The sequence below is a fragment of the Vibrio sp. NFR genome (genome assembly GCF_027587095.1).
In the GTDB taxonomy this organism is placed as follows: Bacteria; Pseudomonadota; Gammaproteobacteria; order Enterobacterales; family Vibrionaceae; genus Vibrio; species Vibrio harveyi.
Genome location: NZ_JAPPTN010000005.1, coordinates 230276 through 287946, shown reverse-complemented (window position 1 = coordinate 287946; position 57671 = coordinate 230276). Strand labels below are relative to the sequence as shown.

At 43.9% G+C, this 57671-nt stretch carries 53 protein-coding genes (2 of these 53 running past the window's edge); 36 read left to right on the top strand and 17 right to left on the bottom strand.

Going from position 1 to position 57671, the window contains the following annotated elements; genetic code table 11:
* The 3 genes in view from OH463_RS12070 to OH463_RS12060 are tightly spaced (at most 1 nt apart) and all read right to left on the bottom strand, a layout consistent with a single transcriptional unit that may run on beyond the window.
* Positions 1–171: the 5' portion of an HlyD family secretion protein gene (locus OH463_RS12070; RefSeq protein ID WP_009697177.1), read on the bottom strand. 867 nt of this gene lie to the left of the window's left edge; the window shows 171 of its 1038 coding nt (coding positions 1–171); its start codon is at positions 169–171; the stop codon falls past the left edge of the window.
* A 1-nt stretch (position 172) separates the two neighbouring features.
* Positions 173–1489 (bottom strand): glycosyltransferase family 2 protein, encoded by a 1317-nt coding sequence (locus OH463_RS12065; protein ID WP_017819371.1) that lies wholly within the window; start codon positions 1487–1489, stop codon positions 173–175.
* Positions 1476–2831 (bottom strand): diguanylate cyclase domain-containing protein, encoded by a 1356-nt coding sequence (locus OH463_RS12060; protein WP_252045614.1) that lies wholly within the window; start codon positions 2829–2831, stop codon positions 1476–1478. The genes OH463_RS12065 and OH463_RS12060 overlap by 14 nt, the downstream gene beginning before the upstream one ends.
* Before the next feature lie 901 nt (positions 2832–3732).
* Here OH463_RS12060 and OH463_RS12055 point away from each other — a divergent pair.
* Positions 3733–5313: a DEAD/DEAH box helicase gene (locus OH463_RS12055; protein ID WP_269991306.1), complete on the top strand. Its 1581-nt coding sequence runs from the start codon at positions 3733–3735 to the stop codon at positions 5311–5313.
* Positions 5314–5377: 64 nt separating this feature from the next.
* On the opposite strand, the gene OH463_RS12050 is transcribed toward OH463_RS12055, so the two are convergent.
* Positions 5378–6247, bottom strand: coding sequence for a Vmh family MBL fold metallo-hydrolase (locus OH463_RS12050; protein WP_009697181.1), 870 nt, complete (start codon positions 6245–6247; stop codon positions 5378–5380).
* A gap of 160 nt (positions 6248–6407) precedes the next feature.
* On the opposite strand from OH463_RS12050, the gene OH463_RS12045 reads away from it, so the two are divergent.
* From OH463_RS12045 to OH463_RS12030, 4 genes are all read left to right on the top strand, one after another.
* Positions 6408–7301: a LysR family transcriptional regulator gene (locus OH463_RS12045; RefSeq protein WP_009697182.1), complete on the top strand. Its 894-nt coding sequence runs from the start codon at positions 6408–6410 to the stop codon at positions 7299–7301.
* Positions 7302–7386: 85 nt separating this feature from the next.
* Complete coding sequence (locus tag OH463_RS12040) at positions 7387–7764, top strand: MmcQ/YjbR family DNA-binding protein (RefSeq protein ID WP_005451324.1); 378 nt, start codon at positions 7387–7389, stop codon at positions 7762–7764.
* A gap of 8 nt (positions 7765–7772) precedes the next feature.
* The gene (locus OH463_RS12035) at positions 7773–8312 is read left to right on the top strand and encodes a nucleotidyltransferase family protein (protein ID WP_269991305.1); all 540 of its coding nucleotides are present in this window, start codon (positions 7773–7775) and stop codon (positions 8310–8312) included.
* Positions 8313–8625: 313 nt separating this feature from the next.
* Positions 8626–8931 (top strand): NIPSNAP family protein, encoded by a 306-nt coding sequence (locus OH463_RS12030; protein WP_017188647.1) that lies wholly within the window; start codon positions 8626–8628, stop codon positions 8929–8931.
* A 109-nt stretch (positions 8932–9040) separates the two neighbouring features.
* Here the strand turns inward: OH463_RS12030 and OH463_RS12025 are convergent, their stop codons facing one another.
* On the bottom strand, positions 9041–9958 hold the full coding sequence (locus OH463_RS12025; RefSeq protein WP_005451321.1) for a LysR family transcriptional regulator: 918 nt from the start codon (positions 9956–9958) through the stop codon (positions 9041–9043).
* Positions 9959–10079: 121 nt separating this feature from the next.
* Here OH463_RS12025 and OH463_RS12020 point away from each other — a divergent pair, with 121 nt between their 5' ends.
* The 5 genes from OH463_RS12020 to OH463_RS12000 all read left to right on the top strand — a co-directional run bounded on the left by OH463_RS12020 (position 10080) and on the right by OH463_RS12000 (position 14196).
* Positions 10080–10748 (top strand): SDR family oxidoreductase, encoded by a 669-nt coding sequence (locus OH463_RS12020; protein WP_050940676.1) that lies wholly within the window; start codon positions 10080–10082, stop codon positions 10746–10748.
* A gap of 100 nt (positions 10749–10848) precedes the next feature.
* Positions 10849–12036, top strand: coding sequence for an MFS transporter (locus OH463_RS12015; RefSeq protein WP_005451319.1), 1188 nt, complete (start codon positions 10849–10851; stop codon positions 12034–12036).
* A 79-nt stretch (positions 12037–12115) separates the two neighbouring features.
* Complete coding sequence (locus tag OH463_RS12010; RefSeq protein ID WP_269991304.1) at positions 12116–12745, top strand: GrxB family glutaredoxin; 630 nt, start codon at positions 12116–12118, stop codon at positions 12743–12745.
* A 10-nt stretch (positions 12746–12755) separates the two neighbouring features.
* Complete coding sequence (locus OH463_RS12005) at positions 12756–13847, top strand: alkene reductase (RefSeq protein WP_005451315.1); 1092 nt, start codon at positions 12756–12758, stop codon at positions 13845–13847.
* Between the two features lie 163 nt (positions 13848–14010).
* A complete protein-coding gene (locus OH463_RS12000) occupies positions 14011–14196 on the top strand; it encodes a hypothetical protein (RefSeq protein ID WP_009697189.1) in 186 nt (61 codons plus the stop codon).
* 58 nt (positions 14197–14254) lie between these two features.
* Here the strand turns inward: OH463_RS12000 and OH463_RS11995 are convergent, their stop codons facing one another.
* Positions 14255–15697 carry a glutathione synthase gene (locus OH463_RS11995; RefSeq protein ID WP_009697190.1) on the bottom strand — a complete coding sequence of 481 codons (1443 nt, stop codon included), beginning with the start codon at positions 15695–15697 and terminating at the stop codon, positions 14255–14257.
* A 305-nt stretch (positions 15698–16002) separates the two neighbouring features.
* On the opposite strand from OH463_RS11995, the gene OH463_RS11990 reads away from it, so the two are divergent.
* Positions 16003–16524: a DUF2058 domain-containing protein gene (locus OH463_RS11990; RefSeq protein ID WP_038898781.1), complete on the top strand. Its 522-nt coding sequence runs from the start codon at positions 16003–16005 to the stop codon at positions 16522–16524.
* A gap of 103 nt (positions 16525–16627) precedes the next feature.
* On the opposite strand, the gene OH463_RS11985 is transcribed toward OH463_RS11990, so the two are convergent.
* Positions 16628–17077, bottom strand: coding sequence for a YHS domain-containing (seleno)protein (locus OH463_RS11985; protein ID WP_005451310.1), 450 nt, complete (start codon positions 17075–17077; stop codon positions 16628–16630).
* A gap of 82 nt (positions 17078–17159) precedes the next feature.
* Complete coding sequence (locus tag OH463_RS11980; RefSeq protein ID WP_005451308.1) at positions 17160–17552, bottom strand: ribosome recycling factor family protein; 393 nt, start codon at positions 17550–17552, stop codon at positions 17160–17162.
* Between the two features lie 184 nt (positions 17553–17736).
* On the opposite strand from OH463_RS11980, the gene OH463_RS11975 reads away from it, so the two are divergent.
* Positions 17737–18171, top strand: coding sequence for a DUF6795 domain-containing protein (locus tag OH463_RS11975; protein WP_009697191.1), 435 nt, complete (start codon positions 17737–17739; stop codon positions 18169–18171).
* A 3-nt stretch (positions 18172–18174) separates the two neighbouring features.
* Here the strand turns inward: OH463_RS11975 and OH463_RS11970 are convergent, their stop codons facing one another.
* A complete protein-coding gene (locus OH463_RS11970; protein WP_005451305.1) occupies positions 18175–19041 on the bottom strand; it encodes a LysR family transcriptional regulator in 867 nt (288 codons plus the stop codon).
* A 107-nt stretch (positions 19042–19148) separates the two neighbouring features.
* On the opposite strand from OH463_RS11970, the gene OH463_RS11965 reads away from it, so the two are divergent.
* From OH463_RS11965 to ansB, 3 genes are all read left to right on the top strand, one after another.
* Positions 19149–20405: an adenylosuccinate synthase gene (locus OH463_RS11965; protein ID WP_009699225.1), complete on the top strand. Its 1257-nt coding sequence runs from the start codon at positions 19149–19151 to the stop codon at positions 20403–20405.
* Positions 20406–21075: 670 nt separating this feature from the next.
* A complete protein-coding gene (locus tag OH463_RS11960) occupies positions 21076–22563 on the top strand; it encodes an EAL domain-containing protein (RefSeq protein ID WP_050925684.1) in 1488 nt (495 codons plus the stop codon).
* A 338-nt stretch (positions 22564–22901) separates the two neighbouring features.
* The gene (gene ansB / locus OH463_RS11955) at positions 22902–23966 is read left to right on the top strand and encodes an L-asparaginase 2 (RefSeq protein WP_269991303.1); all 1065 of its coding nucleotides are present in this window, start codon (positions 22902–22904) and stop codon (positions 23964–23966) included.
* A gap of 76 nt (positions 23967–24042) precedes the next feature.
* Here ansB and ppsR read toward each other — a convergent pair whose 3' ends face one another.
* Positions 24043–24879 carry a posphoenolpyruvate synthetase regulatory kinase/phosphorylase PpsR gene (gene ppsR, locus OH463_RS11950; protein ID WP_005451298.1) on the bottom strand — a complete coding sequence of 279 codons (837 nt, stop codon included), beginning with the start codon at positions 24877–24879 and terminating at the stop codon, positions 24043–24045.
* Between the two features lie 348 nt (positions 24880–25227).
* Between ppsR and ppsA the strand changes: the two genes are divergently transcribed.
* The 5 genes from ppsA (at position 25228) to OH463_RS11925 (ending at position 31293) form a co-directional block, all read left to right on the top strand.
* Positions 25228–27597: a phosphoenolpyruvate synthase gene (gene ppsA / locus OH463_RS11945; RefSeq protein WP_038898784.1), complete on the top strand. Its 2370-nt coding sequence runs from the start codon at positions 25228–25230 to the stop codon at positions 27595–27597.
* 185 nt (positions 27598–27782) lie between these two features.
* Positions 27783–28562, top strand: a complete 780-nt coding sequence (locus tag OH463_RS11940; RefSeq protein ID WP_017188640.1) for a hypothetical protein — start codon at positions 27783–27785, stop codon at positions 28560–28562.
* A 117-nt stretch (positions 28563–28679) separates the two neighbouring features.
* The gene (locus OH463_RS11935; protein WP_269991302.1) at positions 28680–29501 is read left to right on the top strand and encodes a LuxR family transcriptional regulator; all 822 of its coding nucleotides are present in this window, start codon (positions 28680–28682) and stop codon (positions 29499–29501) included.
* Positions 29502–29582: 81 nt separating this feature from the next.
* Positions 29583–30839 (top strand): tyrosine--tRNA ligase, encoded by a 1257-nt coding sequence (gene tyrS / locus OH463_RS11930; protein WP_269991301.1) that lies wholly within the window; start codon positions 29583–29585, stop codon positions 30837–30839.
* Positions 30840–30996: 157 nt separating this feature from the next.
* Positions 30997–31293: a Dabb family protein gene (locus OH463_RS11925; protein WP_422455994.1), complete on the top strand. Its 297-nt coding sequence runs from the start codon at positions 30997–30999 to the stop codon at positions 31291–31293.
* Here the strand turns inward: OH463_RS11925 and OH463_RS11920 are convergent.
* Entirely contained in the window at positions 31290–31649 is a 360-nt protein-coding gene (locus OH463_RS11920) for a DUF6559 family protein (protein WP_017188636.1), read from the bottom strand. The two genes, OH463_RS11925 and OH463_RS11920, sit on opposite strands and share 4 nt — an antisense overlap.
* A 129-nt stretch (positions 31650–31778) precedes the next feature.
* Between OH463_RS11920 and OH463_RS11915 the strand changes: the two genes are divergently transcribed.
* The 11 genes from OH463_RS11915 to OH463_RS11865 all read left to right on the top strand — a co-directional run bounded on the left by OH463_RS11915 (position 31779) and on the right by OH463_RS11865 (position 44036).
* The gene (locus tag OH463_RS11915; RefSeq protein ID WP_009700317.1) at positions 31779–32660 is read left to right on the top strand and encodes a LysR family transcriptional regulator; all 882 of its coding nucleotides are present in this window, start codon (positions 31779–31781) and stop codon (positions 32658–32660) included.
* Positions 32661–32762: 102 nt separating this feature from the next.
* Positions 32763–33845 (top strand): efflux RND transporter periplasmic adaptor subunit, encoded by a 1083-nt coding sequence (locus OH463_RS11910; protein WP_269991300.1) that lies wholly within the window; start codon positions 32763–32765, stop codon positions 33843–33845.
* A 9-nt stretch (positions 33846–33854) separates the two neighbouring features.
* Positions 33855–36911 carry an efflux RND transporter permease subunit gene (locus tag OH463_RS11905; RefSeq protein ID WP_269991299.1) on the top strand — a complete coding sequence of 1019 codons (3057 nt, stop codon included), beginning with the start codon at positions 33855–33857 and terminating at the stop codon, positions 36909–36911.
* 2 nt (positions 36912–36913) lie between these two features.
* Positions 36914–38407 carry an efflux transporter outer membrane subunit gene (locus OH463_RS11900; protein WP_038898787.1) on the top strand — a complete coding sequence of 498 codons (1494 nt, stop codon included), beginning with the start codon at positions 36914–36916 and terminating at the stop codon, positions 38405–38407.
* A 152-nt stretch (positions 38408–38559) separates the two neighbouring features.
* A complete protein-coding gene (locus OH463_RS11895; RefSeq protein WP_005451278.1) occupies positions 38560–38715 on the top strand; it encodes a DUF5993 family protein in 156 nt (51 codons plus the stop codon).
* A gap of 11 nt (positions 38716–38726) precedes the next feature.
* Positions 38727–39266: a disulfide bond formation protein B gene (locus OH463_RS11890; RefSeq protein WP_009697204.1), complete on the top strand. Its 540-nt coding sequence runs from the start codon at positions 38727–38729 to the stop codon at positions 39264–39266.
* A 219-nt stretch (positions 39267–39485) separates the two neighbouring features.
* Positions 39486–40712, top strand: a complete 1227-nt coding sequence (gene gltS, locus OH463_RS11885) for a sodium/glutamate symporter (RefSeq protein ID WP_005451274.1) — start codon at positions 39486–39488, stop codon at positions 40710–40712.
* A gap of 147 nt (positions 40713–40859) precedes the next feature.
* Complete coding sequence (locus OH463_RS11880) at positions 40860–41114, top strand: hypothetical protein (RefSeq protein WP_026000163.1); 255 nt, start codon at positions 40860–40862, stop codon at positions 41112–41114.
* A gap of 372 nt (positions 41115–41486) precedes the next feature.
* A complete protein-coding gene (locus tag OH463_RS11875; protein WP_009697206.1) occupies positions 41487–42503 on the top strand; it encodes a GGDEF domain-containing protein in 1017 nt (338 codons plus the stop codon).
* Between the two features lie 64 nt (positions 42504–42567).
* On the top strand, positions 42568–43383 hold the full coding sequence (locus OH463_RS11870; protein ID WP_005451271.1) for a helix-turn-helix domain-containing protein: 816 nt from the start codon (positions 42568–42570) through the stop codon (positions 43381–43383).
* A complete protein-coding gene (locus tag OH463_RS11865; protein ID WP_009700994.1) occupies positions 43383–44036 on the top strand; it encodes a LuxR C-terminal-related transcriptional regulator in 654 nt (217 codons plus the stop codon). Before OH463_RS11870 ends, OH463_RS11865 begins: the two co-directional genes overlap by 1 nt.
* 67 nt (positions 44037–44103) lie before the next feature.
* Here OH463_RS11865 and OH463_RS11860 read toward each other — a convergent pair whose 3' ends face one another.
* Positions 44104–46521: a beta-mannosidase gene (locus OH463_RS11860; RefSeq protein WP_269991298.1), complete on the bottom strand. Its 2418-nt coding sequence runs from the start codon at positions 46519–46521 to the stop codon at positions 44104–44106.
* 292 nt (positions 46522–46813) lie between these two features.
* Between OH463_RS11860 and OH463_RS11855 the strand changes: the two genes are divergently transcribed.
* Positions 46814–48397 (top strand): BCCT family transporter, encoded by a 1584-nt coding sequence (locus tag OH463_RS11855; protein ID WP_017188630.1) that lies wholly within the window; start codon positions 46814–46816, stop codon positions 48395–48397.
* 102 nt (positions 48398–48499) lie between these two features.
* On the opposite strand, the gene OH463_RS11850 is transcribed toward OH463_RS11855, so the two are convergent.
* Positions 48500–50101, bottom strand: a complete 1602-nt coding sequence (locus tag OH463_RS11850) for a long-chain fatty acid--CoA ligase (RefSeq protein ID WP_017819392.1) — start codon at positions 50099–50101, stop codon at positions 48500–48502.
* A gap of 304 nt (positions 50102–50405) precedes the next feature.
* Between OH463_RS11850 and OH463_RS11845 the strand changes: the two genes are divergently transcribed.
* Positions 50406–51065 carry an HAD family hydrolase gene (locus tag OH463_RS11845; protein WP_114092447.1) on the top strand — a complete coding sequence of 220 codons (660 nt, stop codon included), beginning with the start codon at positions 50406–50408 and terminating at the stop codon, positions 51063–51065.
* A 58-nt stretch (positions 51066–51123) separates the two neighbouring features.
* Here the strand turns inward: OH463_RS11845 and OH463_RS11840 are convergent, their stop codons facing one another.
* From OH463_RS11840 to OH463_RS11825, 4 genes are all read right to left on the bottom strand, one after another.
* Positions 51124–51918 (bottom strand): hypothetical protein, encoded by a 795-nt coding sequence (locus tag OH463_RS11840; RefSeq protein ID WP_269991293.1) that lies wholly within the window; start codon positions 51916–51918, stop codon positions 51124–51126.
* Positions 51918–52808: an Mg-dependent DNase gene (locus OH463_RS11835; RefSeq protein WP_269991292.1), complete on the bottom strand. Its 891-nt coding sequence runs from the start codon at positions 52806–52808 to the stop codon at positions 51918–51920. Before OH463_RS11835 ends, OH463_RS11840 begins: the two co-directional genes overlap by 1 nt.
* Before the next feature lie 73 nt (positions 52809–52881).
* Positions 52882–53706, bottom strand: a complete 825-nt coding sequence (locus OH463_RS11830) for a DNAase (protein WP_237359329.1) — start codon at positions 53704–53706, stop codon at positions 52882–52884.
* A 68-nt stretch (positions 53707–53774) separates the two neighbouring features.
* Positions 53775–54608 carry a DNAase gene (locus OH463_RS11825; protein ID WP_269991291.1) on the bottom strand — a complete coding sequence of 278 codons (834 nt, stop codon included), beginning with the start codon at positions 54606–54608 and terminating at the stop codon, positions 53775–53777.
* 571 nt (positions 54609–55179) lie between these two features.
* Between OH463_RS11825 and OH463_RS11820 the strand changes: the two genes are divergently transcribed.
* The 3 genes in view from OH463_RS11820 to OH463_RS11810 are tightly spaced (each overlapping or abutting the next) and all read left to right on the top strand, a layout consistent with a single transcriptional unit that may run on beyond the window.
* Positions 55180–55836, top strand: coding sequence for a TetR/AcrR family transcriptional regulator (locus OH463_RS11820; RefSeq protein WP_269991290.1), 657 nt, complete (start codon positions 55180–55182; stop codon positions 55834–55836).
* Complete coding sequence (locus OH463_RS11815) at positions 55823–57151, top strand: efflux RND transporter periplasmic adaptor subunit (RefSeq protein ID WP_269991289.1); 1329 nt, start codon at positions 55823–55825, stop codon at positions 57149–57151. Before OH463_RS11820 ends, OH463_RS11815 begins: the two co-directional genes overlap by 14 nt.
* Positions 57148–57671: the beginning of an efflux RND transporter permease subunit gene (locus OH463_RS11810; protein ID WP_269991287.1), read on the top strand. It continues 2578 nt past the right edge of the window; the window shows 524 of its 3102 coding nt (coding positions 1–524); its start codon is at positions 57148–57150; its stop codon lies off the right edge, out of view. Before OH463_RS11815 ends, OH463_RS11810 begins: the two co-directional genes overlap by 4 nt.

Below are 57671 nucleotides of genomic sequence, written 5' to 3'. Positions count from 1 at the left end.
CTGCGTCTTAAACAAGTAATAAGCCATAAATAACAGCGGGCTAATGACAATTGCCAAAATCAGATACCAACGAAGTCGATAACCACCACGCTTCGCCTGACCGTAGGCGACTTTCATGCCACTCTCAGATTGTGGTTTGTTCTTTTTATCTAAGTGAAAGTTAACTTTCATACTAAAACTTTTTACCTCGTTTCAATACCCACCAAGGTGCCATGCTAGATTCTTCGTGACTGCGTCTTACTACCTCATTCACCATCGAAAACGCCGTTATTAGACGCATGAAAAACTGATAAACGGGGTATAGAAATAGCCATTTCGTAAATTTTAAGTCTTCTTTTCTTCTCTCAGATACCAGCCCAATATAAACAATAAATATAATTAAAGAGAGAAATAAATACGTTAAGTACAGCAACAGCATTAACGCTAAAACAAATTTAAGCGGATACGCTATAAGCATATACACCGTAAAAATAACAACTAACAAAGGTAATAAGACGTTTTGAACCACACCATAAGCGAGAGTAAATAGAAAATTACCCCACCCCAAAAGAGATGGTGATAATCCTTCATTGTGCTTACGCAAAAATAGGAAAAGCAAATCGCCATCCCACCTTAAACGCTGCATAACTAGCCCTTTTAAGGTATCTGGAACATCGGTATGCCCAATCGCATGTGTGGCAAAAGCTAATTTATTGTTTGGATAGCGTCGCTTATATTGTTTTAAACGCATGGTTAAATCCAAATCTTCTGCAGTATGCGTATCCCAGCCACCCACTTGTTTGAGTAAGTTTTTTCTAAAAGCCCCAAACGCGCCTGAAATATTATTTAATACGCCCCATTTTGCCATCCCAGTTTTGCCTGCTTGCATGGACAACATGTATTCTAAGGACTGCATTTTTGTCAGAATATTGGCGTCATGATTTCTAACCCGTAACGCGCCTCCGCTTGCAATCACATCTTTCGATGTAAATTGTTTCATCATGGTAAACACCATGTCGTTATCAAAGGAGGTATCACCATCGACGTTAATCACAATCTCGCCCTGAGCAACAGATAAACCAGCATTAAGAGTCGACACTCGTCCGCCACGTTGCCACTTTGGAATAACCCGTACTTTGCGATTGCGGACGCCAGCGTGACGCAGTTCTCCGTTCAACGCCGCTTGGTAAGTATCTTGGTTCTGTACCGCACCATCTACGACGGCAAGAATTTCTATGTGACCCGGATACACTTGTTCAACTAAAGTGTCGATGGTGATTCCAATCGCATCCCCTTCGCCATAACAAGTGATGACAAAACTGATCGATGGAAACTGCGTCAATTCAACGTCTTCCTGATCATACGACCATCGAAAAATGCCCGTTAATACCAACAGGTACAAGGGCAGTTCAATAATAATCATGACCGGGAATAGCAGTAGCCACAGCTCTTCATTGTGAAGCAGCATCCCTCGAAGATAATCAAGCAGAACAAGACTATCTTGCAGCATAAATATCACCAACCAGTGTTTCTAACCATACCGCTACGCCATCTTCAATACTTGCTTGAGGAAGTGCCCATGAGAAGACATTGAGCTCAAACTCTTCATCTTCAATTTGGCTTCCCAGTGCCGAGAGTTTGTTCTGCAATACCGATAAGCTAGACGTTTCGGTATTCGGCATGAGCACCAGCAACACATCTTGCTTAAATTGGCAGCAGATATCCGTATCTCTGAATATCTCACTAAGACGCTTAGTCAGTTGATCCATCAAGGAGAAAAGCTTGGCGTCACCGTGCTGCTTTCCGTACTCATCTAAAGATGGAAGGTGTAACCCCAAAAGTAGGTGATGCTCTTTGTGGCGCATAGCCACTTTATTGAGCCACGCGAGTAAGTTCTGGAAGAAACTGTTCTCAACCTTACCTTTGATTGAGAGCTCAGGAGCTTGAGAGGACTTTCCGTGCTGGAATATGTATTCTCCTGCTTCACCTAAACGGTATTGGTAAAGCTTGCGCACAACGAGATCATCAACCTTCATCTTCTCATCACAACTCAAGCATTGGCTCATCGTTGCTGCTTCAACAAAAAGATTAGAGCACTGATTACAAACGTGATTCTCTAGAGGGCGGTCGTAGTCCACACCAATGTGTCTTAGTTGCGTTAAACACTTTGGGCATTCCAACTTACCGCGGCGTTGAAATGACTGCTGCTCACCAACGTGACCACAAGTAAAGCAGTGAAGCGAACTCTGAGACTCAATGTCGATACTGCTACATTGAGGGCAAACTTCAACGTAATTCAAGTGACCGCTGTTGCAATGCGTACAGACACGAATACGATCCATCAGTTGTTCACTTTCTAAAATATCTCGAGCTTTCTCGGACAACACGTAGCGATAGGTTGAGTAAATGTCAGGGTAAAACGCTTCTATCAGTGGATACGTATAAATTGAAGATGATTCAAGGCTTTTCATCGCCGTTAATCTGCGGTTTCTATTTATGCCAAGCCAGCCAATCAGCGGATCTAACGACGTCACCTGAGGTACCGACTCAAGGCGGCTTCGCGAGCTTTGCCATGCTTTATAGGACGTCGTTAAATCAAAAGTGCCATCAGTAACACATCGAGAATATGGTGTTTCAATCGTGGTGTAGACAGCCCAACTCCATCGCTCTTGCTGTTGGTAAAAAGCTTTAAGTATTCCTTCAAGTTGCTTTGGTTCCGAAGCGTTTACACAAAACATACCTCCCATACCAGCAGGCAGTGCCTCTACGTCATTGATATACTCTACATTTTCAAGTTCGTATTCAGTTGGTTTATCCCCGAGCCAATAGAACTTTTCATTCTCAATTAACATGATTATTACTCACACAAATATTAGAACGACCTACTAATTAAAAATATAGAACCTTTACAGATCTTTTTTGAATAATTTAATCGACAGGAACGCAAAAAATGCCTTGAACCCGAACCGCTAAATGACGTGGTCAGGTAAACAGCAGTGAATTTATATAATTTTCAAATCAGGGCGTTACATAGCGGTACTTTCACGCTGGCACGCCGAAGCAGTCAATTAATTGACAGAAAGAATAACGTTGAACTTATAATAAAGAAATGAGGATATATATTTTAAATTAATACGAAGAAACGAGAACATTAAGGAACCTTTATTAAGCAAGCTGAATATCATTTATCTATGTGGTTTATGATCGCTCTTATTACCACTATATCTATTTATTTTAATAGCCGTTTCGGCGTTCAGCATTTAAGCACAGCAATTGGTCTCATTGTTAAGACGATTATTTCTATTTTTTCATCTTCACTTTACACACATGAAATCAATTAGATTAATTCTTAATTTTCAATTACAAAGCGTCGTTTTATCGTTTGCTATATTTTTGCTTTATAAATAGAAAGATAATTTAATTTGCATAACCAAATATTATAAAATAAAAAAGACACCTTTAAATTAATAAGCAACAATTACATTTAGCAACAGCATTCATATCTATGAAATGTGTTGTTAAGCCTCCCTCCTCTATCATCACGACCAAAAATGCCAAAGGTATGAGAGCTCTTCTTCAACGCTCAAATCGCTTGATTAGCTCACTCAATTTCGAAATGAGATCTACCTCAAACATTTATCCATGACGGAAATAGTTGAAGCTAACGCCCAAAAGCCTCAGAATGTCGCACTTTTCGCGTCGCGCATAAAATCGACGCCTTGTTATCAAACTCGACAATTGAGAATCATACATATGGGTTTTACCTCGTTAGGTCTATCTGTTCCAATCCTTAAGGCTATTCAGGAAAAAGGCTACGACACCCCTTCGCCGATTCAGGCTCAAGCAATTCCTGCTGTTTTGGAAGGGAAAGACGTAATGGCAGCAGCACAGACTGGTACAGGTAAAACGGCGGGCTTTACGCTGCCAATTCTTGAACGTCTGTCAAACGGTCCACGCGTACGCGGCAACCACATCCGCGCATTGGTGCTGACACCAACTCGTGAGCTTGCTGCCCAGGTACAAGAAAACGTATTCATGTACAGCCGTCACCTACCTCTAACGAGTGCAGTGGTATTTGGTGGTGTGAAGATCAACCCACAAATGCTTCGCCTGCGTAAAGGTGCAGACGTATTGGTTGCAACACCAGGTCGCCTAATGGACCTATACAACCAAAATGCAGTGAAGTTCGACCAACTAGAAATGCTAGTACTGGACGAAGCAGACCGCATGCTTGACATGGGTTTCATTCGCGACATTCGCAAGATTCTTGAATTGCTACCGAAGCAACGTCAAAACCTATTGTTCTCTGCGACATTCTCAAACGAAATCCGTGAGCTTGCGAAAGGTCTGGTCAACAACCCTGTTGAGATTTCAGTTAACCCAGCAAACTCGACAGCACGCACCGTAGAACAATGCATCTACCCAGCAGACGTGAAGAAGAAAGCACCAATGCTGGTCAAGCTGATCAAAGATGGCGATTGGAAACAAGTATTGGTATTTACCAAAACCAAGCATGGCGCGAACCGCTTAGCCAAGTTCCTAATCGACCAAAAGATTACAGCAGCTGCAATTCACGGCAATAAGAGCCAAGGCGCACGTACTAAAGCTCTAGCTGACTTTAAATCTGGCGAAGTTCGCGTATTAGTCGCAACAGACATCGCTGCGCGCGGTATCGACATTCCTCAGCTTCCTCAAGTGGTTAACTTTGAGCTGCCAAAAGTAGCTGAAGACTACGTTCACCGTATCGGTCGTACCGGTCGTGCTGGTGAAGTGGGTAAAGCGATTTCTTTAGTATGCGCACTTGAAGCATCCGAGTTGTTTGCGATTGAACGTTTAATTCAACAACTGCTGCCTCGTAAAGAACTGGAAGGCTACGCACCAACTAACGTATTGCCAGAGTCGAAGCTTGATACTCGCCCTATCAAGCCAAAGAAACCGAAAAAGCCTAAGAAGCCAAAAGCAGAAGGTGAAAACGGTCAAACAGCTGAGAAGAAAAACAACGGCGGTAACAACAAACCAAAGCGTCGTTTCAACAGCGACAACAAAAATGGCAAGGGCGAAAACAAATCAGGCAAAGGCGGCGCTGGTAAGCCAAAAGGCAACCGTGATGGTCAAGCTCGCACAAACGACAAGCCAAGCGGTAACAAGCCGAATACCAAACAGCCTAATACGAACAAATCAGGCGCAAATAAAAATGGTAACGGTGGTAAACCATCAGGAAACCGCAAGCCTAACAGCGGTAAACCTGAGGGTGCAAAACCTTCAAACGGCAAACCGTCAGGCAACAAGCCATCAGGACAACGTCGCAAGCCACGTCCGCAAGTAGCAAAATAATAAAAAACAGCCCCTCACAATGAGGGGCTGTTTTTTGGGCAGTATGGCGAATAGCAAGCTTAGATTAATGCCATTCCATTTCACCACTTAGCACTTTCGCGCCCAGTTCAAGATCGCCTTCTGTCGCAGCAAACTGTGGGTACTTAGCCTTCATCGCTGCCGAAATCTCGCTTGATGATGGCTTGCTTGACTTTTCTAACGTCTGCTCGATGTCTGCGATGTAGTTTATGGTGAATTGAACACCTTCCACACCTTTCGGCATATCACCAAGGTAGTGTCCCGGAATCACGGTTTTTGGTTTCAGTGCTTTCATGCGCTCCAACGATTGAGACCATTGAGCACGCTCTTGTTTCGACTGAGTGTCCGCCATCCAAACATGAACACCACTGTAAACCGATACACCACCAAATACAGTTTTCTCCGCAGGCACCCAAAGGTAAGCATCATGAGTATTGATTTCTTTTACTTCAATGTGCTTACCTTCAAGCGTCAGAGTGGTGTCATTGAGTACAGTAGGCACAACAATTTTTGATGGTGCCCCCTCTTCCAAAATAGGTCCCCAGTACGCCAGTTTCGCGTCTTTTGTTCGTTCGATATGTTTAACAACCGCTTCGCTCGCAACCACTTTTACATCAGGGAATGCAGCAACAATAGGCTCTAAGCCAAAATAATAGTCTGGGTCACCGCTGCTGATGTAAATCATCGACAGCTCTTTGCCACTGTTTTTAATCTGTTCCACCAATTTTTTTCCGTCTTTGACGCTAAATTGTGCGTCAAACAACATCAGCTCTTTTTCACCAGAAACAAGCACAGAGCTTGCAGGAAAGATCGCATTTTCACCGGGGTTGTAGTGGGTAATCGTTAAGTCCGCAGCCGACACATAGTTCGATGCCGCTAGTGCTGTAATCAGTAGAGTAATTGAACGCTTATTCATCATCTTATTCCGTATTAGAGAACCAACTCATGCGGCTCGTTTAGTGTTGAGGTCATCTTATTTGATTGGTTTTAGATGAAATAGACAGCAAATTAACTTTCACTGTTGCGAAATCCGGACATATACTGTGACGGCGATTTTCTTAAGGTGAAGCAACAGAATGGACAGACTTGAGGCAATGAACGTCTTTGTCACGATCGTAGAGCGAGGAAGCTTAAGTGCTGCCGCTGAGCATCTCGATCTTTCGCGAACTAAAGTGACACGTTATTTAGGTGAGCTCGAAAAGTGGATGGATACTCGTTTACTCCACCGCACAACTCGAAGCCTCAGCTTAACCAGTGCAGGTAAAGAGACGCTTGAGATTGCACGAGAGCTACTTGCACTTGAAGAGTCCCTAAGCGGAATCCGAAACCAAAATCGAGTGAATCTAAAAGGTCAATTGCGTATTACCGCAAGCTATTCCATTGTGAGTAGCTTCCTCATTGATGCAATCACAAGCTTTGTTGAACAATGGCCAGATGTGGCGATTGATATTGTGTCGACAGATGAAACCGTAAACCTTGTGGAATCACGTATTGATCTTGCCATACGCATCACCAATGAGTTACCTGCTAATGTCGTAGCAAAGCAATTAGGTGAATGCCGCTCGGTGATATGTGCGTCCCCCAAATATATCGAACAAAAAGGCGCACCGTTAAACGCACAAGATCTAGGACACCACAATTGTCTTTCCTTTAGCTATTTTGGTCGTTCCGAGTGGATATTCTCTGGACCAAACGGTGATGAATCAGTCTCCATCAAAGGCAATATCAGCGCGAATACCCCAGAAGTACTGCTTGCTGCCGCTTTAAATGGTAACGGAATCAGCTTACAGCCTTTCCCAACCGTGAAGGATTTGCTCACTGAGGGTAAGTTGATTCAGCTGTTACCAGAATGGCACCCAAAAACGTTAGGCGTTCATGCCATCTATGGCACACGTAAACAAGTCACACCGTTATTAAGAGCCTTTATCGATCATCTCTCCATTAGCATGTCGGAATCCAAGCGCTGGTGAGCACTTTTCCGCAAACGTCCTAACCTTACTCTCAACCTGTGTTAGTCTAGCGAAATCCGTGACTAAGATAGGTTGAGACGTCATCATGACATACGATGAATTTAATCAATTCTGTGGCTCATTCGCTGCTACTTCTCATGTTGTTCAATGGGGTGATGCGCACGTTTGGAAAGTCGGTGGAAAGGTATTTGCTATTGGTGGCTGGAGTAAAGACAAGCAGCCTGCATTTACGTTTAAAGCTTCCCCTTTAAACTTCGATTTTTTAAGTGATTATGAGGGTTATATTCCTGCCCCTTATTTCGCAAACCGTGGTATGAAGTGGATTCAACAAACGGAAACCTCCGGACGCCTAGACGAAGAGCTAAAGTACTATTTATCAGAATCTTATCGATTAGTTGCACTTGGCTTGAGTAAGCGAAAACGCGATGAATTGGGCATTGAGCTGCCACCAGCCAAATCTTAAGGGTGAACATGGAAGATCTTGTTCAATTATTGCTCGCCGACCCTGAGCGTATGAAAGCAATGGAATGTGCTCGCTCACTGGCTTTACCAGATTGCTACATTGCTGCAGGCTTCGTACGAAATCTAGTTTGGGACCATCTTCATCACAAACCGCAGCCAACCCCACTCAATGACCTTGATATTGTCTACTTCGACCCAAATGAAATAGATGACAAGGCGGCGTTGATTTATGAAGCCCAGTTAACTGCAATGATGCCAGAGTTCAACTGGCAAGTACGCAATCAAGCAAACATGCACCTAAAAAATGGTGATAAGCCATACCAAAATACCTTGGATGCGATGAGTTACTGGCCAGAAAAAGAGACGGCGGTTGCTGCCAGATTGAACGAAAAGAACCAGATAGAGTGCATTTCAGCGTTCGGATTTGAGTCTTTGTTTAGAGGTTACCTGACTTGGAATCCAGAACGACCATTAGTTTTATTTCGACAGCGATTAACTCAGAAAAATTGGCTAACCATTTGGCCAAACCTAAAACTTGTACTCAAGTAACCTCAAGGTTCTCGGATATATATACCCAAGTGACTTCAAGATGCAGGATTCAGAGCGTAGTCATTGATTCGAGGTCAAGGAAAACAACGCAGCGTAATAGCCAGCTCTTTCCAAGTTGTATGACGCAGAAGTCGAGTCAATGACACGCTCCCAAAGGGCGAGTTGTCTTGGTTTGTATACTTTGTTGTCGATTCTTGATTTAGACCCACTAGACCTTTAAATCGCCGCCGCGTCTACAAACCAAGTCATTCTCGCTGAACCTAGCATCTCGAGGTTACTTGGGTATAAACCAAATAAAAAGGACTTTATCTTTATGATCACTTGCTATGTTCGTTATGTCATTGATGCAAAAAAAACCAAAGAGTTTGAAGAGTACGCAAAAATGTGGATTCCGTTAGTAGAGAAATTTGGCGGACAACACAACGGCTACTATCTTCCATCTGAAGGTGCTAACAATATTGCACTGGCATTATTTACATTCCCAAGCCTCGCGGCGTATGAGGAATACCGAGAAAAGTCGCTCAACGATGAAGAGTGCATCCAAGCCTTTAAGTTCGCGGAAGAGACCGACTGTGTATTGAGTTACGAACGCAGCTTCTTCAGACCTGTTTTTAGCTAACTCAGCCACACCGCACTTGATGCCAATATTCTTAAAAGCGCTGTGTTAATAATCTCTAACCTCAGTATGATGCAGCCTTTCCATGCGACACATCGAAACGTTCGCCTCATTAAAATTGAGTGTGAAAACGCTCAATCAAGAAATCCAAAAACAAACGAAGTCGCTTGGGTTGATACTGGCGGCTCAGGTAAATCACGTTCAAATCCGCACCTGCAGAAGAGGTCGATGCGTTGAAGTTCTTCATATAGCCATTTAATACCGTCACTAAACGCTGCTGTTTGATGTCCTCTTGTACATCGAGAATCGATTTCAACGCAATACCCGCGCCATCTAACGCCCACTGACGAATCACTTCGCCATCATCAGAAAAACGCTTCGGTACGACAGTAACAACATTGTGCTGCTCTTCATCTTGAAAGTGCCATGTTTTCAACTCTTCATTGCTGCGAACCATGGCTAAACAATCGTGATGTGCTAAATCTTGTGGCGTGATCGGCGTGCCTTTCTTTGCCAAATACTGAGGAGAAGCACAAAGCACTCGGCGACTGGACGCCAGTTTGCGAGAGATAAGGTTGCTGTCGGCTAGCTCCCCATATCGGATAACGATGTCCAAACCGGACTCAGCTAAGTTGGATAAGTTATCGTTCAAATACAGATAAGGGATCACATCGGGATAGAGCTGACTAAATTCCGACAGTATTGGCGAAATGTATTGCTTTCCAATATCACGAGGAGCCGAGATTTTAAGTGTGCCGCGCACTTCTTTGGTGCCAGTTTGGAGTAAGTTCTCCGTCTCTTTGACGCTGTCGATGATTTCCAAGCATGCCTGATGGTACATAGCGCCAGAGTCCGTCAGTGAGATATGCCTTGTACTGCGATTAAGTAATTTCACCCCATAGCGATCTTCCAGCGACTGCAATCTTGCCGTTACTGTTGCTGGCGATAAGCCGAGTTCTCTGCCAGCCGCCGCCAACCCTTGGTTCTTCACTATGCTGACAAACAGCGTCATATCCGAAAACTTGTCCACATTCCCTCCTTAAACTTCATTATTCATCTGAGCTGAATAATCAATTCAAATATTACTCAATTATCAAATTTATTCCAATCAATATACTGACTCCATCGAAACGAGATTGGAGAAACAAATCATGACAACAGAAAAAACCATTTATGTCGTACTGGGTGGCACATCAGGTATTGGCGCTGAACTTAGCCAACAACTTGCGAGCGACAATGCGGTTGTCCACGTAGCAAGCCGCAAAACAGGGTTAGACATCAGCGATGAACAGTCGGTTTACCACTACTTCGAAACTATTGGTGCTTTTGACCACCTGATCGTCACAGCAGGTTCTTATGCTCCAGCAGGCAAAGTGGTGGATGTAGAAGTTTCCCAAGCAAAATACGCGTTCGATACCAAATTTTGGGGCGCCATCAACGCAGCGAAACATGGAGCACGCTACATCAAGAAAGGCGGATCAATCACGCTAACTTCCGGCATGTTATCGCGCAAAGTTGTTGCTAACACCTACGTAAAAACCGCGATTAACGCTGCCATTGAAGCAACCACAAAAGTACTGGCGAAAGAACTGGCTCCGATCAGAGTGAATGCAGTCAGCCCAGGTTTGACCAAAACTGAGGCGTATCAAGGCATGAACGAAGACGACAGAAATGCCATGTACAAACGCACACAAAATAGCTTACCAGTGGGCAAAGTTGGCGAAGCCAGTGACGTTGCAAAAGCTTACCTACTTCTGATTGAAAACAACTATATGACCGGTGCCGTGATTGATGTCGATGGTGGCGCACTGCTTGGCTAACAACACACATTTGGATAACAACAAATAAAAACAAGGTGCCAGAGCAAGAAAAAAGCATGGCACCAATGGGTTAAAACTAATTAAAAAAAGAGACTCCCCCATGAATAAAGAAAAAATGCCGCTGCAGGTATGGATCTTAACACTTGCAGCTTTTGCTATCGGTACCGCAGAATTTGTTATTGCAGGAATCCTTCCTCAAGTCGCCAACTCTTTGTCCATCACGGAAGGACAAGCCGGTTACCTAATCAGTGCCTACGCACTTGCCATTGTATTTGGCGGTCCGCTACTTACGATTTACTTAGCACGCTTTAACAAGAAAGCCGTACTGGCTGGGCTAATGGTGCTGTTTATTCTCGGCAACGTGTTGTCCGCTTTCGCGCCGAACTACTTTGTATTGATGGTCAGCCGAGTGATCACAGGTTTAGTTCAAGGTCCTTTCTACGGCATCGGTGCCGTGGTCGCGACCAATTTGGTTTCAGAAAAAATGGCAGGTCGTGCGGTCGGACAAATGTTCGCGGGCTTAACGCTGGCTAACGTTTTAGGTGTGCCTGGCGGTACCTGGATTGGCTTGCAATTCGGCTGGCACACCACTTTCTTGACCGTTGCAGCTTTTGGTTTAGTGGCTCTGTTTTTTATCACTTCAGTGATCAAATCCACCGGTCATGGCGAAGCAAAAGATGTCAAAGCGCAATTAGCTGCGTTCAAAAACCCAATGCTACTTATCAGCCTTGCGATCACCGTATTTGCTTGGTCGGGGTTCATGACTCTGTATGGCTACATCGCCCCTATCGCCATGCACATCACTGGCTTTGGTGAAAGTGCCGTAACTTGGATTCTGGTTATCGTTGGTGTCGGTCTGATTGTTGGTAACACTATGGGTGGTCGTTCATCGGATAAAAACCTACAAAAAGCATCTATGTTCTGGGCTATCGCGATGATTGTGTCACTCGTACTGGTCGGAATCACTGTAGACAGCAAAGTGCTGTTCATTGCCACCGCCTTTGTATTTGGTATTGCGTCATTCGCCAACGTACCAGCAATGCAGCTTCGAGTAATGAACCACGGTGGTGAAGGTCAGGAATTAGCAGCGACGGCAAACATCTCGGCGTTCAACTTAGCTAATGCCTTTGGCGGTTTCTTAGGCGGCATGGTGCTCGATAGCCAAATGGGCGCAAGCATGATCCCTTACGCAGCCATCATTGTTCCACTGATTGGTTTGCTATTCATCGCCAAGGCAAACCGCAAAGAAAGCAAACAGGCTGAGTTAGCTCCGAGCTTCAACAACTAATGTCATCCCTACAGGTAGCCCTGACTTAACGCTTCTCGAGCAAGCGGGGCTACCCAATACGAATCACCAGGAAAATACTATGAAACTCTACATTTACGAACATTGCCCATTCAGTGCTCGCGTCCGCTACGTTGCTGGCATGCTGAATATCCAACTCGACGTCATCAATATTGCTTATGACGACGATAAAACCACAACAGACCTGATTGGAACCAAGCAAGTGCCACTTCTTATCAAAGACAACGGTGAAGCGATGGCAGAAAGTCTCGATATCATCGCTTACTTCCTTGAACTGGCAACATCAAGTGAAACAAGCCAACCGTCGCAAGCGGTGTTGGATTGGCAAAAAATCGCGTTCCTTCCATTACAAAAAGTGGGTTACCCACGTTGGTCAAACATGGATTTGCCAGAGTTTGCCACTCAGTCTGCACAACAAGCTTGGCGCGCAAAAAAGGAAACGGATGCACTCAATTTTGATGCACTTCTGCAAGACACACCAAACATTGCCAAAGAGATCGAAGCGCTCATTGAACGTGCGAAAAGCGTGTTGAATCTCGACTCTTATCAGCATGTGACTTTGGTAGACGAAGCGATCCTATTTTCTATTTTGCGCGGGTTCTTCAGCGCCGCAGAAATCCAATGGGACAACGCTGTGAAAGATTGGATGGAATCTGTAAGCAACAAAACCCAAGTACCACTAGTTAAGTAAGGAATCGAGCATGAGCAAACTATTTGAACCAACACAGCTGAAACAACTAACTCTGCAAAACCGCGTAGCCATGGCTCCAATGACCCGAGCGCGCACTAGCCAACCGGGAAACATTCCAAACCAAATGATGGCGACTTACTACAAGCAGCGCGCTACCGCAGGGTTAATCATCTCTGAAGCCACCCAGATTTCAGACGATTCGCAGGGTTACTCATTCACACCAGGCGTCTACACTGATGAACAAGTGGCAGGCTGGAAAACCGTCACTCAAGCAGCAAAAGAGCAAGGCGCAGCTATGTTTTGTCAGTTGTGGCATGTCGGTCGTGTATCACACCCAACATTCCAAAAAGGCGAACAGCCTATTGCCCCATCAGCACTAAAACCCGTAGAAACCCAAGTGTGGATTGCCGACGAGCAAGGCAACGGCAACATGGTCGATTGTGTAGAGCCACGAGCGATGACTCAAGCCGATATTGACCGTGTGGTAAGTGATTTTGCCCATGCAGCGAAACGTGCGATTGAAGCAGGCTTCGATGGCGTCGAAATCCACGGCGGTAATGGTTACCTGATTGACCAGTTCCTACGTACCAATTCAAACCACAGAACCGACAACTACGGCGGTACTCGCGAAAACCGACTTCGCTTTTTATTAGAAGTGGTCGATGCGGTGAGCGAAGCCATTGGTGCCAACAAAGTAGGAGTACGACTCGCACCTTTCATCACTTTCAAGGACATGAACTGCCCAGATATTGTGCCAACCATCCTCGATGCATCGAAACAACTTCAAGCTCGTGATATTGCGTACTTACACCTGTCTGAAGCGGATTGGGACGACGCACCAGTGATTCCAGAAAGCTTCCGCATCGAACTGCGCGAATACTTCACCAACACGATTATCGTCGCAGGCAGTTACACCCAAGAGCGTGCTGACGAGGTACTTGAGAAAGGTTATGCGGATTTAGTCGCGTTTGGACGCCCGTTTGTGTCTAACCCAGACTTGGTGGCGCGCTTACAGCACCAACAACCTCTGGCAGAACTGGATGGCTCCACACTCTTTGGTGGTAATGAACACGGCTATACAGATTATCCGGCGCTTGGTTGAGAGGCTTTACCCGCTTCTGGTAACGATTCATAGCGTGCCGTATTTCTCAGATTAATCAGTTGCTATCCCATAAAAAGAAAAGAGCAACACAGCTCAACGTTTTCTTAAGTTTGAGTGTAATAAACTGGCTGCATATTCAGAATGCAAATTTAGGAGAACGCTCGTGTCTGATGAAAAAACAAAACAGGAAGTGACGGTTGTTGATATTAAAATGCCATTTATGTCGATGGTGATCTTTATGGTCAAGTTCGCTATCGCTTCAATTCCTGCAATGATCATCCTAGGTATTATTTTCAGTATCTTAGGGGCGCTTTTCGGTGGGATGTTCCACGGTATAGGTCACATGTAACCGACTAATCCACAGATAAAAACACTCTCCATGCTTTACTCATGGAGAGTGTTTCTTTTTAATCCACCAGCACTAAAGAATCTAAGATGCCTTTGCCGCTGTGGATGCCACCTTCGTTTTCACTGGCTGGTTTACTGCGAATCAAATAACCAGCGTAGCCATCCAATTGCGTTACAGGTTCACCTTGATAGTGCGCCGTGAATAAACCAATTTCACTCACAAGGTCCGTCACCACGCTCTGCTTTGCATCACGCACTGCAATCGTCGGTATTTCTCTTTCATGCGGATACAAACGCTGCATCAAAGCCCAAGCACTGTATTGCTCTTGTGGCAGTCGACTCAGTTGTTTCGCTATATCTTCACCAAAGATACAGTGACCACCGCCCTCGCCTTGGTTTTTCAATACCCATTCGTCTTTGTTACCAGAAGCAGCAAACCATTTAATCGTGTCAGTGTTAATTGGCTTCATCTCTGCCAATACGCTTTTGACCAACTCGGCTTCTTCAACATTGAGTCCCCAGCGCTTATACTCACTTGCCGGCATCATGGTTAACAACATTTGCATTGATTTGCTGGTAGCCAACTGTTGACTGATGGTCGCATTCATCGCTACGTAGTGCTTTTCCATGAACAAACGAGCTTGGCTCAAGGTATGGCAACAGATTGGTTCATTTAGCTCTGGCGAGAAGTAGTCCATATATTGATAACCTGCGCGCAAGTACACAACGTCAAGACCGCCGATGTTATCTAGCAAGAGGCGTTGCTTGTCACCGCTCGATAGCTGTGAACTTAACTGCTCAAAGGTACGTCTTACTGTGCGAACGCCAAGCTTCTGCAATTCCACTTCGAGTAAGTGTTGGTCATATACATTGTCTTCGTTTTTCTGCACCACCATCAGAAACGTCGGTGCGCCTTCTTCATTAAAATGCGCTTTGACTTTTCTCGCGGCAGTGGCAATGCCAAGCGCAAGTTGCTGCATGCCTTGGTTATCGGCTGGTGTTGCCGTTTTATCTTCTAACCATTGTTGGTAAACGCTGCCCCACTGAGAGCTCAAAAATTGATGCAGCTCTGTGGCACGCTGACCAAACGGCGCCATCCCAGCCGCGATGCCATTGAACTCGATCACTTTCGCACCGTGTTGACGATCATCCATAAAGTCGGTTCGCATTAACAACAGTGGCTGGCGTGCTGCTTCATGGTGAACCTCTTTATGCAGCTCCAACAAACGCTCAAAGAAAGTATCGGCTTTGCCTAGCTCGGCTAAGGAGGTTTGCAGGAATTCATAATCCTCAGACACGTGACTGATCAGCTTGGCGATCAACGGCGTCACTTTCTTCAAATGTGCGAACACATCACGCTCTATCGTCATTGGCGCAAAGCTAAAAGGACAGTGTCTTGCGGTGTTATCTGCTTGGCGAAATGCCACGCCGTGCATGATTGCCCACTCACAAGCTTCTTCAATCACTTGTTGCGGGATCGTTTGTTTGTCTGAGGTACTCATGGTTTTTCTTCAAAATTTTTCGCCTAATGTACTTAAGACGCTGGAAGTTGCAATAAGACGCACACTTTCTCGATTTATTTTTCGTTTTTTTGCTCAACAAAGCGCCGAGCCATATCCCGCCTTGTGTTTATATTGGAAAGAGCTAACTATTCCGCTTCGTTGTTTTCCTTGCTTGCTTTCGGTAAATAGGGAATCAGTGACAACGCTCTGAATCCTGCACCTTGAAGTCACTTGAGTATATCCCTCTTTCTTTGCGGCGGATGACTGGTTAAAATGCACAAAATTGCGCACTAACTGGATAGATCATGGCAAAACTTACCCTTCAAGAGCAGATGCTAAAAGCAGGCTTGGTTAACGAGAAAAAACTGAAGAAAGCGAAAAAAGGCTCTAAAAAATCACGCGTTCAAGCTCGCGAAGTAAAAGCGGCGGTTGAAGAGAACAAACGTCAGCAGTTAGAGCGTGACAAGCAATTGAGCGAGCAGCAAAACGCAGAACGCTTGAACAAAGAAATCAAAGCGCAAATCAACCAACTGATTGAAATGAACAAGGTTGATTTGAAAGATGGCGACATCAAATACAACTTCACACACGGTACACTTGTGAAGTCTCTATACGTTGAGTCAGAGATCCGCGAACAGCTTATCAAAGGCACCTTGGCAATCGCGATTGTTGGTGAAAGCTACGTTGTTATCCCACGTGGTGTAGCAAACAAGATTGCTCAACGCGATGAATCTGTGATCATCGAACAAAAAGAACCAGAAGCAGACATCCCGGCAGAAGATGACCCGTACGCAGATTTCGTCGTACCAGACGATCTGATGTGGTAATGCTCCACTTCTTGGAACCCAAATTGAAAAAGCCGCGATCATCGCGGCTTAATTATTTCTGCGTCTTTTGATTTCTGTATCTTTTCGTTTTGGCATCAGAGCCCTATTGGGAAAGCAGTGTTGGCCAATGCTTATTAGCACTCGCAATATTGCCCGGAATGTCTTCTTCCCATGTCGCTTGCACAGATTTACTGTAGTTGAGATAGAGCTTGCCATTCTCAATTGACCATGCATTCGGGTCTATCTTTGCGGTGTAACCTTTGCTTACTGCCCAAGCACAATAACCACCATATTGCGGTGCAAATTTCTCAGGATTTTTCGCAAATGCATCTCGATTTTCAGCCGATGAAAAGTACCATTTGGCATCATTCCAACGGTAAGTGAAATCGCTGTCACCTTTTACCGGTTTCGATTGAGTGAAGTATGCGACAGGGTCATAACCACGAATCGCTTTACCGAGAAAGTCGCTATAAACAGGATCAAGCGCGAAAGCAGGAAGCGTCAAACTCCCCCAAATGAAGAATACGCTCAAAAGTTTCGATATCAGCTTCATAACTTCCTCTCTCATCTTATCCAATGTCGATAATCAGTCGCTTACCAGTATAGACAGGAAAAATCAGAAGAAACTTTCAGGTTTAAAGCATCTCAGCCTCGAAACGCGCCGTTCGAGCTTGGGCGATAGTACAGTTGGTTTCTGACATTAGCTCCGCCAAAGTAATGTTTGGATTCTCCAAGACCAATCGAATCAGCTTGGCTTCCAAAGGTTCAAGCTTATCGCTGTGCTTGGCGAGGCCAGCTTCCATTTTGTTTATCACGAACCGCATCGGCTCAGATTCTTCTGCCTTGATATGATCGAGGAACACTTTTAAATCCAACGCATCACCAGCAATTTGCCAATTACGAGAGCGTCGAATGCGCTTCATTTCGCACTTCTTATCAGCCGCAATTGCTTTAGCTCGCTTAGCATGATCGCCACCAATTCGGTGAATCAAAGATGGTAGAGGGATGGAGATAGTCTTGTCAGTCATCACAATAGTGGCATGGTTAATTTCGTCGCCTATGATAAACAGCTCGCCTCATTTTTTCATCGAGAAAACCTAATCGTTTTCAAAGCGTGGTGATTTTGGTCGAAAATACAAGGTTTATGCTTGCCCGCTCAATAGACTTTAAAGATTCTGGCACCTTTCATTCTTGGACAAGGTGATATAAGAAATGGAGCGCATTTTAAGCCCTTATATTTCTGGCTATTTGCATTTAAATGGCAAGCCCGTCGAGGGCATCAATATAGAAAGGACGATTGTTTTCAAGGGTGTTGCTTCTGACTCGACGCAATCTGACGCCGAAGGGCACTTTGTTTTTGAAGCTGTGCTATTAGATTCCAAACACCAACAACATTCTTTGCAAGATATTCGAGTGAAGCTGGATCTGAGTACCGAGTTTCAAGGTGATGAAGTGACGATATGGCAATCAAAAGTACACTCATTTCACCCGTCTCCCCTTCTGCTCATTTCTCTTGAAAGCTTAGCTTGTAATTTGGACGCCCCACTCAAAGTATTCACGTACCCTACAACACAAACGGAACCAGTCACCAATGAAATCTATAGTGTTTGCGACCTAAATGCGCTTACTTTCGAAGAGCTTTATTAGGTATTACCCCACCACAGACACATTATCAGCCACCCATTTAAGAAGCTGTTTTGCGGCTTTGGACAGCACTTGGTTTTGGCGCACTATGTAGCCAAAATCTGTGTTGGGGAAACTAGGTAATGGCGTGACTTCTCGCGAGAGTTTCAACCTTGGGTCGAGGGAGAAGTCAGGTACAATCGCAGTTCCAAATCCGGCTTCAGCCCAATCTATTTGAGCTTCAACACTGCCAACTTCCATGACCCTATGCCTAGGAAGATTTAGCTCTGGTAGAGACGCGTCAATCAACTCGCGCGTTCGGGTATCGTGACCGAGCAAGATCAATGTTTGGTTCTCTTCACTGTTTTCTCGCCAATCAAAGATGTTATCGCCGAAAGCACACCAATGAATTTGAGTAAGTGACGTAAAGTGCAATGGTTGGCTCTCTTTCTGCGCAATAACAAAGCCGATGTCTGCACGAGCACTTTTTACCAAATCTACCGCTTGTGATGATGTAGTGTTGAACAGCGCCAAATCAATTCCAGGATATTCACTTTTAAACTGTTGAAAAGGCTTGATAAGTAATAGGCGCGAGACAATATCACTCGCTGCAATCGAGAGCGTTCCTTGCGTTAAGTCATTGATGGCATTGAGGTCGGATTGGCAGATTTGCAGCTCATTCAGCATGTGTTCGGCAGTGTCTAACAAACGCTTTCCGGCTTGGGTCAATTGCACAGGGTTGCGTTCAATCAACTTAGTGCGAGTGGCTTGTTCTAGCTGTTTGATATGAAGACTCACATTTGGCTGCGTCATGTGCAGTTCAATCGCTGTTTTTCCGAAATGTTTCACTTCTGCCAAGGTGACAAACGTGCGTAACCAGTTCAAATCCAACATAGAAAATTACCCGATATGAATTTCTTATCAAGTTAATGAGTATAATTAATTTCTCTTATTCATGCGAGCATCCTAAGATTTTCCGGTCTGTTTTTGGAGAATGAATTATGTCGTCTATCGTTGTTGTGGGTGCAAACTGGGGTGATGAAGGCAAAGGCCGCATCGTTGACTTTTTGGCAGAGCAAGCTTCTGCAAGCATTCGTTTCCAAGGTGGTAACAACGCGGGTCATACCGTAGTTAACGACCTAGGTACGTTTAAGCTACACCAGCTACCAAGTGGCGTTTTCAACCCTGACTGTTTGGCAGTATTAGGTCCGGGTATGGTAATCAGCCCAGCGTCGCTGTCTCAGGAGATTGCGGAAGTTGAAGAAGCGGGCGTTAAAGTGAACATGTGCATCTCTGATCGCGCAACACTGTGTCTACCTCTACACGCACTAGAAGATACGCTAGAAGAACAACGCTTAGGCGACAAAGCATACGGTTCAACTCGTCAAGGTATTGCACCTGCATACGGCGACCGTGTGATGAAAAAAGGCATCCTAGTTGGTTGGTTGAAGCAGCCAGAAGTCCTAGTAGAGCGCATCAAATTCTGGATGGAGTGGAAACTTCCTCAACTACGTGCGCTTTACCCAACGTTCGAATTTGAACAAACCGCTGAAGAGATGGCGAGCTGGTTGTTAGAAGTATCTTCACCTTGGCGTGACGCTATCTGCAACGTAACGCTGCCGCTAAAAGAACTGCAAGCAAAAGACCAAACTCTACTGTTCGAAGCGCAGCTAGGTGCAGGTCGTGACCTTGTTTACGGTGAGTACCCATGGACAACATCTTCAAACGTTGTGTCTATGTATGCTGGTATCGGTAGTGGTCTTCCTGCTCTTCGTCCAGAGCGTGTTATTGCGGTAGCAAAAGCTTTCAGCTCATCGGTAGGTACCGGCACACTAATTACTGCAATGGAAGAGCAAGATGCATTCCGTGAACTAGCGGGTGAGTTCGGTGCAACAACAGGTCGTCCACGTGACATGGGTTACTTCGATGCAGTAGCAACGAAGAACGGTGTTGAGCTTCAAGCAGCGACTGAAATCGCACTGACAAAAGTGGACTGTCTGACTGGTCTTAAAGATCTAAAAATCTGTGTTGGTTACGAAGGCGAGCACAGCGAAAACCCAATTTGGCCTCAAACGGCTGCACTAGCACCAATCTACGAGAAGATGGAAAGCTGGAGCGAAGACATTACTGGTTGTCGTAAATTCGAAGAGCTACCAGTCGCGGCACAAAAATACGTTCTACGTATTGAAGAGCTGATGGGTGTACCTGTGAAGATGGTATCGGTTGGTCCTGGTCGTGAACAAATGATTATGCGCTAAGACGTGAATTAACACGTCTATTGGCAAGCGGCTTTTATCTTTTCCGGGGTAAAGCCGCTTTTTTTTAGTTTTATCCCGTCATTGTGCGCTTCAAGCACGGTATGCTGTCATTCAGTCATCATCGATAAACTATACGCCCACACAAATTTACAAATAAAGCTCAAAAGAGAAATAAAAGCTCAGCAAAAAACACCAAAACCTCTCATATTCATGACTATCTCATCATCAAAAACCAGCATTTTCATCGATCATAAATCCAGTATTTAATCTCAAAAACTTCACTCCCAGAAACAAATAAAATCACATCAAAATCACCCTAAGATAATGCAAAAAAATCGTCTTTATCTCAGCCAATTTCTACTCGAACAGGCACGACCAGTTGCCTAAATAGCAACTAAAATTGAATAAACTCGCTTTATGGTCGCCTTATATTTAGATAAGGAAACCCATACTTTTTATTTTAAAATAGTAGTTTATAGATAATTTATAAGATCTAACTCACACTTTGAAATGTTCTATTCCTAAAAATGAGACACTTGTTATAGTTTTACGCAATTACTTGCTGGTAGCACCGATAACTGTGAACAATAAATTCTTTAAAAATCCGTCCAAGAGTTGGAGTGACAACATTGCATTAATAGTTGTTGGTGTACTCTCTTTTAGCATCACTATGCTGGCTTTTATCCCTTTTGCACACCAATATCATAAAAAGCTCACAGAAGAAGCTATCTTGACGATTGAGTCTGAATTTCACGATAACGTGGAGCAGTTAACACACCTGTTAGACGATAACTTTTTTCTTAAGTCGTGCGACGACCTTATCCATGATCTCAGGACAAGCATTTTTGGTTTGGGCATGGCAAAAGACATTGCCACCTTCGATCAAAACGGAAAAGTGTTGTGCACGAGTAGCGAACGCCACCCGTCTTTCAGTATCTATTCGTCAATATTGACGCGTCTTGGTGACAGTGATGTGCATGCAACATTGGCTTTTACTAAGCGAGCGCTCACCAACAACCAAGCTCTGATTCTCTTTTTCACCAAACAACAAGGACGAGGAATCAGTGTTGTTTTCCCGAAAGAGGTTTTGGAAGTTCTCGTTAGCGATATATTTCGTTTTGGTGATATGGATTACCGAATCGACATCACAGACAAAACCGCTATAGATTCCATTGCACTCAACCCACTTAGAATGGAACAAGCCAGTTCCGAGATTTTGCCTTTTACCGTCTACTCTGCAATCAGCTATCCATTCTATTTTCAGTTCTTAGGTAGCAAGCTTTGGATTGGGTTGTTGGGAATGGCGTGTGCTTTGATTGTTCACCTATTTTTCTCTTCCAAGAAGTTCGCCAAAAATAGCTTAGAATTCTCTCTTGCTCTTGCCATTAAAGGGCGTAACTTAACCGTTCATTATCAACCCATTGTCGATCAACGTGATGGCAGCGTTATTGGTGGAGAGTCGCTTGTTCGCTGGAACGATCCAGTACAAGGGTTTATTTCACCAAGTATCTTTATCCCTCTGGCAGAAAAGGTGGGGTTGATCGATCAGATCACTTACCTTGTGCTAGATAAAGTGATCAGCATGATAAGCAGTAACAAGCTTGCGTTCCATGACCGCTACATTAGCGTCAACGTGAGCCGCTCATTGATCCTCAGAGAAGACTTTATTCAAGAGGTTGAATCGCGTCTTAAATATCATTATTTCATTAGTGAGCGTTTGGTGTTTGAAATCACCGAAGAAGCCATCTTCAGCGCGAGTGAACTGGCTGTACTTCGAAAGCACTTGGACCGATTAACCGCACTTGGTATCCGAATTGCGGTAGATGATTTTGGTACCGGATATTCGGGTTTAGATTTTATCGGTCAATATTCATTCGACATCATCAAAATCGACCGCGTATTCGTTAACAACCTTGGTAATGGCCAGACGATCCAACCTTTGTTGGAAGCAATCCACACCCTGACAAGAAACCTAAGCATGTCAGTGATTGTCGAAGGAGTAGAAGAGCGAGCGCAATTGCAAGTCTTGCACGATCTCGGTTTTTACAACATTCAAGGGTTCTACTTTTCAAAACCACTACCTAAACCTCTCTTTCTCGATTATTTAGAAGTAAAGCCAACCGTCGCTTTTCAAAAGTTCGCACCTGCCGTCAGTTAAGCAGCGATCATCAACCAGCAGTTGAACAAGCAAATTGGAGCTCGTATGGCTAACCAAAGGTAACTCAAGTGAACTGTCACTCCGAGTTCTCTCGCAGGGTCTTTACTTACAAATCAATTAATTACAATTAATCAAATGTTGTCCAGATTACCGGAACATCTCACTTGTTAATGAAGCACGCCAATTAGGTTAAACACTTGATTTAATGTTCTTTAAGTGATTAGTTGATCACGATTTTCATCTGTAAATTGGTGAAGTTGTACTCAAAAAATCTACTGTTCTGTTTTTAGGATAGATAACGTTTCCCCCAACATCTAACCCAAAAACAGGTGATTCCTATGACCACAAAGTTTCTCCGCCTCAGTTCGATCACGCTTGGTTTGTGCATGAGCTCATTTGCTTTTGCCAATGCCGATTTACCAAACATCAAAATTCTGGCGACTGGCGGCACTATCGCTGGCGCAGGTCAATCTGCGACAGAATCAAATTACACCGCAGGCAAAGTCGGTGTTGATTCGTTGATCGCCGCCGTACCCAGTATGACGAAGATCGCCGACATTTCTGGCGAGCAAGTGGTCAGCATCGGTTCGCAAGATATGAATGATGAGGTGTGGCTTAAGTTGGCTAAACGAGTGAATGAGTTACTCGCCCAAGATGACGTGGATGGCATTGTGATTACTCATGGCACTGACACATTAGAAGAGACAGCCTACTTCCTCGATTTAACGGTAAAAAGCAATAAACCAGTGGTTATCGTTGGTGCAATGCGCCCTTCTACGGCAATGAGTGCTGACGGTCCGGTTAATCTCTACAATGCGGTTGTCACAGCAACAGACGAAGATTCTCAAGGTCGTGGTGTACTGGTTGCGATGAATGACACCATCTTTGATGCGCGTGACGTAACAAAAACTAACACAACGTCAGTCAGCACTTTCCAATCTCCTAACTTTGGTCCGCTAGGTTATATACACAACAGTGATGCGAAATATCAAAGAAGCCCGGAACGTAAACACACTACTGAAACAACCTTCGATGTTTCCAAGCTCGATAAGTTGCCACAAGTCGGAATCGTTTATAACTATGCAAATGCGTCGAGCTTACCTGTTAAAGCATTCGTCGATGCGAAGTTTGATGGCATCGTCAGCGCAGGTGTCGGCAATGGTAACTTGTACCACACGGTATTTGATGAGTTAGAAAAAGCGAGCAAAGACGGCATTCTGGTTGTTCGTAGTTCTCGTACGCCTACCGGCTCTACCACTTTAGATGCAGAGGTTGATGATGATAAGTACGGTTTCGTGGCATCAGGTACACTGAATCCACAAAAAGCACGTATTTTGCTGATGCTATCACTGACACAAACCAAAAATTACCAAGATATTCAGAAGATGTTTCAGCATTACTAGGGTCTATTGACCTTTTGAGGTTAAATTTAAGAGGAGGCACAGGTGCCTCCTCTTTTTTTGATTTATTACAGGAAACTTAGCCGAACAAGCGGCGCTTCATCCCTGCTCTTTCAAGAATCCGCGTAGTGATCTCTTCTACAGACAAAGAAGACGTATTGATATACGGAATTGCTTCTCTTCTAAACAACGCTTCTACCGTATCTAGTTCCAGTTTGCATTGTTCCGTACTCGCGTATTCGCTGCCTGATAAGCGGTTCTCGCGAATCTCATTCAAACGTTCTGGATTGATGGTTAAGCCAAACAGTTTGTGTCGATGAATTTCGAACTCCGGTAACAAACGCATCATCTTGACGTCTTCAGCGATAAACGGGTAGTTCACCACACGTAAACCAAACTGCATCGCCATGTAAAGACTGGTTGGGGTTTTGCCACTGCGTGAGACGCCAAGCAGAATAATGTCAGCCTCCTCCAAGCCTTTGAGCGTAATACCATCATCATGAGCAAGTGTGTACTCAATCGCCGCGATACGGTCAAAGTAAGTATCGGAATCTTTGCTCACGCTTCTTGAACGCTGCATCTTAGGCTGAGGAGCCATCTGAATGTCGTCTTGTACCTTTTGCACAATGCTTTCTAGCACGTCATAGCTGTAAGCGGGAGCTTTGAGCAACACTTCACGAATTTCTGGCACAACAATCGAAAAGAAAACCAGCGGCTTCACGCCATCGCGTTGGTAGGAAATCTCGATTTCTTTGATGACATCGGCAACTTTGTCTTCACTTTCAACAAAAGGAAAGGTTTTTTCATTAGGAATAAAGGGAAACTGACCCAAAACAACATGTCCTAATGTTTCACATGTTATGGCCGTTCCGTCAGAAACATAGAATACATCACGACTTTGGTTATTTATTTGCATTTTAGTTTAATTTTTCAAATTCATTTGAGTAGGATGGTTTACATAATATTAATAAATGAGTTTGGCTTGCAATTACGTTCCCCACAGCTTTGAAAATTCTTCGGAGTTTTTTTCAGCAAATACGTAATCGTTTGCCTTTCATATCAGCCAAGAAAAGTGTTGATACATGTTTGCGTCGGAAAATTCGTTTAAGCCCTAGTTGGGAAGTTGTAGTTAACGCCCCTTATCTACAATGGCTGCTATCAGCCCGAAACTGTGTCTTCAATGACATTGACCTGCAAGGATGCACAACCACTGTTCGAGGTTGGTATTAATCCCTACAAAGCTGCAATGTTTCTGGAGAAAGACATGCAAAAGAACACCCTCTGGTTCAATGGACTATCCATGGATGATGTCGACAAAGTCGGCGGTAAAAATGCTTCACTTGGCGAGATGGTTTCTAACCTAGCCAATGTTGGTGTATCGGTACCAAACGGTTTTGCGACAACCTCGTATGCGTTTAACCAATTCCTTGACCACGAAGGTTTGGATGAGCGTATTCACCAACTACTTGATGAACTGGACGTTGAGGATGTAGAAGCCCTGCGCAAGACAGGTGCCACCATTCGTCAATGGGTATTAGAAGCCCCGTTCCCAGCGGATCTTGAACAAGACATCCGCGATAACTACAAAGAACTGACAGATAATCACCCTGAGATTTCTGTTGCTGTTCGCTCTTCTGCAACTGCAGAGGATCTGCCGGACGCGTCATTTGCTGGTCAGCAGGAGACGTTCCTAAACGTAAAAGGCATTGATGCAGTCTTAGAAGCGACTAAGCACGTTTACGCTTCTCTGTTCAATGACCGTGCAATTTCATACCGCGTACACCAAGGCTTTAACCACCGAGGCATCTCGTTATCGGCAGGCATTCAACGCATGGTGCGTTCGGACAAAGCCTCTTCTGGCGTTATGTTTACCCTAGATACAGAATCTGGCTTCGATCAGGTCGTATTCATCACCTCTTCTTGGGGCTTGGGTGAAATGGTGGTTCAGGGTGCAGTTAACCCTGATGAATTCTACGTTCACAAGCCAATGCTAGAAGCGGGTCAATACCCTATCGTTAAGAAGACGTTTGGCTCTAAGCAGATCAAGATGATCTACTCAAATAGCCAAGAGATCGGCAAGCAAGTTGAGATCATCGATACCTCTGTAGAAGAGCGCAATGCCTTCTCTCTGAACGATGAAGAGATCAAAGAGCTGGCAAAACAGGCGATGATCATCGAGAAGCACTACCAGCGTCCTATGGATATTGAGTGGGCAAAAGATGGTATCGACGGCAAACTTTACATCGTTCAAGCACGCCCTGAAACCGTATGTTCTCAAAGCGAGCAAAACGTAATTGAACGTTACGAGCTGAGCAACAAAGCAGACGTTTTGGTTGAAGGTCGTGCAATTGGTCAACGTATCGGTAAAGGTCCAGTACGTTTGGTTGACTCTCTAGACCAAATGTCATTGGTCCAAGACGGTGATGTACTGGTTACAGACATGACTGACCCAGATTGGGAACCAGTGATGAAGAAAGCCTCTGCGATTGTTACAAACCGTGGCGGTCGTACTTGTCACGCAGCCATCATCGCACGTGAACTTGGTATTCCGGCTATCGTTGGTTGTGGTGACGCCACCAGCAAACTGACTGACGGTGAGACCGTAACAGTATCTTGTGCTGAAGGCGAAACGGGTTACGTTTACCAAGGCGAGTTGGACTTCGAAGTGAAACGTTCTGCGGTTGATGAGCTTCCACTGCTACCAACCAAAGTCATGATGAATGTGGGTAACCCAGACCGTGCATTCGACTTCGCTCAGATTCCAAACGAAGGTGTCGGTCTTGCGCGTCTTGAATTCATCATCAACAAGATGATTGGTATTCACCCGAAAGCGCTGCTGAACTTCGACGCACAAAGCGATGAGCTAAAAGCTGAAATCACTGAACGTATCCGTGGTTACAAAGATCCAATCGACTTCTACGTTAGTAAGCTAACAGAAGGCATTGCGACCATCGCGTCAGCATTCTGGCCAAAGCGCGTCATCGTACGTATGTCTGACTTCAAATCCAACGAGTACAGCAACTTGGTCGGTGGTAAAGGTTACGAACCGCATGAAGAAAACCCTATGCTGGGCTTCCGTGGTGCATCTCGCTACATTTCTCCAGTGTTTGAAGACTGCTTCGAGCTAGAAACTCAAGCAATCAAGCGCGTTCGTAACGAGATGGGTCTGAAAAACGTTGAAATCATGATCCCGTTCGTTCGTACACCGAGCGAAGCGGCATCGGTTATCGACTTACTTGCTAAGTTCGACCTACGCCGTGGCGACCAAGGTCTAAAAGTCATCATGATGTGTGAACTGCCATCAAATGCGGTACTTGCTGACGAATTTTTGAAGTACTTCGATGGCTTCTCTATCGGTTCAAACGACATGACTCAGCTTACACTTGGTCTTGACCGTGACTCTGGCGATGTTGCACACCTATTCGATGAGCGTAACCCAGCGGTGAAAGCCATGCTACAAATGGCGATCGATGCGGCCACTAAAGCAGGCAAATACGTTGGTATCTGTGGTCAAGGTCCATCAGACCACGATGACCTTGCAGAATGGTTAATGGAACAAGGCATCAGCTCTGTGTCATTGAACCCAGATACGGTTATCGATACCTGGTTGAAGCTAGGTAAAGTGAGCAAATAAGCCACTCTACTCTGTCGATAATATAGCCCTCAAGCTCCTGAGTTTGAGGGCTTTTTACTGTGTCTTAATTATGTCAAACCTACGTGAGTTCGTGACAGCAATCCCAACCCAATAAGCTGATCAATTCTCCCTGTTAAAATTTTCACCTAGAATAAAAGGATATGATTTCATAAAAGAACGGACCTATGAAAAAGCCTCTTGCTCTCATTACCGCATTAACGCTTCTTGCTTCTCCCGCTTATGCCGATTGGGATGACATTTCAAACAGCCTTTCAGACCTAGGAGATGCCGTCTCTGACACCGCTAAAGAAACTTGGGACAGCACCAAAGCCTTCTCCAAACAAGCTTGGGAGGATTTCACCAATTGGTCAGAAGATGCGATTAACACCGCTGGCGAGTGGACCGACGCAAGTATTGAAACCAGTAAAGGTTGGATCGATGAAGCGGACAAGAAGATCACCGAACTGATGGAAGGCGATACACCTGAAGAAGCACGCCAAGCGATTGATCTTATGGCGGATAGCACACTTCTCAAACTGTTCAATGAAGAGCCTAAAGCCAAAGCACTGTACGACAAGGCATACGGCTACGCGGTTTTTGATTCACGCAAACTATCGCTGATGTTCCATACCAACTCGGGCTCTGGGGTTGCGGTCAACAAGTCCACAGATCAACGTACTTATATGAATATGTTTGGTGCGGGCGTCGCTCTTGGCGTTGGTGGTAAGTTCTACCAACAGGTCGTACTGTTTGAAAAAGAAAAAGACTTTAACACCTTTGTCGAAGAAGGTTGGGAAGCATCAAGCGAAGCTTCTTTAGTCGCTGGTGAGGACGGCGAAGAAATGACAGCGCAATTCAACAGCGGCGTAGCAGTATATCAGCTAAACACCACAGGGTTATTAGTTGATGCCAATGTTTCTGGCTCAAAATACTGGGTGAATAAAGAGCTAACCGATTCACAGTAATCTCTGAGTGACAATGATTTATTGAGGGGGAGCACAACGCTCCCCTTTCTGATCACTTTGGGATATCAGCCTGTTGCGTTATGCTTACCCCAACCTTTATCGAACTCCCGAATCACCATGCCCAGCGACGCATTCAACACTCAGCTTGCAGAAACAATATCTGCCCTTAACTCACCAAGCTTTACGCCTAAACTCATGCGCGTGATAGCCTCCCTACTGAGTTTTGATTGCGCAGTGATCCTCGGCTACCGCGAAGGCAAACACCCTATCTATCTGTATGATTCGATTGAAAATGAACGCGAGCTACTGTTCCAGCGTTATCTCACGACTTCTTTTCAAAATGACCCGTTTTATCAAAAACTTAACGCTAACAAAGAACAAGGTATCTTTACGCTCAAAGACGTGGTGAGAAAAGATGTCGCGCGCAACGATCTCGATTATCAAGCCTACTGCGAGCAGTTCTACCATCAAACTGGCTGGAAAGATGAACTCAGCATGTTGGTCGAAATCGAACCGACACGTTGGGTGATGTTCTACTTCGGTTTTATGCAGGACGATAAGCGCTTCACCAAGCCTCAAGTAGCCAAGCTCAAATCTTACTTTGCCATTATTCAGTCTTTGTGCCGACAGCACTGGAAACAAACCGAGTTTACACTCGCCGAGCCAGTTTTCAGTCCTACCACCTACTCGGGACAAATGCGTACTGCAATTGAATCCGCTCTGGCATCTTTTGGCGAAACTGTCCTCACTAATCGAGAACAAGAAATTGCCGCATTAATCGCGCAAGGCTATGACAGCAAAGAGATTGCAATGCAGCTAGATGTCGTAGAAGGCACAGTCAAGAATCACCGTAAACGCATCTACGCACAACTGAATGTGGCATCTTTAAGCGAGTTCTTTCAGTTGTTTCTCAACCACCTGATCACTCAATCAAGGTAACAAACTGTCCCTTTAGGGATATATCTCGATTCCGCATCGCCTTTTAATCTGAATACAACCGAACCAGATAAAGATAAGACGATGACACTGATTGAAGATTTACAAACTCGCGGTTTGATTGCCCAAGCGAGCGATTTAGACCAAGTTCAACAACTGCTTTCTGAGCCACAAACCTTGTACTGCGGCTTCGATCCAACCGCAGGTAGCTTGCACATCGGTCACCTTGTTCCACTTATTATGCTCAAACGCTTTCAAGATGCAGGACACCAAGCCATCGCCCTGATTGGTGGGGCAACGGGTATGATCGGCGATCCAAGTTTTAAAGCTACAGAGCGCAGCTTAAACTCAGAAGAAACCGTAACAGGCTGGGTAAAAGATCTGTCGAACCAAATTCAACAATTGATGAATAACCAAGTCAGCAAGCCAATGATCATGGTAAACAACGCAGATTGGGTGAAGCAAATTAACGTGATCGACTTCTTCCGCGATGTGGGTAAACACTTCTCCGTGAATACCATGATCAGCCGAGAGTCGGTTAAGCAACGCTTACAACGCCCAGACCAAGGGATTTCATTCACCGAGTTCAGTTACGCACTGCTGCAATCTTACGACTTTGCAGAATTAAACCGTCAGTACGGCTGTCGCTTACAAATCGGTGGTAACGACCAGTGGGGCAACATTGTTAGCGGCATTGACCTTACTCGCCGTCAAAATGGTGAACAAGTATTTGGCTTAACCTTACCTTTGATCACCAAATCCGATGGCACTAAATTTGGTAAAACCGAAGGAGGTGCAGTGTGGCTGGATCCAAGTAAAACCTCGCCTTACGCCTTCTATCAATTCTGGTTATCCGCAGAAGATGCCGATGTTTACCACTTCCTACGCTACTACACCTTCTTGAGTTGCAATGAGATTGCAGCGATTGAAACACAAGACAAAGAGAGCAAAGGCAAACCGCAAGCACAGCGTATCTTAGCGGAACAAATGACAAGCTTTGTTCATGGCGAAAAAGGATTAGCAAGTGCAGAGCGAATCACTCAAGCGCTATTTAGCGGTGATATGCAGCAATTGAGCTTGAGCGAGCTAAAACAGTTGGAACTCGATGGCTTACCGAGCATGCAAAGTGCTGAGCAAGACTTGGTTGAGCTTCTGGTTGAGTCCGGTCTAGCCAGCTCAAAACGCGTTGCTCGTGAGCTAATTGGCAACAACGCCATCAGTGTGAACGGCGAAAAAATCGATGCAGAAAAACCAAGTTTGAACTTCCCACTGTTCGACCAGTACTGGTTGCTTCAACGCGGTAAAAAGCACTTCTGCTTGGTGAAGCGTCTCGAAGGTTAATCGCTCACACTAACTACCGATAATCTAGCTAACTTAACTAAAACGCGAGCCAAAGTGCTCGCGTTTTAGTTTTCCTATTTTGTGAAGCTAAGAGCTAACTTGAGCGCAGATGCCCGCTATAGTGTTGTTCTTCAAAAACAACAACATGACCAAAGCCATGATCAGACACATTCTACTCATCAAATTTAAAGCTTCTGCCACCAGCGAAAAAATTCAACAATTACGAGAGCTATTCGAAACCATGCCAGCGAAAGTAGAAGGTGTAAGCGACGTTGAGTGGGGCTTAAACAACAGCCCAAAAGGAAAGAACAAAGACTACACGCACGCCGTGATGATGACATTTGCTGATGAAGCAGGTCGTCAGAATTATCTGCCTCACCCTGAGCACGACGCCTTGAAAGAAGTATTTAGACCTCTGCTTGAAGACATCATCGTATTCGATTACGAGATTTAGTATCGGCTATTCATTCCAAATCGGTGGGACATATCATCATCCATACGTCCTCCCTTCCAGCCGCCAGAGCCCAATAAATTCAACACATCTTGCGCGTTGTAGTCACCACCTTCGAAAAAATCATTGGCGACATCAGTGCGTAGAGACTGAATTTCAGCAGCTTCTTCTGAGTTAAGCGCTTCAGGGTTAGCATAAAGCGCCAAAGCAATGTGTTGTTGCCGCTTGCTTAACTCAATTGTACTGCTCTGAACTTGACCAATAGAAAAGTAGTCACGACTGCCATAGCCCTTTATTAGCCTTGCAGACAGTAATTTAATGACCTTTTTGATTCGACGGCGTTGGATAACTCTCAGCACATTAATTCCCTATTTCTATTTGATGACAAGTGACGGTTATCAAAAGTCGCGTTATGTTTTGTGCATAACCTCGTGATGCTTTAGAGTGTCACGGTTTAATACAGTGTTCAATAAGCATGGAGCGCCAGAGTGAAAATTGACGATCTCAAACTGTTCATTAAGGTGGTGGATTTAGGTAGCTTTACCGCCGCAGCCAATGCGCTGGACTTACCACGTGCGAATGTAAGCCGGCGAATTGGAGAGTTAGAACAATCTCTTGGAGCACAGCTATTCCATCGAACAACACGCAGTTTATCGCTCACCAACAACGGCGAGGCGTATTACGAGAATCTGCAAAAAGCACTCACTATGCTCGACTCTGCAAATGAGCAAGTCAGCAACGATACCAATGAGGTCCGCGGTCGAATCAAGCTCGGTTTATTACCTGAAACCGATGAACTAGTGCGCCCTATTCTGTTCGACTTTCACGATCAATACCCTCATGTTGAGTTAGATATTCGTAATATCAACAACGGCTTTCATGATATGTTCCAACAAGGCTTGGATATTGCGTTTCACGGTGGTGCATTATTCGATTCTGATATTGTGGCACGCAAACTGCTGACGCTCGACCGATGCTTGGTCGCCTCTCCGAGCTACCTACAAACCCACGGAACGCCGGAAACGCTAGAGCAATTAAAAACGCATCAATGCGTGTGCTTCCGTTGGCCAAATGGCGACATTGATAATGTCTGGCACTTTCAAGAACAAAGCGTACAACTTAATCCCAAGCTTATCTCGAATAACATCGGTTTTATTAAAAACGCCACCATCTTAGATCGCGGCATTACTTTTATGCCTAAACTACTCGTAAAACGTGAATTAGAATCGGGCACTTTGGTCCAGTTATTGTCACAGTATTCGGTAACAGAAGAGTCTGGCTGGCTACTCTACCCTCAACCTAAAACCCTAAGCCAAGCGAGTCGATTACTTATTGAGCATCTAATTAAAGAAATCCCCAAATTGGTTTAGATACATTATTGTCTCATTTTTTGAGACAGTGAGTCTCAGAGTCGAGTAATTATCTGAACAGCGTTCGATTGTATGATGGCACCAAAATTAGGGAGCCATCTTATGAACCGTCTATTCAAAACCACAGCGTTAAGTGCAGCGACACTCGCGCTGCTTGGTTGTAACCAAAACCAAACCACACTCGCCGAACCTGAATCTCCTCGACCAATACAAGTCGTCGAAGTAAAGGACAGCAACTCCGCCTCAAGCAAATCATTTAGCGGCATTGTTCACGCCAAAGAAAGTGCTTCTCTTTCTTTTCGTGTACCAGGCACGGTAGAAAGCGTTTTGGTGAAGAAAGGCGATCATGTCGAGAAAGGGCAAGTCATTGCTACGCTTGACCCACACGATTATCAAGTCTCATTAGAAGAGCTACAAGCTCGTATGCTGGAGGCAAAGTCCGCACATAAACTGGCGAAAGCGGAGCTTAAGCGCGTTAAGCAAGCAACTGACGATAATGCCATTGCTAGCGTTAATTTAGACCGTGCCATCAGCGGTTATGAACGTAGTCTATCCGCTGTCAAAGTGGTAGAAAAAAACATCCAGCGAGCGGAAGACGCACTGACTTACACCACATTACGCGCACCATTTTCTGGCAACATTGGTGAAGTCCGTATTGATGCTTTCGAACAAACCCTGCCTGGCGTGAGCGTGGCTACGATTCAGCAAGATGGGCAATGGGAAGTGGATATCGATGTGCCAGAAAATATGGTTCGACAGTTTAACCTTGGTCAATCTGCAGCACTTTCTTGGTACGGTGCTGAGCAAACCTACAGTGCAAAAGTCGCCGAGATTGCTCCGAAAAAGCATTTAATCAAGCAAACTTATCCTGTCACGCTAGCGATCGATTCTATTTCTAAAAACTTGTTCAATGGTAAAGCGGTTACGGTAACGACTTCGTTCCAGCCGAATCAATCAAGCCACTGCTTCCCATACTCTGCCATTTTGGGCGAAAAAAAGACCCTACACGTCAACGTGGTGCGAGATGCTGTCGTACACAGTGAACCCGTTAACTTGCAATCCATCGATTCTCATCAAGCTTGTGTTTCCGGCGATTTCCAACGAGGTGACTATGTCGTTATCAGCGGAACTCACTATCTCAAACCAGGCGATAACACGCCAAACCTAACCATCAAAACGCTATAGGTTCAAACCATGATCAATTTAGCCGAATTCGCGATAAGACAGCGTACTTTCGTGTTGTTCTTCATCGCCTTAAGTGTGGTGGCGGGTATTTACTCCTACTTCGACCTAGGGAAATTAGAAGACCCAAGCTTTACCGTTAAAACCGCTGTCGTGGTGACCTTGTATCCGGGAGCATCGGCTCAAGAAGTCGAACAGCAAGTGACCGATACTATTGAGACTAAGCTGCAGGAAATGGCAGAACTGAACCGATTACGTTCATTGTCTCGTCCTGGAATGTCGATGGTATTTGTCGATTTGAAAGAGAGTCTCAATTCAAAAGCGTTGCCTCAGCAATGGGACTTACTGCGACGTAAAGTGAACGACGTGAAGCTACAACTGCCTTCTACGGCACAAATCAGCATAGTTCAAGATGAGTTTTCTGAAGTGTACGGCATGCTTTTCTCTATCCACAGTGAAGACGCAGCACCAGAAGAATTACGTCGTTATGCAGAAGAGCTTCAGCGCCAAATTAAGGCAGTAAAAGGCATCAAAAAGATCGAACTTCACGGCGTACAGCCGCGTGTCGTGCACATCGATATGCCTGATGAACGTTTAGCACAATACGGCTTATCTGTTGCGCAAGTGTGGAACCAGCTCAGCACACAAAACATGACCTTTGAAGCGGGGAAATTCGATGCAGGAACCGAGCGTATTCGCATCACGCAAACCAGCGAGTTTCAATCACTAGACGATATTCGCAACTTGGTAATCAAAGGTGGCGTAAGTGAACTAGGCACAGGTCTAATTCGCTTAGGTGACATCGCCGAAGTGAGTATGGGATACCAAACTCCCGCGCTGACAGAAAGTCGATTTAATGGTCAACCTGCCGTGACTTTGGCGGTGAGTCCTGTTGAAGGCATTAACGTTGTGTCATTGGGCGATACTATTCGTGACATTATCCATAACTACGAGCAAACATTGCCGCTCGGCGTCGATATTTCTACCGTCGCTTATCAGCCAGAGGAAGTACAAAAAGCCATTGATGACTTCGTGGGCAACCTACTGGAAAGTGTCGGTATCGTATTCGTGGTGCTGCTGGTCTTCATGGGCTTTAAAAGCGCAACGATTGTTGGCTCAAGCTTGTTGCTAACAATCTTGCTCACGTTGATTTACATGAACATCGCGGGAATTGATTTGCATCGTGTCTCGCTAGGTACCTTCATCCTAGCACTTGGTATGTTGGTAGATAATGCAATCGTGATCACTGACATGATGATCGTGAAGCTGAGCAAAGGCATCGAGCGCACTCGTGCTGCTATTGATTCAGTCAAGGAAACGGCGGTACCACTACTTGGTGCCACCATCATCGCCATCATGGGTGCAAGCCCAGTATTGTTTTCGAAAACCGACTCGGCTGAATTTGCCGGTTCAGTATTCTACATTGTTGCTTCATCGCTGCTGCTGTCTTGGCTGGTAGCCATGACCTTCACCGTATTGATGTGTTGGATGTTCATCAAACCAACACCCGCGGATGAAGATGCCAAACCAAGTCGATACAAGCAATTAGTGTTTTGGACGGTCGACAATCCGATGAAAGCACTGACGGCATTGATTCCGCTGATTTTAGTGACTGCATTTGCCGTGCCCTATGTAGCGGTAAACTTCATCCCACAATCGGATCGCCCTATCGTGTTCCTAGATTACTGGCTACCAAATGGCGCCAAGATTGAACAAACCTCAGCAGACATGCGCAAAGTCGAACAGTGGCTGCTCAAGCAACCTGAAGTAGAAAGTATTTCTAGCTACATGGGCGCAAGTGCACCTCGATTCTCTGTGACTGTAGAACCCGAACCATTTGATCCCGCATATGGTCAGATTTTAATTAATACCAAGGATTACGCAGGCATCAGCCAACTTGTTGAGCGTGGTGATAAATGGCTGCAGAACACATTCCCGGACGCAGAGCCCCGCTTTAGAGCGCTGAAGCTCGCAACCTCGGACAAATACGCAGTCGAAGCTCGCTTCTCAGGTCCAGATGAAGTAGTACTGCATCAGCTAGCGGATCAGGCAAAAGCCATTTTTGCTACTCATCCTGATGCAAAATACGTTCGTGATGACTGGCGCCAAGAGAGCAAAGTTCTCAAACCCATCATCAATCAAGACAAAATGCGTCAAGCTGGTATCAACCGTGCGGACATCGCCTTTGCTTTGAAACGCGCTTCTGACGGCATGCCTTTGGGACAGATGAATCTCAATGATGAGCTCATTCCAATTCAACTGCGTGGCACTTCTCAAAACATGGCGTCACTGGAAACATTACCTGTACGTTCACTACTGGGCATGCACAGCGTACCTCTTGGTCAGGTGGTTGATGGCTTTGAGTTAGTACCAGAAGAGAGCATGATTTGGCGTCGTAACCGAGTAAAAACCATCACTGCGCAAGCGGGTGTCGCACGTCACTCGACACCTGCGACAGTAAGAAATGTTGTGAAAGATCAGATTGAAGCCATTCACCTTCCTGCGGGCTACAGCTTGGAATGGGGTGGAGAGTTCTACGACGAACACAAAGCTGTTACGGATATCTTCAAGCAATTACCGAAAGCGATGTTAATTATGGTGATCATTTTGGTCGCGATGTTTAACGGCTTTAAACAACCAATCATCATTTTTGCGACTTTGCCATTGGCCGCAACGGGCGCAACCTTTGCTTTGCTTGGTTTTGATAAACCATTCGGTTTTATGGCATTGATTGGTGCGGTAACGCTGACTGGGATGATCATTAAAAATGGCATTGTATTGATGGATCAAATCGAACTAGAGCGAGCAAATGGACGCGCATTAGTCGATGCCATTAAGGAGGCTACCGTCAACCGAACGATGGCGATCTCTATGGGGGCATTAACAACAGCCCTTGGAATGATTCCGCTGCTGTCAGACCTATTGTTCGACCAAATGGCAGCAACCATTATCGGTGGCTTGGCCGCAGCGACAGTATTGTCATTGTTCATCATGCCGGCACTGTATCGCTTGGCATACAAAGAAAAGCCACAAACAACCCACACTGACGCCAAACTGAAGGAGGCGTAATCATGAAAAAGTTCGTTCTTGCGCCACTTGTATTGGCAATGAGTTTATCCGGTTGCGCTGTTGGTCCCGACTACCAAGCGCCAACCACAAGTATGGCTGAAACCTATCTTCATGCTGAGCAAAGCAACGTCAGCCAGGTTAGCGAAAAAGAAGCCTTTTGGTGGACGGAATTTAATGATCCGACGCTGAACGATTTAGTCCTTGATATGCAAAGCCAAAACATCCCGTTACGAGTGGCAGCAGAACGCATAAAGATGGCTGAGAACTACAAAACCGTTGTAGAGTCATTCAAAGTACCAACCGTCAATATTGGCGCGGGTTACTTCAACTACCAACTGAGCAAAAATGATTCTCTGCTGGGTCCTGCACTCAATCCGATTGGTGATTCAGCAGCAGGTTTACCGCCACAGATTGGCAACACGACACTATTAGATAATCAACATGATGGCGTTTTTGCTGGTGCAAGCATCGCATGGGAAGTGGACTTATTTGGGCGTCTTGAGCGTCAATCTAATGCGGCAAAGATTCGTGTAGAACAAGCTGAAATCTATCAGAGTGGTCTCACCACATTGCTCACCGCAGATTTGATCCACAACTACTTACAATATCAAGGTGCAACAGAGCGTCTCGCGTTGGCAACATCCAACCTAGAGGACCAACAAAAAACCATGGATTTGGTCGAGAAGGTGGTTCGCAGTGGTTACGGTTCCGAGCTCGATTTAGCCCAAGCTAAAGCAACATTGGCAGCAATGGAATCCATCATCCCTCAATTGGAAATCGCACAACAAGTGCACAAGCATCGCATTGCGGTACTACTTGGTGAGCCTTTATCGAAAGTCGAGATACGACTCGCTCAGACACAAACAGTACCTACCATGCAAAATGTGGTACCGATTGGGCTGCCTTCTGACTTGTTGCAGCGTCGACCAGATATCCGCATTGCGGAACGTGAAATGGCTGCCATCAATGAAGAACTCGCAGCCAGTGTGGCCAATCAATATCCGAAGTTCTTCTTAACAGGGGCGCCAGGTGTTTCTGCGTCTAGCTTTGATGACTTATTCAGTAGTGATTCATTTGGCTGGGTAGGCTCAGCAGGTATCAGTTGGAATGTATTTGACGGAGGTCGTGGTGAAGCGTTAGAGAAAATCAACCAAGCTCGTTTTGAATCCGCCACCTTGGCTTACCAACACGCCGTTGATTCCGCATTTACAGAAGTAGACTCGACCCTATTTGCTTACGGAAGAAGCCAAGAGAACCAACGCCGAATTGAAGAAGCGCTGGAGGCAACGGACAACGCGGTCAGCAAAGCGAAATCACTCTATCGCGCAGGTTTAATCGATCACTTATCCGTCCTTGATGCACAGCGACAAAAACGCATGATGCAAGACCGTCAGCTTGCTGCCAAATTGCAAACGGCACAAGTTACCGTCGCACTCTATAAATCATTAGGCGGTGACTGGGCGTTGGAACAACCACCAAAACAAGACGGTAAGTAACGCGTTTTTGTAAAAACGGTTTTGGGGAGAGGATCAGATTCATCTGGGACCTCGAATCAGCCCTCTCCTCTTTTTTATATAAAGTCGCGCATTGATACCCATTTCCTATAGTTAAAAGGATTGAAATCAGAGAGTAAGGAAGGAACTCCCTCATGATGACACTAATTTTTGTACTATTGTTAATCGCGATGCTCAGTGCATTTTTAGGCAAGAAAGCGATGGGTTATGCCTTCTTTGCTTCCTCCGTGATCATTGGGCTGTATTGGTTCAACCACCATGCAACCGATCCTCTAGCTATTTTGTTGTAGGGGGCGTTGATATGAATCGCAACTATTTGGCTTTACTCAATACCCTCGGATTACTCGGCATGACCGCCGTGTTGTTAATTGGTTTTGTTCTGCAATTTGTACTCAATGAACTGCCTTGCCCATTGTGTCTGTTACAACGCATTGGCTTTGTCATGATCATGTTCGGCTTTCTACTGAATGTGGTTTACGGTCCGCACGCTCGACATTATGGCGTGGTTCTAATTGGCGCACTTTATGGAGTAGCCACATCGCTAAGACAAGTCTCACTGCATGTCATTCCGGGAACGCCTGGTTATGGTAGCCCTATCTTAGGTATGCATTATTACACTTGGGCGTTTGTCTTGTTCGTCGCGACTATATTTGCGGTGGCAGTCATCCTTATGCTCACCAGTAAAGAAGAGTCACCGGAACCTTACCAAATGAGCAACCTTGGTCGAATTGCTTGCCTGTTGGCTATCTCCGTTGTCGCACTTAATGCCATCGGTACATTTGCCGAGTGTGGTCCATACCAATGCCCTGATAACCCAGAAAGCTACTGGCTATTTAATTAGGGGCTTTTTGAGCTGATTCGACGAGGAGTCATGCATAGGTTAACGCAGCCTTGTATCACTCCTCTTTTCTATCTGTCATGGGAATACCATGCTCAGAGTAATCCGACTTGGTTCAAATTCATTAGTATGCAACTGGATGTCATTCAAACATGTCAGTATGTTTAGAGGTAAACGTACCGATTAATTCTCTCATCATGTTTTATTAGAACAGGAGTGGTTATGAACTTTGTCGACGGTGTATTACAAGTCGAATCCTTTCTCGCGGTGACTCTTGGAATCATCGTTTTATTCTTAGGTAGGCGATTAACGCAAGCGAGTACTTTCCTCAAAGAGTTCAGTATTCCAGAACCGGTTTCTGGCGGTATTTTGGTGTCCGTACTGTTTGCGGTGATTCATTACGTTACCCAAATTGATGTCCAATTCGATCTCGCGACTCGTGACCTACTCTTAGTATATTTCTTTACCACCATCGGCATTAACGCAAGCTTGCAAGATCTGTTTAAAGGGGGAAAGCCTTTATTAATTCTGCTTTCGGTCACCATCGGCTATATGTTGATTCAAAACCTTACTGGTATCGGAATCGCCACCATGCTCGGTCAACCAGAAGCGGTTGGCTTGCTAAGTGGCACAGTCTCATTAATTGGTGGGCATGGCACTGCTATCGCTTGGTCACCAAGAATTGCTGAAATTTTTGACCTAAATACCGCCATGGAAATCGGTATCGCTAGTGCGACATTCGGTTTGATCTTAGCAAGCTTGATGGGAGGACCTATTGCTAAGTACCTGATCAACAAACACAACCTCAAACCCGCGAAAGTTGAAGAGATGGATGTCGGTACCGCGCAAGATGAGCCTCAACCCTCGATCAATGCCTATGACTTTTTAGACGCGATGCTAGCGATTCATGTTTGTATTATCTTAGGTGCAATCTTGAATGAAGGCGTCAGCAGTTTAGGGTTAGAGCTGCCATTGTTCGTAACTTGTCTGTTTGCTGGTATTCTGATTTCTAACCTGATTCCTGCTTCTTACCCGCGCCTAACAGGAACGCGCTGGCCGGCTAGAAAACCCGCGGTTGCATTGATCGCAGATATGGCGTTAGGAGCATTTTTGGCGATGTCACTGATGAGTATGCAACTATGGGCTTTGGTGGATTTGGCAGGACCGATTTTCATCATTCTTGGCGCACAGTTTCTTGTCGCTATTTGTATCGCGATTTTTGTCGTTTTCCCTTTGATGGGAAAAAACTACGATGCGGCGGTGGTTTGTTCTGGTTTTGGTGGAATTTCTCTTGGTTCCACTCCAACGGCGATGGCAAATATGTCGGCAGTCGCACAGAAGTACGGTAACTCTCACCAAGCATTTATCATCGTGCCTTTAGTCTGTGCGTTTTTTATCGACTTAGCCAACGCACTGATCATTCCATACTTCATCAATTGGATTGGATAATTAAAACGCCATCTGGTTAAAAAGAGGACACTTCGGTGTTCTCTTGCTTTATTCAAGCAAATATTGCTACCACTTCCCCCCTCACTAAGTTGTATAATGTTGACCTTGAAATATTTTGTTACGAACTCTGTAACTCTTGAGATGAACATGAACAGCAGCAGATGGGTTGGCCTTTCAATTGGCACCCTCTTTTTAATCGGAACCCTTATTCTTTTTGGTTCGACCGTACACGCCTCTTGGTACAAGATCCCAATGGAAGCCGTGAATGGCATTGCTTTTACCCTGTCATTCGGCTTAGGGCTGAATCACTTGTTTGCCTACATTTCTGCGTTTATTACCCTTGCAGCCTTATTCTATCTTGGTTATGCAATAGGTTACCGTATCCACCAAAAACTCAAGTAGACATCTCAAACTTAAGACTCATTTTAATCACCCCGCATAGTACTTAAGTACTAGTTTTTCCTCAATAATTTACCGGTTAACGCACTTTTTACGCGGACATATTGAGATCGGAGCATTTTCCCGAAAACCGTATAGTTTTATGCAACCCCGCCTCATAGAATAGTTTATAAAAACGGCAGTAGGTATCGAGCAACTATATGAAATGCAGTGTCGCTTGCAGACGAGAAAAACGCCCGAAAAAGCATATGCGCCTCGCATTTCCTTATTTATGCGGGGCTGGTTCTATGTTTCTCTCGTCCTCCATCCACACTCAACCCATACAGAATCCTCTCTCTGACTGCCCATTATTTGCTGTTCCTTTGAGACATAACTATGGACAGAACGCAGTTCACCAAAATTTTTACGCGCTACTATATGCGCTCCACAAGTCTTGGGATTCTTATCACCTTAGTCGCTTGTGCAATCAGAGGGGTTGATTATGTTGTATACCTTCCTTATATATTTTCCGCGATGGTCTGTTTTGCCTACCTTTGGGTGGGCAAATCATTTGCACTCGAGCAAAAGCATCAGTCTGTTGTCATCGCTCTGATCCTCGGCTACACCCTCACTTTTTACCTGTATTACTTCTTAGGCGGGCACTTTCTCTTCTCTTCGTTAGTCACCGTGAATCTCCTTTTAACCCTGATTGAGTTTGGCGTATTTTGGTCGGCACTCACATATGTCTTATCAATGGCAATCTGCTTTAACATTGATTTGATAACCGCAGGTAATTACCTGTTTAAACTACAGGGTTTAAGTGAGTTCTCCATTCGGAGCACGTTTCTTTACTTGTTCAATCTCTTTATTTACCAAGGCTTGCGCTCCATCGAGTGCTATTGGTTTAGCGCCTGGCAAACGCAATATGAACAAGTTGAAAAACTAGAAAGACTGCTCGAGATTGACGAGCTAACAGGGTGTTATTCCCGATTCAAAGGCAATCAGTTGATCGAACAACAGATACAACGAGCTCAACCGTTTACTCTGTTATATATCGACTTAGATGGCTTTAAATCGGTGAATGACGAATTCGGTCATGACGCCGGAGACAAAGTACTACAAATCACCGCCCAGCGTATTTTAAACCTACTCAGTGGTGGTCAGTTCGCAACAAGGATAGGTGGTGATGAGTTTATTGTTTGCCTCCCTGAGCTAGAAAGTACAAAGGACTTAGAACAATTTCAGTCTTCGCTGCACCAAGCGTGTAGCGCACCTATTTTTATCCATTTTCAAAACGTTCACATCGGTTTGAGTGTTGGTATTGCACGTTTCCCTTATGAGGGCAATAGCAGCGATTCCTTAATCCAGCACGCAGACCAAATGATGTATCTCACTAAAAGATCAAGAACATAGATTTGCGACTCATACCGAGTCGTTTCAAGCAATCAAAAATATAATGAGTTCAGGACGTAGATATATGGTTAGCAAGTTAGAATTTTCGCATGCTGTTGCAACAATTCGAAAGGAGAGAGGTTTAACTCAAGGTCAGTTGGCAGACGAGTTAGCACGGAGTTACAGTGCTTTTGAAAGCTTAAATCAACCTACATTAAGTCAATGGGAAAGCGGAAAAGTCACACCGAGTTTATTAAAAAGGCTCGCCTTCTCTCATTATATTGGTGAGCAATATCAATATACCTCAAGCGAGTATAAGCGCGTTAAAGCCTCGCAAAGTAAAAACATTTATTTGAGCTTTAAAGACATTGTTTATGAGTATCAAGTCACCGATGTAAAGAGTTGCTCACTCAATCAAATAAGCGCGTCGGAGTATCAACAAATTGATGCAGTCCACAAGCAGTTAATCACCCCAGGCGGTATGGCAGATACGCTCAATCAATTTGATGAATCTTCAAGTAAGGTACGCCTGTATTACTGTAAAGGCATGTTAGTCGGACACCTTATTTATCAAGAGCTGAGGTCTGAATTTAGGATTCTAAGCTTATGGCATTTGGGGCGCTCTATCCTGAAGTTTTTAGTCACCGATATCATCCAAGTCATGGGGAATGCGGTTGTCCACTTTCCGGTTCATGAACCCGTGGTAAAGCAACTTTTATTCGACATTTTTATACGGGATTTCTATCACCATCGGCGAGTCACGTACTTCAAAGCACCCGCCACTCAAATATTTGAAAACCCAATGGTTAAACACTGCTTCGATGGATTCTTAGATCTTGTTTTGTATCGCTTCCATCAAGTAGGAAATGAATTTATGCAGTCTCGACAGGAGGCCCACTAATGATGAATAACAATCCAACCACCAACACCATCTTATTATTCACTTGCAACAACATTCAAGGAAGAGGCTTACAGACGACAATCGAACAACAGCTTGGTCAACCAGTCCTCTTGGCGAAAGGATCAAGTACTGATCTTCCTGTTTATCGCGATGAACACTATGTTGCTATTGTCGACAGTTCACTGCCAGATCTCTCTGGGGTTAAAGTCGTGCTCAACGAGCTCGATCACGTTGATGCGACCGTTTTGGTTAATGCCGAACCTAATTTGGGCATCGAGAGTCTGCTCTCTTGGTCGAACTTAAAAGGTCTGTTTTACTTCGATGAAGATTTTGACAAAGTGATTCGAGGATTAAAAGGTGTTGTGAATGGTGAAAACTGGCTCTCACGCGACATACTCAATCGTTTAGTGAGCTATCTTGTAAACTTAAATCACTCGGTTTCTGAGCTCGACACGAAACTCGAAATTGAGCTAACTCGACGTGAAATGCAAGTACTTACAGCGCTTTGCCAAGGAGGTTCTAACCTCGATATCGCCGACTCGTTGTTTGTAAGTGAGCACACTGTGAAGTCGCACCTCTACAGTATCTTTCGCAAACTTGAAGTGAAGAATCGAATGCAGGCGATCACTTGGGCAAAACGAAACCTGTTCTAAATCAAGCCGTTCTCAGGCTAAGAAATCAAAAGGGAGCACGGAAGCCCCCTTTCAAAAGTGCTTTCCGTTATTGCATTAAGTGGTAAACACGCAGAGACTCTGCCATTGCCGCCCAATCGTCACCCAAGAATGTTAACGTAACGGGCTGGTTTGCCAATAAAGTGATGCTTGAATCTTCAAAGCGCCCAGCCGTATCACACTCCAAATGAACAAAAAACGCCGCTTTATTTGCCCGTAGGGTCACTTGGTTTGCTTCAATCGTTACTTCAATATTTGCTTTAACCATAGGTAGCGTCTTAAGTTCATGAGTACTAAACCAGGTATTGTTGATCCGTTCATCACCCACCTGCGCTTCCACATACAAAAACCCTGACTTCAGGTCGCCCAAACCAACTAAGTCAACCTGCTCATCTAAAGACCAAATGACAGTATTGCTATCATTCGTCACCGTTTTCTCTATCTGCCAAGTTTTCTCAATTTCGCCTTGCCAATTAACCCAATGAAGTTGAATATCCGCACTAACTGGTATTTTGGCATCGTTGAGCAGATGCAGACTCAAGTTGCCTGTGTGCTCCGAGAACACGAAATACTGAGGTGCAAAGAAGCGTTTCGCATGGTAATGCAACTGCTTCCAACGACCACTGTATTCGATGCTAGACCATGAACTCACAGGCCAGTTGTCATTAAGTTGCCAATACAACATGCCACGACATATCGGTGCGATGGCTCGCCAATGGTCACACGCAGTTTTGATAGCCATCGCTTGCTGCACTTGGCTAAGGTACAACATTTGCTCAAAGCCGCTAGGAAAACGGAAATATCGGGTGAACATCTCAGTAATGATGCTGTTACCACGTGGGTTCTTTTGGTGCTGCTCAAAGGTAGGTGACGTAACGTTCCAGTCTTGTTCCGGTACAAACTGTTTTGCTTCCGCAAACGAAGGCCAAGATTGGAAACCAAATTCTGAGCAAAAGCGAGGATTAATGTTTAGGTAGGCATTAAATGATTTTCCTGAATGCCACACATCCCAAAAATGCATGTCACCTTTACTGTCATCATGCCAAGCATCTCCGAAGTCCAGTTCACCATTACAAGGAGAGCTCGGCCAAAAACGACGAGATTCGTCTAACTGTCCGATCACCTGCTCTATCATGCGGTTGAGACGGTCATAGTTCACCGTATATTTCACTTTGTTATGCTTGGATTCGTCATACCAGCCAATAGCTCCAATAACTTCATTGTCGCCACACCATAACGCAATAGATGGGTGTTCTTTTAAGCGTGGAATTTGGAAACGCAGTTCTTGTTCAACTTCTTTTAAGAAGTCATCGCTAGAAGGGTAAAGCGAACAAGCAAACATCATGTCTTGCCAAACTAACAGCCCCAGTTCATCACACAAGTCATAGAAGGTTTCACTCTCATACTGCCCACCACCCCAGACACGAATCATGTTCATGTTGGCATCAACGGCACTTTGTAAAAGCGTTCGGTAGCGGGTTTCGCACTCACGCCCCGGCATGGCATCGATCGGAATCCAGTTCGCCCCCTTAGCATTAATCGGAGTGCCATTAATGATGAATTCCATCGCCGATCCATGTTCATCAGCTTGATTATTTAAGCTCAACTCTCGTAAACCAATCTTACGGACTAGAGTTTGTTCACCAGAAGTGACTGAAATGGAATAGAGGTGCGCTTCGCCATAACCTGCCGGCCACCAAAGCTTAGGTTCGCTTACAAGGAACTCACAGTGATAGTGACCACTTCCTTCGGTTTGGAGCACTTGTCGTTCACCATTAAAATTAACAATGATTTCATGACATTGATTGCCAGCCTCTACCTCTATAAGAACGTCAACCAATACACTTCCATCTGTCTGCCATTGCTGGTTTGTGGAGAAGCTTTTTAACCACACGTCCTCGACAACATCGATTTGAATCGGGTCATAGATACCCGAGACCATCAAACAAATGCCCCAGTCCCAGCCCGAATGACATTGAGTTTTGCGAATCAAGTTCATGTGCGGGATCTGGTTGTTCCCCATCGCCGAAGGAATAGGAAACGGCAGTTTCTTTGCTCGCTCTGCGCCTTCTAAGTCTACGCGAGCAAACTCAACTCGAATCGTGTTAGTGCCTTGTTTTAAGTAAGGTTTAATATCAAGACGTTGTTGGGCAAACATGTTGCTGCAAGTTAGTACTTGCTCACTATTAATGTAAAACGTCGCTAAAGTATCAACACGAGTAAGTGTCATCCAAACTTGTTTGGCAAAGAGCACTGCGTCATCCACATCAAACTGACGTGAAATATGCCAATCACACGTTTCAATCCAACGAACTTTCGCTTCGTTATCCGCAAAATAAGGATTAGGGATGAGCTCTGCTTGTAACAACGCAGAAACGTTGTCTCCGGGCAAAGTCATTGGAATATCGATATCTGGGTGCTGTGGTGAAGTTAACTGCCACATTCCATTGAGTTCAACATGAGCCATAGGATAAGACCTTTAATTTTTATTAGAACAGGTTGGCTCAATGTAATCCTGAGATGTCCTTGCAAGAATAAGGGAAATGTCATTTACGTATGAAATGCGGCGCACTTCACGCAAAAAATCTCTACCCCAAAATCAGTAATTTGCTTCAGATTTCCATAATTAATCTGGCTCTACGGTTATATTGGTGTGCTCAACGTGCTAGTATCAGCGGCTTTTTGATCATCCTCACACTTTTCGAGCTATTCGTGTGAGGGAAATGCACGGCTTCCGAGCCCTAAAAAGCGAAGTAATTATGTCAAATATGACGAACGCCGCCTCTCATGCTCCTATTCAGGAGGCAGACTATTCTGCGATTCATCCTCCTTCCCTTCTCAAGCGTCTTGAACTCACTAACCCTGTTTTCTGGTTAAGTGGTAGCTTCCTCACTGTGTTTGTTTTGCTAGCTCTAACGAATACAGACTCTCTGACCGCAATGGTTAATGCAGGCTTTGGCTTTGCAACTCAATACTTCGGTGCCTTCTGGCAAGTATTACTCCTTCTGAATTTCCTTATTGGTTTGGCTATTGCGCTAGGTCGTACGGGTTACGTACGCTTAGGTGGTTTAGCGAGACCAGATATCGATACCTTTAAATGGCTATCAATCGTACTTTGCACCCTACTTGCTGGTGGCGGTGTATTCTGGGCTGCAGCTGAGCCTATTGCTCACTTTGTTTCTGCACCACCTTTATATGGTGAAGCCTCACCAAAAGCCTCTGCAATCAATGCGCTTTCTCAGTCTTTCATGCATTGGGGCTTCCTTGCTTGGGCTATCTTAGGTTGTCTTTCTTCTGTTGTGTTAATGCACCTTCACTACGACAAAGGTTTACCGCTTAAACCACGCACTTTGCTGTACCCTGTGTTTGGCGACAAAGCGATTCACGGTCGAATTGGTGATGTCGCAGACGCGTGCAGCATCATTGCTGTAGCCGCTGGTACTATTGGTCCTATCGGCTTCTTAGGTCTACAAATCAGCTACGCATTGAACTCTCTGTTTGGTTTGCCAGATACCTTCATTACTCAAAGCTTGGTGATTGTCGCTGCTATTCTCATGTACACTTTGTCAGCGCTAAGTGGCGTGAGCAAGGGTATTCAACTTGTTAGCCGTTACAACATTGTGTTGTCTGTAGCATTGATTGGTTACATTCTGTTCTTCGGACCAACTAGCTTTATAGTGGATGGTTACGTGCAAGGCATTGGTCGCATGGTTGATAACTTCTTCCCAATGGCGCTTTATCGTGGTGACACAGAATGGTTAAGTTGGTGGACGGTTTTCTTCTGGGGTTGGTTTATTGGTTACGGACCAATGATGGCGATTTTCATTGCTCGTATTTCACGAGGCAGAACCATTCGTCAGTTGATCCTTTCTATCAGCATCGCTGCGCCTTTGATCACCTGCTTCTGGTTCAGCATTGTTGGCGGCAGCGGCTTGGCCTTCGAGCTAGCAAACCCAGGTTTGATTTCATCAGCATTCGAAGGCTTTAACCTTCCCGCAGTTCTACTTGCCATTACCTCTGAATTGCCATTCCCAATGGTGATTTCAGTATTGTTTTTGATCCTGACTACGACTTTTATCGTAACGACTGGTGATTCAATGACTTACACCATTAGTGTCGTGATGACGGGTTCTACCGAGCCAAATGCCGTTATTCGTTCATTTTGGGGCTTGATGATGGGGGTGGTGGCAATCGCACTTATTTCTATGGGCTCAGGTGGTATCTCTGCACTGCAGTCTTTCATCGTCATTACGGCAGTACCCGTGTCTTTTATTCTGCTGCCAAGCATTTGGAAAGCACCAAGCATCGCGAACCACATGGCGAAAGAGCAAGGTTTGATTTAGTACGTTACTGAGTACGCAGCCTTAACTAAATGAAAATCGGCCCCGATAGATAACTTGTGTCGGGGCCGAATATTATGGTTTGGATTCAAAAAGTTTCACTACTTACAGATGAAGTTTACGCAGTTCTTTCTTATCCACTTTACCAACGCTGGTCTTAGCAATCTCGTCCACTATCTTCACTTTAAGTAATAATGCTTCTCTAGCAAGAATCCCTTTATTGATGAAGTCTTTCGCAAAACCTAACAGTTCCTTTTCTGTGACTTGAGCGTCTTCTTTCAATGTCACCAAAGCTAACGGCACTTCACCCCACTTGTTGTGCGGCATACCAATCACCGCAACTTCGGAAACACTCTGATGCTGGTGGAGAATGTCTTCAAGCTCTAAAGAACTTACCCACTCACCAGATATCTTAATCATATCTTTTACGCGGTCAGTGATCTTGATAAAGCCTTCGTCATCAATATGCGCCACATCACCTGTGTGCAGGTAACCGCCACGCCATAGTGCTTTAGAGTTTTTGTTGTCTTTGTAGTAGTTAGGCGTTAACCAAGGTGCACGAACAACAATTTCACCAGCGGTTTCGCCATCATGAGGCAGTTTGTTCATATCCTCATCCACAATATACGCTTCTACAAGCGCAACTTTCTTACCTGTCTTCGAGCGATATTCCGCTTGTTGGTCGACATCTAACTCTAATTGCTCTGGCGTCAATTGGACGATAGAAAGAATAGGTCCAGTCTCACTCATGCCGTAACCAGCAAATACGTCGATATCACGTTCTAGAGCTGATTTACATAATGCTTTTGGTAGCGCAGCACCACCAATGACGACTTTCCACCCAGAAAAGTCCATCGCCTTCGACTTTGGAGAGCTCAGAAGTAGATGCAAAATAGTCGGCACACAGTGTGAGAACGTCACCTTCTCTTGCTCAATCAGGTTAAGCAAAACATCTGGAACATACTTACCCGGGTAGACTTGCTTAACACCAAGCATGGTTGCCATATATGGAAGCCCCCAAGCATGGACATGAAACATCGGCGTAATCGGCATGTAGATGTCACCTTGATGCAATCGACCTTGCGAAGCATTGGTACCGATTGTGCTTAATATACCCATAGTATGAAGAACAAGTTGACGATGCGTGAAGAAAACGCCTTTTGGAAACCCTGTAGTACCCGTGGTGTAGAAAGTTGTCGCCACCGTGTTTTCATCGAAATCTGGGAAATTGTATTCCGTGCTTTCCTGTTCAAGAAGGCGTTCATACTCACACTCTTCATCATCACGTAACACAACGTAGCGAGTGACCGTATCAATGCGCCCTTTGATCTGGTCTAAAATTGGTAGAAACTCTTCATGAATAAGAATGATGTCATCTTCAGCATGATCAATGGTGTAAAGGATCTGTTCTGGAGACAAACGAACGTTAATCATGTGCAGCTTGGCACCAATCATTGGGATAGCAAAGTAACATTCAAGGTAACGGTGGGAGTCGTAATCCATCACAGCAACCGTGTCGCCTTTTTTCACGCCCATTTTGGTAAGCGCGTTGGCAAACTGTCTTACACGGTCATGAAACGTTTTGTAGCTATGACGGCGGTGGTTAGCGTAGACGATTTCTTGCTCTGGGTTGAAAGCAACTGGGGAAAACAGCAAGTTTTTAATTAGTAACTGATAATTGGATGGATCATTTACATACTGGTTCATATCGGGGGTTCTTTTTGTATTTTTCTTAACGTTCGCTTTGCGAGTGACTCTATTATCGCTCAAAAGCGTGACTGTATTCAGTACACAAGAATAAGATTAGATTCGAAAGTTCTATTGTAGCTCTCTAACGCCAACTCAGAAATGCTTCATCCCTAATCATTGAAACTAAGTTTTGTGATAGTCCGGAGAAAGTGCAACGAAACCGTCACAGTTTGTCGTTAGCATACCTCACGCACTCATAAGCCTCGCTCTATACTGAGCGACAAGTTACATCGTCCTCAACCCAACCAGTGAGAACCAAACTATGTCCAAACCTTTGTATGTATTTGATATGGATGAGACCTTAATCAACGCAGATTGTGCAATGATTTGGAATGAGTTTTTGGTGGAGAAAGGCATCGCAACTGAGCCTAACTTTATTGAGGAAGATCTTCGCCTAATGGGCTTGTACGCAGAAGGGAAAATGGAGATGGAAGATTACCTAGCGTTTTCCATGAAGCCAATAGAAAACATGCCGATTAAAGAAGTCAACGCCTTGGTTGAAGAGTGCGTTGAAAAGCATATTCTGGCTAAACAGTACCCTCAAGCCAAAACGCTCATTGAGCAACTGTCTGGTGATGGTATTGATATGGTCATCATCTCTGCAAGTGTCACTTTTTTAGTGACAGCTGTTGGACGACATCTGGGTATTCCGACTTCTCTTGGAATTGACTTGGTGGTAGCGGATAACCGCTATACCGCAGAAATCGATGGAATCCCAAGTTACCGAGAAGGCAAAGTTACCCGATTAAAACAGTGGTTGGCGACACAGGCAAAGTCCTATTCGGAAATCCACTTCTGTACTGATTCAATCAACGACTTGCCACTGTGTGAATACGCAAATTACGTCTACCTTGTGAATCCATGCCCTCGCTTAAAAGTGCACGCTGATAGACCGAATTGGACCTTGTTGAATTGGGGTTAGTGGTTCAACACTAACTGCTAATAGGTAGATAAAAAGTCATGCTCTGATGAAACCTAGCCTACTTCAGCAAGTGCTCAGAAGAGCCTTCTTCAATATATTTAGAAACATGTAATGAAGACACTATAATCTCTTCTGCCTGTTTTGAATTTTCGAAGCAGACACCCATATATTTATCATTCCATCCATCATGGTGGACTTCCAAATTAATATATCCATATTCATTGAGGATATAGAAATACTGATTCTTTAGATTTGATTCTGAACGAACCTCTTCATACATTATATAATTATCCCTAAAAACAAATTCAGGATTTTTTATTAAAACTTCTTGAATTCGTTTATTTATAAGGCTTTCCTTAAGTCTCAAATCACCAATAATGTAATTTTCGTTGAAATGTTCATTAATTAGCTTAATTTTAAATTTATTATACCCTCTTCCTGTTTCATGATCATATTCCTCTTCGTTATAGAATGTTTCATATCTTTGTTCAATATCTCTTTTTATACAATCCATGTCTATTTCTTTTTTATGTTTAAAAAGAAAAGGGATCAATTGAATTTTAACGGTCAATTTACCATAGTAACTATAATTCATAGGATATGGAATTAACGTATGGTAAAACCAATCTAAACGTGATATTTCAATAATATCGTTATGATATTTAGTTTTTGAATTATTAAGATAGTATTCAAAATCCACTTCTGGCAAATTACCACTTAGACTACTTTCGTTAAACCCTTCAGGAACAGTCAAGTCACAAATTAAACTACCAAACCGATAGAGTCTTTGTTGCGTTTGAGCAAGCTTAGCTCCTGCCCGAAACTTAAGATTAAAAAATGAAGAAATGTACATCAGTGCTTTCCTATTTTCGCATATTTTCCTACCACCCTCGCCTTTTGCTTTGCACCATTCTCTCGTAACTGTTCCTCAGCAGAATTTAAACAAGAGTCAATATAATTAGACAATTCCAATCGTTCTAACATTTCTTTTTCGAATTTTGCATCGGCATTACTCACCCAATTTAACAATTTTTTATTTGTATAACTAGAGTCTAATTTATACCAAAACTCTACACTAAGATAAAATCCACCACTAATTATTATGTTATATACTCGCTTTAGATCATATTTATAATAAACGTTTCCTTCTTCATATTTAACACATCGATGATTACCTATATTTACCTCTTTACATTTAATAGGTGGATACCCCAAAAAGAAACTATGTATAAGATATTTTTCTTTTTTCTTTATTTTATCTTCATCGTCAGGATTAACTCCCCAACGCTGATCTGCAATTATTCTGGCATCATTCATTAAGTCTGTATGATAACCACGCATAGAATCACTGCATGGATTAGGATCATGATAATAGTCGTTATATTCTCTTTCTATAAAATTTGATAATTCATTTTCAGTTTCAATAGTGGCATTTGATTTTTTAATTCTTAAATTAATATACAGTTTACCTAAAGTGTTCACAGGAAAAATATAATTTGTTACTATCTTCCTGAAAGAATAACCAACATAGAATAGATTGACATATTTCTGGTGTATATACTCAGTAGATTTAATATTAAAGTCTTCAAAAAGAAAGCTATCTTCGTAATGACGCCTTTCCAATATATCTTTCGGAAATTCAAATTTAATCAAGTAATCGTCGACTCTAAAAATATCGATGGACATTTCAGATAAGTCAGGCTTCCCTTTGAAACCATCTAGGAGCAATTTAAATATTTTCAAATTTCCATCCTATTTAATCCAATAATTAATTTACATAAAATTCACTGATAAAAATATGATATTTAGCTAATGTTTAAGCTTTAATGTTATAAACCATTGAGGAATCAATACAATTTGAAATTTCCAATCGTTCTAACACTTCTTTTTCAAATGTTTCGTCAGCTCTTTCAATCCATTTCAAAAACTTTTTCTTAGGATAGCCATATTGAGTTACATACCAAAACTCAATACTTAAGCAGAATCCATCTTTAATGATTAAATTATATACTCGACTGAACTCCCCTTTATACTTTAAACTTCCTTCCAAATACTTAGAAAACGTATATTTACCTATTTTTTCATTTTCACACTTTATTGGTGGATAGCTATAGTAAAAACTATCGATAAGATATTTTTCTTTTTCCAATATCATTTCTTCACGCTCTGGGTTTTCTCCCCATTGACGATTTGCTCTTTCAGTAAAATCTCTCATTGACTCTGTATGCTCTCCACGCGTAGAGTCTGAACATGGATTCGGATCATGATAATATTCCAAATATTCTTTTTCTAAGTAGCTTGAGAGCTGATTACTTGTTTTTATATTTCTGTCTATCGACTTTATTTTTATTTTAATAAAAAGATCTCCTTGCTTATTAACCGGAGCAATAGGATTAAAAATCACTCGACTAAAAGGAAAGTTTACAGAAGCCAATTCAATTATTTTTTCATGACCTTCATGAAACGAATTATCATCAAACTTGTCTAGATCAACTACATCATCATATATTGAATATTCATACATATTGTCTGGACATAAGAATAAAACAATGAAATCATCAACTTTAAATATATGATGAAACAAACTAGAAAACTCTGGCTTTTCTTTGAAACCATCTTTTAACTGTTCTAAAAATTTCAACTTTATACTCATTTATCAAAAACACTTTTTTAAAAATTCAACTCTATAAAATATAATCATTCAAAACATTATTCAATCCTCCAATTCTTGCCTAGATATGAATCGATAAAAGGTGATATTTCTAATCGTTTCAGCACTTCTTTTTCAAATGTTTCGTCAGCTCTTTCAATCCATTTCAAAAATTTTTTCTTAGGATAGCCATATTGAGTTGCGTACCAAAACTCAATACGTAGACAGAACCCATCTCTGATGATTACATTATATACTCGACTAAACTCCCCTTTATACTTTAAACTTCCTTCCAAATACTTAGAAAACGTATATTTGCCTATTTTTACATTTTTACACTTTATTGGGGGATAGCCGCGGTAAAAGCCATCGATAAGGTATTGTCTTTTTTCTGATATCATTTCTTCAGATTCTGGGTATTCTCCCCATTGACGATTAGCTCTTTTTATAAATTTTTTCATTAACTCCGTATGATATCCACGTTTAGAATCCGAACTTGGATTTGGGTCGTGATAAAAATCAAAATACTCTTTTTCTAAATAATCTGATAGTTGTTCTGTTGTTTTCACATGACTATCTATTGATTTTATTCCTAACCTAACGAAAAGATCACCTTGTTTATTTACAGGTGCTATAGGGTTAAAAATAACTCTACTAAAAGAAAAATTAACATAAGCCAGCTTAATTATACTATCATGATCTTCGTTAACTGAATTGATATTAAAATTCTTTAGTTCAATCTTGTTCTCGTATACTGCACCTTCAAATATGTTATCTGGGCATTCAAATAAAATAACGAGATCATCAACTTGAAACGCATGATAAAACAAGCTAGAGAATTCTGGCTCTCCTCTAAAACCATCTTTAAATTGATCTAAAAATTTTATTTTCATACTCATTTTATAATAAATACTCGTTGTAAAATTTCAGTCATATAAAAGAAAACTAATCAAAGAAACTGAATGACTACAATTAATTTTATCCATATTCTCAACTAAATATGAATCGATGAAAGGTGATATTTTCAATCGTTTCAACATTTCTCACTTACTAGGACACGTTAAATCTGACTATAGAAAGACCACACGAACGAAGGGTCGGTAGAGACTCTTTGATGATTACTAATTTTTCCGCGCTTAGTTAGTGTTTTATGTATCATCTTCATCTCACACAATAAGCATCATTAACGCAGCATGGTAATTGAAAACAGATTCAGTTCGAGATGGTTATGAAGAGGAAATACTGATTTTTCGATTGACTAGAGAATTATATCTTATTGAGAAACATATCGTTTTCATTGGTGTTAGCTTACTCATACTGCGAGTCGTCATGCTTCTCTCGTTGCTCGAAGTCGACTTCATCACAAATTAATCAATTGATTAAATAGCGATGAATTTTTCGTATGTCGTATAACCAATCGCCGTCTTATAATTAATCAAATGTTTAATATTTTGAGAGGCGACGGTGACAAAAGCTCAAAGAAAAGCAGGAAGACCCACAGACCAAATTGATGCTCGTGAAAAGTTAATATTCCACGCACGCGAGCTCTTCACCATCATGGCCTACGACAAAGTATCCACTCGTTTGGTCGCACAAAAGGCTGGAGTGAATGTCGCGATGATTCGTTACTACTTTGGAAATAAAGAAGGGCTATTTGAAACGATGCTGCGCGAGACACTGTCACCCATGCAGAAGCAACTGCAAGCTCTCGTATCAGACAGCAGTGAGCAAAATTTTCTCGACTTAATGCGCACCTATTACCGAGAAATGATCAAAGTGCCGCAGTTTCCTCGCTTAATAGCTCAAGTCATGCACATGCCTCCTTCCGAAACTCAACGAAAGTTACTTGAAAAAGTATTTGCCGACATCAGCCAACCAATGCAAGGGGTTATCTTCGATAAGTTGGTCGACAGTGGTGTTCTGCGAAAGGGAGCTGACCCGCAACTTTGTCGTGTCTCTTACATCAGCTTAATGGTTTTCCCTTTTATGGCACCACCAGCGCTGCTCGCCATACACGGTATTGAACTCTCAGAAGCATTCTTGAACCGGTTGTTCGAACACAACATACAACTGATGAAACATGGACTCTTAGACTCGGGCGACCAAAATGAAAATGAATAAAAAACTGCTGTTCTTTCCTGCCCTTGCTGCCGGGATCGTCATTCTGCTTTTGGCAATTAACCTCAAACCAGATTTGCCAGTAAAACCTGCGGGGGATCGCGCAAGGTTAGTCGAAACTGTTCCTCTTGAACTGAAAGCCATTGCTCCTATCGCTATTGGGTTCGGAAAAATTACACCCAAAATTGAGTGGAAGGCTATCGCCGAAGTCACTGGAAAAGTAGTTTATCGCCACCCACAATTGGAAAAAGGGCAAGTACTACAAACAGGAACGGAGATCTTAAGGATCGATCCACTCGATTACGAATTAAAACTGGTTCAAGCTCAAGCCGACCTTAAGTCTGCACAAACCTCTCTGGCTAAGCTAAACCAAGAAGAAGCGAACTTAAAAAGCACACTAAAAATTGAAGCGAATCGTTTAGTGATCGCCAACAAGGAACTTGCTCGTAAACAAAACCTACGCAAGAAAGGCTTAACATCACAATCTGATGTGGATCAACAAGAGCAAAGTGCGCTTTCTCAGCGTAAGTTGGTGCTTGATATTGAAAATCAGATAGGTTTGATGCCAGATGAGAAGCGTGTCGCTGAGGCGTTAGTTAAGGTCAACGCTTCGAAAGTGGATGAGGCGAAACGTTCACTTGATAAAACCATCATCACGCTCCCATATGATCTGCGCATTGCTCAGGTGGATATCGAACAAAATCAAGTAGTGAACCTTCAACAAACTATGGTCACAGGGCATGGCATTGATGTGATGGAAGTTGAAGCCCAGCTATCGATACATGATATGCAAACCCTTGCTTCAAGCATTGGTGAGTTTGTACGTGATGAGTCTGGTATCCCACAACCTGATATGAATGCTATCCACGCCATTATTGAGCTTAATAGCGGCAACCTATCTGCGTCTTGGTCTGCTAAAGTCGCGCGTATCAGTGAGACGGTGGATCCAAGCCAAGCCACCGCTGGGGTGATATTGGAGATTGAGCAAGATTATCGAGCATTGAAACCAACGTCTGTACCACCTCTCGTGAACGGTATGTTTGTACGTGCGTTGATTGAAGGACAACAGAATCCAAGCTGGGTTATTCCTGAACGCGCGCTCCATGGAGACAAGATCTACCTGATGGGTGAAGATAACCGCCTTCAAATCGTGACTGTTGAGGTACTCTATCGACGCGACAACCAAGTCGTTGTCGAAGGTGCCTTGGAACAAGGTCAAAAGTTAATCATTAATGACCTGTTGCCTGCTATCAACGGCATGTTGTTGAAGGAAGCATCAGAGCAGAGCCAAACGGTGACTGAGGGGTCCGACTCATGATCCGATTCTTTGCAAAACACCCAACCGCAGCCAATTTGTTGATGTTGACGTTGCTTATCTTGGGTATTTCTTCCCTCTCTGGCATCAAGCGAGAAACCTTTCCGGAGTTCGATCCCCCTTATATTCTTGCTGGCGTGGTTTATCCAGGAGCATCCCCTCAAGAAGTGGAAGAGAGTATCTGTGTTCGTATGGAAGACGCCGTAGATGGACTCGCTAATATTGAAGAAACTCAGTGTGAAGCTATTGAAGGGTCAGCTCGTCTCATCTTAAAGTTAAATGAGGACGCCGATATAGGTCGCATGCTCGTTGACGTTCAAACTCAAATTAACTCGATCAATGACTTCCCACAAGAAATTGAGTCGCCCGTAGTTCAAGAACTGGACTGGAACGAGCCTGTCGTTGATGTGGCAATCACTGCAGATACGACTTGGCCGGAATTAAAAGGGTATGCCGAACAACTTAAACGCACACTAAAACTCGATTACGGCGTGTCTTTGGTCGATGTGGCAGGCTTCTCGGA

Bases quoted from the DNA above. Each gene is read 5' to 3' on its own strand.
- OH463_RS12020 (WP_050940676.1), top strand. From the start codon at position 10,080: ATGACAACAGAAAAAACCATTTATGTCGTACTGGGTGGCACATCAGGT.
- OH463_RS11845 (WP_114092447.1), top strand. From the start codon at position 50,406: ATGTCCAAACCTTTGTATGTATTTGATATGGATGAGACCTTAATCAAC.
- ansB (WP_269991303.1), top strand. From the start codon at position 22,902: ATGACCACAAAGTTTCTCCGCCTCAGTTCGATCACGCTTGGTTTGTGC.
- OH463_RS11935 (WP_269991302.1), top strand. From the start codon at position 28,680: ATGCCCAGCGACGCATTCAACACTCAGCTTGCAGAAACAATATCTGCC.
- OH463_RS12005 (WP_005451315.1), top strand. From the start codon at position 12,756: ATGAGCAAACTATTTGAACCAACACAGCTGAAACAACTAACTCTGCAA.
- OH463_RS11870 (WP_005451271.1), top strand. From the start codon at position 42,568: ATGGTTAGCAAGTTAGAATTTTCGCATGCTGTTGCAACAATTCGAAAG.
- ppsR (WP_005451298.1), bottom strand. From the start codon at position 24,879: ATGCAAATAAATAACCAAAGTCGTGATGTATTCTATGTTTCTGACGGA.
- OH463_RS12060 (WP_252045614.1), bottom strand. From the start codon at position 2,831: ATGTTAATTGAGAATGAAAAGTTCTATTGGCTCGGGGATAAACCAACT.
- OH463_RS11960 (WP_050925684.1), top strand. From the start codon at position 21,076: ATGCTGGCTTTTATCCCTTTTGCACACCAATATCATAAAAAGCTCACA.
- OH463_RS11965 (WP_009699225.1), top strand. From the start codon at position 19,149: ATGTCGTCTATCGTTGTTGTGGGTGCAAACTGGGGTGATGAAGGCAAA.
- OH463_RS11900 (WP_038898787.1), top strand. From the start codon at position 36,914: ATGAAAAAGTTCGTTCTTGCGCCACTTGTATTGGCAATGAGTTTATCC.
- OH463_RS11860 (WP_269991298.1), bottom strand. From the start codon at position 46,521: ATGGCTCATGTTGAACTCAATGGAATGTGGCAGTTAACTTCACCACAG.
- OH463_RS11975 (WP_009697191.1), top strand. From the start codon at position 17,737: ATGGAGCGCATTTTAAGCCCTTATATTTCTGGCTATTTGCATTTAAAT.
- OH463_RS11905 (WP_269991299.1), top strand. From the start codon at position 33,855: ATGATCAATTTAGCCGAATTCGCGATAAGACAGCGTACTTTCGTGTTG.
- OH463_RS12040 (WP_005451324.1), top strand. From the start codon at position 7,387: ATGACATACGATGAATTTAATCAATTCTGTGGCTCATTCGCTGCTACT.
- OH463_RS11925 (WP_422455994.1), top strand. From the start codon at position 30,997: ATGATCAGACACATTCTACTCATCAAATTTAAAGCTTCTGCCACCAGC.
- OH463_RS11875 (WP_009697206.1), top strand. From the start codon at position 41,487: ATGGACAGAACGCAGTTCACCAAAATTTTTACGCGCTACTATATGCGC.
- OH463_RS11840 (WP_269991293.1), bottom strand. From the start codon at position 51,918: ATGTACATTTCTTCATTTTTTAATCTTAAGTTTCGGGCAGGAGCTAAG.
- OH463_RS11910 (WP_269991300.1), top strand. From the start codon at position 32,763: ATGAACCGTCTATTCAAAACCACAGCGTTAAGTGCAGCGACACTCGCG.
- OH463_RS12035 (WP_269991305.1), top strand. From the start codon at position 7,773: ATGGAAGATCTTGTTCAATTATTGCTCGCCGACCCTGAGCGTATGAAA.
- OH463_RS11850 (WP_017819392.1), bottom strand. From the start codon at position 50,101: ATGAACCAGTATGTAAATGATCCATCCAATTATCAGTTACTAATTAAA.
- tyrS (WP_269991301.1), top strand. From the start codon at position 29,583: ATGACACTGATTGAAGATTTACAAACTCGCGGTTTGATTGCCCAAGCG.
- OH463_RS11895 (WP_005451278.1), top strand. From the start codon at position 38,560: ATGATGACACTAATTTTTGTACTATTGTTAATCGCGATGCTCAGTGCA.
- OH463_RS11825 (WP_269991291.1), bottom strand. From the start codon at position 54,608: ATGAAAATAAAATTTTTAGATCAATTTAAAGATGGTTTTAGAGGAGAG.
- OH463_RS12010 (WP_269991304.1), top strand. From the start codon at position 12,116: ATGAAACTCTACATTTACGAACATTGCCCATTCAGTGCTCGCGTCCGC.
- OH463_RS11970 (WP_005451305.1), bottom strand. From the start codon at position 19,041: ATGTTGGATTTGAACTGGTTACGCACGTTTGTCACCTTGGCAGAAGTG.
- gltS (WP_005451274.1), top strand. From the start codon at position 39,486: ATGAACTTTGTCGACGGTGTATTACAAGTCGAATCCTTTCTCGCGGTG.
- OH463_RS11880 (WP_026000163.1), top strand. From the start codon at position 40,860: ATGAACAGCAGCAGATGGGTTGGCCTTTCAATTGGCACCCTCTTTTTA.
- OH463_RS11815 (WP_269991289.1), top strand. From the start codon at position 55,823: ATGAAAATGAATAAAAAACTGCTGTTCTTTCCTGCCCTTGCTGCCGGG.
- OH463_RS11985 (WP_005451310.1), bottom strand. From the start codon at position 17,077: ATGAAGCTGATATCGAAACTTTTGAGCGTATTCTTCATTTGGGGGAGT.
- OH463_RS12030 (WP_017188647.1), top strand. From the start codon at position 8,626: ATGATCACTTGCTATGTTCGTTATGTCATTGATGCAAAAAAAACCAAA.
- OH463_RS11855 (WP_017188630.1), top strand. From the start codon at position 46,814: ATGTCAAATATGACGAACGCCGCCTCTCATGCTCCTATTCAGGAGGCA.
- OH463_RS11990 (WP_038898781.1), top strand. From the start codon at position 16,003: ATGGCAAAACTTACCCTTCAAGAGCAGATGCTAAAAGCAGGCTTGGTT.
- OH463_RS12045 (WP_009697182.1), top strand. From the start codon at position 6,408: ATGGACAGACTTGAGGCAATGAACGTCTTTGTCACGATCGTAGAGCGA.
- OH463_RS12065 (WP_017819371.1), bottom strand. From the start codon at position 1,489: ATGCTGCAAGATAGTCTTGTTCTGCTTGATTATCTTCGAGGGATGCTG.
- OH463_RS11940 (WP_017188640.1), top strand. From the start codon at position 27,783: ATGAAAAAGCCTCTTGCTCTCATTACCGCATTAACGCTTCTTGCTTCT.
- OH463_RS11865 (WP_009700994.1), top strand. From the start codon at position 43,383: ATGATGAATAACAATCCAACCACCAACACCATCTTATTATTCACTTGC.
- OH463_RS11980 (WP_005451308.1), bottom strand. From the start codon at position 17,552: ATGACTGACAAGACTATCTCCATCCCTCTACCATCTTTGATTCACCGA.
- OH463_RS11995 (WP_009697190.1), bottom strand. From the start codon at position 15,697: ATGAGTACCTCAGACAAACAAACGATCCCGCAACAAGTGATTGAAGAA.
- OH463_RS11890 (WP_009697204.1), top strand. From the start codon at position 38,727: ATGAATCGCAACTATTTGGCTTTACTCAATACCCTCGGATTACTCGGC.
- OH463_RS12015 (WP_005451319.1), top strand. From the start codon at position 10,849: ATGAATAAAGAAAAAATGCCGCTGCAGGTATGGATCTTAACACTTGCA.
- OH463_RS12055 (WP_269991306.1), top strand. From the start codon at position 3,733: ATGGGTTTTACCTCGTTAGGTCTATCTGTTCCAATCCTTAAGGCTATT.
- OH463_RS12050 (WP_009697181.1), bottom strand. From the start codon at position 6,247: ATGAATAAGCGTTCAATTACTCTACTGATTACAGCACTAGCGGCATCG.
- ppsA (WP_038898784.1), top strand. From the start codon at position 25,228: ATGCAAAAGAACACCCTCTGGTTCAATGGACTATCCATGGATGATGTC.